The 57671-nt window shown below is 69.8% G+C and carries 45 protein-coding genes and 1 pseudogene (2 of these 46 cut by a window edge); 14 read left to right on the top strand and 32 right to left on the bottom strand.

Features of this window, described 5'->3' with window-relative positions:
* From WFQ05_RS07725 to glnA, 3 genes are all read right to left on the bottom strand, one after another.
* Window positions 1-275, bottom strand: partial view of an ammonium transporter gene (locus WFQ05_RS07725; protein ID WP_130524756.1) — the 5' portion only. It extends 928 nt beyond the left edge of the window; the window shows 275 of its 1203 coding nt (coding positions 1-275); it begins with the start codon at window positions 273-275; its stop codon lies beyond the left edge, outside the window.
* Between the two features lie 272 nt (window positions 276-547).
* A complete protein-coding gene (locus tag WFQ05_RS07720) occupies window positions 548-886 on the bottom strand; it encodes a P-II family nitrogen regulator (protein WP_130520819.1) in 339 nt (112 codons plus the stop codon).
* A gap of 340 nt (window positions 887-1226) precedes the next feature.
* The gene (gene glnA, locus WFQ05_RS07715; RefSeq protein ID WP_130520817.1) at window positions 1227-2636 is read right to left on the bottom strand and encodes a type I glutamate--ammonia ligase; all 1410 of its coding nucleotides are present in this window, start codon (window positions 2634-2636) and stop codon (window positions 1227-1229) included.
* A gap of 221 nt (window positions 2637-2857) precedes the next feature.
* On the opposite strand from glnA, the gene WFQ05_RS07710 reads away from it, so the two are divergent.
* Complete coding sequence (locus tag WFQ05_RS07710; protein ID WP_337053342.1) at window positions 2858-3652, top strand: undecaprenyl-diphosphate phosphatase; 795 nt, start codon at window positions 2858-2860, stop codon at window positions 3650-3652.
* Window positions 3653-4452: 800 nt separating this feature from the next.
* Here the strand turns inward: WFQ05_RS07710 and WFQ05_RS07705 are convergent.
* From WFQ05_RS07705 to WFQ05_RS07670, 8 genes are all read right to left on the bottom strand, one after another.
* Entirely contained in the window at window positions 4453-5067 is a 615-nt protein-coding gene (locus WFQ05_RS07705; protein WP_337053341.1) for a YbhB/YbcL family Raf kinase inhibitor-like protein, read from the bottom strand.
* A gap of 59 nt (window positions 5068-5126) precedes the next feature.
* Window positions 5127-6155 carry an alpha/beta fold hydrolase gene (locus WFQ05_RS07700; RefSeq protein ID WP_130520892.1) on the bottom strand — a complete coding sequence of 343 codons (1029 nt, stop codon included), beginning with the start codon at window positions 6153-6155 and terminating at the stop codon, window positions 5127-5129.
* 32 nt (window positions 6156-6187) lie between these two features.
* Window positions 6188-6982 (bottom strand): lysophospholipid acyltransferase family protein, encoded by a 795-nt coding sequence (locus WFQ05_RS07695; protein WP_130520811.1) that lies wholly within the window; start codon window positions 6980-6982, stop codon window positions 6188-6190.
* A gap of 91 nt (window positions 6983-7073) precedes the next feature.
* A complete protein-coding gene (locus tag WFQ05_RS07690) occupies window positions 7074-7505 on the bottom strand; it encodes a hotdog fold thioesterase (protein WP_130520809.1) in 432 nt (143 codons plus the stop codon).
* Between the two features lie 27 nt (window positions 7506-7532).
* Window positions 7533-9542: a phospholipase D family protein gene (locus WFQ05_RS07685; protein ID WP_306994917.1), complete on the bottom strand. Its 2010-nt coding sequence runs from the start codon at window positions 9540-9542 to the stop codon at window positions 7533-7535.
* On the bottom strand, window positions 9539-10132 hold the full coding sequence (locus WFQ05_RS07680; RefSeq protein ID WP_228257928.1) for a YceI family protein: 594 nt from the start codon (window positions 10130-10132) through the stop codon (window positions 9539-9541). Before WFQ05_RS07680 ends, WFQ05_RS07685 begins: the two co-directional genes overlap by 4 nt.
* Window positions 10123-10599 (bottom strand): histidine phosphatase family protein, encoded by a 477-nt coding sequence (locus WFQ05_RS07675; RefSeq protein ID WP_130520807.1) that lies wholly within the window; start codon window positions 10597-10599, stop codon window positions 10123-10125. The genes WFQ05_RS07680 and WFQ05_RS07675 overlap by 10 nt, the downstream gene beginning before the upstream one ends.
* Before the next feature lie 27 nt (window positions 10600-10626).
* Window positions 10627-11256 (bottom strand): ParA family protein, encoded by a 630-nt coding sequence (locus WFQ05_RS07670; protein WP_130520805.1) that lies wholly within the window; start codon window positions 11254-11256, stop codon window positions 10627-10629.
* 128 nt (window positions 11257-11384) lie between these two features.
* Here WFQ05_RS07670 and WFQ05_RS07665 point away from each other — a divergent pair, with 128 nt between their 5' ends.
* Both WFQ05_RS07665 and WFQ05_RS07660 read left to right on the top strand, forming a co-directional pair.
* Window positions 11385-12872: an AAA family ATPase gene (locus WFQ05_RS07665; protein WP_337053340.1), complete on the top strand. Its 1488-nt coding sequence runs from the start codon at window positions 11385-11387 to the stop codon at window positions 12870-12872.
* A 181-nt stretch (window positions 12873-13053) separates the two neighbouring features.
* Entirely contained in the window at window positions 13054-13830 is a 777-nt protein-coding gene (locus WFQ05_RS07660) for a hypothetical protein (protein ID WP_337053339.1), read from the top strand.
* Between the two features lie 21 nt (window positions 13831-13851).
* Here WFQ05_RS07660 and WFQ05_RS07655 read toward each other — a convergent pair whose 3' ends face one another.
* Entirely contained in the window at window positions 13852-14952 is a 1101-nt protein-coding gene (locus WFQ05_RS07655) for a hypothetical protein (RefSeq protein ID WP_337053337.1), read from the bottom strand.
* A 42-nt stretch (window positions 14953-14994) separates the two neighbouring features.
* The gene (locus tag WFQ05_RS07650; protein WP_130520796.1) at window positions 14995-15912 is read right to left on the bottom strand and encodes an AEC family transporter; all 918 of its coding nucleotides are present in this window, start codon (window positions 15910-15912) and stop codon (window positions 14995-14997) included.
* A 163-nt stretch (window positions 15913-16075) separates the two neighbouring features.
* On the opposite strand from WFQ05_RS07650, the gene WFQ05_RS07645 reads away from it, so the two are divergent.
* A complete protein-coding gene (locus WFQ05_RS07645; RefSeq protein WP_337053336.1) occupies window positions 16076-19789 on the top strand; it encodes an indolepyruvate ferredoxin oxidoreductase family protein in 3714 nt (1237 codons plus the stop codon).
* Between the two features lie 289 nt (window positions 19790-20078).
* Window positions 20079-21623, top strand: coding sequence for a threonine ammonia-lyase, biosynthetic (gene ilvA / locus WFQ05_RS07640; protein ID WP_337053335.1), 1545 nt, complete (start codon window positions 20079-20081; stop codon window positions 21621-21623).
* Window positions 21624-22090: 467 nt separating this feature from the next.
* Here the strand turns inward: ilvA and WFQ05_RS07635 are convergent, their stop codons facing one another.
* Genes WFQ05_RS07635 through egtB form a run of 3 tightly spaced genes read right to left on the bottom strand, consistent with a single transcriptional unit; the run spans window position 22091 to window position 24563 of the window.
* Complete coding sequence (locus WFQ05_RS07635; protein ID WP_337053334.1) at window positions 22091-22369, bottom strand: DUF3253 domain-containing protein; 279 nt, start codon at window positions 22367-22369, stop codon at window positions 22091-22093.
* On the bottom strand, window positions 22366-23352 hold the full coding sequence (egtD, locus tag WFQ05_RS07630; RefSeq protein WP_337053333.1) for an L-histidine N(alpha)-methyltransferase: 987 nt from the start codon (window positions 23350-23352) through the stop codon (window positions 22366-22368). The genes WFQ05_RS07635 and egtD overlap by 4 nt, the downstream gene beginning before the upstream one ends.
* Window positions 23349-24563, bottom strand: coding sequence for an ergothioneine biosynthesis protein EgtB (egtB, locus tag WFQ05_RS07625; protein ID WP_337053560.1), 1215 nt, complete (start codon window positions 24561-24563; stop codon window positions 23349-23351). The genes egtD and egtB overlap by 4 nt, the downstream gene beginning before the upstream one ends.
* Window positions 24564-24713: 150 nt before the next feature.
* Between egtB and WFQ05_RS07620 the strand changes: the two genes are divergently transcribed.
* Window positions 24714-25889, top strand: a complete 1176-nt coding sequence (locus WFQ05_RS07620) for an aminotransferase class V-fold PLP-dependent enzyme (RefSeq protein WP_337053332.1) — start codon at window positions 24714-24716, stop codon at window positions 25887-25889.
* 709 nt (window positions 25890-26598) lie between these two features.
* Here WFQ05_RS07620 and WFQ05_RS07615 read toward each other — a convergent pair.
* The 8 genes from WFQ05_RS07615 to WFQ05_RS07580 all read right to left on the bottom strand — a co-directional run bounded on the left by WFQ05_RS07615 (window position 26599) and on the right by WFQ05_RS07580 (window position 36070).
* On the bottom strand, window positions 26599-28062 hold the full coding sequence (locus WFQ05_RS07615; protein ID WP_337053558.1) for a glycine betaine ABC transporter substrate-binding protein: 1464 nt from the start codon (window positions 28060-28062) through the stop codon (window positions 26599-26601).
* Between the two features lie 11 nt (window positions 28063-28073).
* Complete coding sequence (locus WFQ05_RS07610) at window positions 28074-28817, bottom strand: ATP-binding cassette domain-containing protein (protein WP_337053331.1); 744 nt, start codon at window positions 28815-28817, stop codon at window positions 28074-28076.
* A 45-nt stretch (window positions 28818-28862) separates the two neighbouring features.
* Window positions 28863-29999 carry an acyltransferase gene (locus tag WFQ05_RS07605; protein WP_337053330.1) on the bottom strand — a complete coding sequence of 379 codons (1137 nt, stop codon included), beginning with the start codon at window positions 29997-29999 and terminating at the stop codon, window positions 28863-28865.
* Window positions 29996-31267 carry a lytic murein transglycosylase gene (locus WFQ05_RS07600; RefSeq protein ID WP_337053329.1) on the bottom strand — a complete coding sequence of 424 codons (1272 nt, stop codon included), beginning with the start codon at window positions 31265-31267 and terminating at the stop codon, window positions 29996-29998. Before WFQ05_RS07600 ends, WFQ05_RS07605 begins: the two co-directional genes overlap by 4 nt.
* A 416-nt stretch (window positions 31268-31683) precedes the next feature.
* Window positions 31684-32280 (bottom strand): DUF938 domain-containing protein, encoded by a 597-nt coding sequence (locus tag WFQ05_RS07595; RefSeq protein WP_337053328.1) that lies wholly within the window; start codon window positions 32278-32280, stop codon window positions 31684-31686.
* 12 nt (window positions 32281-32292) lie between these two features.
* Window positions 32293-33792 (bottom strand): ATP-binding protein, encoded by a 1500-nt coding sequence (locus WFQ05_RS07590; RefSeq protein WP_130561024.1) that lies wholly within the window; start codon window positions 33790-33792, stop codon window positions 32293-32295.
* A 5-nt stretch (window positions 33793-33797) separates the two neighbouring features.
* Window positions 33798-34241, bottom strand: a complete 444-nt coding sequence (locus tag WFQ05_RS07585) for a response regulator (RefSeq protein WP_130524600.1) — start codon at window positions 34239-34241, stop codon at window positions 33798-33800.
* A complete protein-coding gene (locus WFQ05_RS07580) occupies window positions 34238-36070 on the bottom strand; it encodes an ATP-binding protein (RefSeq protein ID WP_337053327.1) in 1833 nt (610 codons plus the stop codon). Before WFQ05_RS07580 ends, WFQ05_RS07585 begins: the two co-directional genes overlap by 4 nt.
* A 307-nt stretch (window positions 36071-36377) precedes the next feature.
* Here WFQ05_RS07580 and WFQ05_RS07575 point away from each other — a divergent pair, with 307 nt between their 5' ends.
* The 6 genes from WFQ05_RS07575 (at window position 36378) to WFQ05_RS07550 (ending at window position 43340) form a co-directional block, all read left to right on the top strand.
* Window positions 36378-37985, top strand: a complete 1608-nt coding sequence (locus WFQ05_RS07575) for a glucan biosynthesis protein D (protein ID WP_130524598.1) — start codon at window positions 36378-36380, stop codon at window positions 37983-37985.
* Between the two features lie 327 nt (window positions 37986-38312).
* Window positions 38313-39497, top strand: a complete 1185-nt coding sequence (locus WFQ05_RS07570) for a glycosyltransferase (protein WP_337053326.1) — start codon at window positions 38313-38315, stop codon at window positions 39495-39497.
* 127 nt (window positions 39498-39624) lie between these two features.
* Window positions 39625-40398, top strand: coding sequence for a glucose-1-phosphate cytidylyltransferase (gene rfbF, locus WFQ05_RS07565; RefSeq protein WP_130520769.1), 774 nt, complete (start codon window positions 39625-39627; stop codon window positions 40396-40398).
* Between the two features lie 6 nt (window positions 40399-40404).
* Window positions 40405-41451, top strand: a complete 1047-nt coding sequence (locus tag WFQ05_RS07560; protein ID WP_130524596.1) for an SDR family oxidoreductase — start codon at window positions 40405-40407, stop codon at window positions 41449-41451.
* A complete protein-coding gene (gene rfbC, locus WFQ05_RS07555) occupies window positions 41448-42011 on the top strand; it encodes a dTDP-4-dehydrorhamnose 3,5-epimerase (RefSeq protein WP_130524595.1) in 564 nt (187 codons plus the stop codon). Before WFQ05_RS07560 ends, rfbC begins: the two co-directional genes overlap by 4 nt.
* A 24-nt stretch (window positions 42012-42035) precedes the next feature.
* A complete protein-coding gene (locus WFQ05_RS07550) occupies window positions 42036-43340 on the top strand; it encodes an SAF domain-containing protein (RefSeq protein WP_337053325.1) in 1305 nt (434 codons plus the stop codon).
* A 219-nt stretch (window positions 43341-43559) separates the two neighbouring features.
* On the opposite strand, the gene WFQ05_RS07545 is transcribed toward WFQ05_RS07550, so the two are convergent.
* The 8 genes and pseudogenes from WFQ05_RS07545 to WFQ05_RS07510 all read right to left on the bottom strand — a co-directional run bounded on the left by WFQ05_RS07545 (window position 43560) and on the right by WFQ05_RS07510 (window position 56536).
* Window positions 43560-44006, bottom strand: coding sequence for a universal stress protein (locus WFQ05_RS07545; RefSeq protein ID WP_337053323.1), 447 nt, complete (start codon window positions 44004-44006; stop codon window positions 43560-43562).
* 769 nt (window positions 44007-44775) lie between these two features.
* A complete protein-coding gene (gene uvrD, locus WFQ05_RS07540) occupies window positions 44776-46986 on the bottom strand; it encodes a DNA helicase II (protein WP_130535338.1) in 2211 nt (736 codons plus the stop codon).
* A gap of 592 nt (window positions 46987-47578) precedes the next feature.
* A pseudogene (locus tag WFQ05_RS07535) lies at window positions 47579-49091 on the bottom strand (tryptophan halogenase family protein); the annotation flags it as partial.
* Window positions 49092-49113: 22 nt separating this feature from the next.
* The gene (locus WFQ05_RS07530) at window positions 49114-50130 is read right to left on the bottom strand and encodes a cupin-like domain-containing protein (RefSeq protein ID WP_337053557.1); all 1017 of its coding nucleotides are present in this window, start codon (window positions 50128-50130) and stop codon (window positions 49114-49116) included.
* Complete coding sequence (locus tag WFQ05_RS07525; RefSeq protein ID WP_337053321.1) at window positions 50130-50825, bottom strand: SapC family protein; 696 nt, start codon at window positions 50823-50825, stop codon at window positions 50130-50132. The genes WFQ05_RS07530 and WFQ05_RS07525 overlap by 1 nt, the downstream gene beginning before the upstream one ends.
* 15 nt (window positions 50826-50840) lie before the next feature.
* Window positions 50841-52391 (bottom strand): tryptophan halogenase family protein, encoded by a 1551-nt coding sequence (locus WFQ05_RS07520; protein WP_337053320.1) that lies wholly within the window; start codon window positions 52389-52391, stop codon window positions 50841-50843.
* Window positions 52392-52554: 163 nt separating this feature from the next.
* On the bottom strand, window positions 52555-55650 hold the full coding sequence (locus WFQ05_RS07515; RefSeq protein ID WP_337053319.1) for a TonB-dependent receptor: 3096 nt from the start codon (window positions 55648-55650) through the stop codon (window positions 52555-52557).
* Window positions 55651-55915: 265 nt separating this feature from the next.
* On the bottom strand, window positions 55916-56536 hold the full coding sequence (locus tag WFQ05_RS07510; protein ID WP_337053318.1) for a TIGR00645 family protein: 621 nt from the start codon (window positions 56534-56536) through the stop codon (window positions 55916-55918).
* A gap of 112 nt (window positions 56537-56648) precedes the next feature.
* Here WFQ05_RS07510 and WFQ05_RS07505 point away from each other — a divergent pair, with 112 nt between their 5' ends.
* Entirely contained in the window at window positions 56649-57335 is a 687-nt protein-coding gene (locus tag WFQ05_RS07505; RefSeq protein ID WP_130531922.1) for a glutathione S-transferase N-terminal domain-containing protein, read from the top strand.
* A gap of 191 nt (window positions 57336-57526) precedes the next feature.
* Window positions 57527-57671, top strand: the 5' portion of a protein-coding gene (locus tag WFQ05_RS07500) for a S9 family peptidase (protein WP_337053317.1). The gene runs 2084 nt beyond the window's last position; only the first 145 of its 2229 coding nucleotides appear in the window; it begins with the start codon at window positions 57527-57529; the stop codon falls past the right edge of the window.

The raw sequence follows: 57671 nt of genomic DNA, 5'->3' as shown, positions 1-57671 counted from the left end.
TGCTCGGGCAGGCTGACGCCCTTGGTGAAGGTGGCCGCCAGCGTCTCGGTGGTCACGCCCTTGAGGAAGAGCTTGTCCAGATTGCCGATCCACTTGCCGTCGCCCGAGAAGGCCAGGCTGTAGCCGTAGGCGACCCACAGGATAGCGATCAGCGAGAACACGGTGATGACCTGGATCAGCACCGAGAGCACGTTCTTGGCGCGCACCATGCCGCCGTAGAACAGCGCCAGGCCGGGCACCACCATCATCAGCACCAGCAGCGTGGAGGTCAGCATCCAGGCCACGTCGCCCTTGTCGACGATCTCGGCTGCGGGTGTGGCCGTGCTCGCGGCGGCGGACGGCGCCGCGACCGGTTCCGGCGCGGTGTCCGCCGGGGCGGTGGTGGCCGGGGCTTCCGTGGCGGCAGGCGCGGTGGCTTCCTGCGCGGCGACGGTGGATACGGTACCGGCGGCCAGCAGGCCCAGCGCGGCGGCCGCGCACAGCACCTGCAGGCGGGTGGTCAGGGCGGAGAGCAGACGAGTCTTCATGGGGGGTCTCTCCGGAAGGGTTAGAGCGCGTCGGCGCCGACTTCGCCGGTGCGGATGCGGATGACCTGGTCGATCGTGGTCACGAAGATCTTGCCGTCACCGATCTTGCCGGTGCCGGCGGCCTGCTGGATGGCCTCGATGACCGCATCCAGACGCTCTTCGGTGACGACGGTTTCGATCTTGATCTTCGGCAGGAAATCGACGACGTACTCGGCGCCGCGATACAGCTCGGTGTGGCCCTTCTGGCGGCCGAAACCCTTCACTTCCGTGACGGTGATGCCCGAGACGCCTGTCTGCGACAGCGCCTCGCGGACTTCGTCCAGCTTGAAGGGGCGGATGATGGCGGTGATCAGTTTCATGCACATTCCCCGATGATGGTTGGAGCGTCCGGCGCGGGGCCGGACAAAAGAGCGGCGCGATAAGCCGAATCGAAGGTGGTCGCCGGCATCGCGCCGGCGCCACGATGAAGCGCCCAAGGGCCGCGTCGAGCGCGCGGGAGCAAGGACCCGTGCGTACGACGTGGGAGGGAGGGCGTGCGGCCCATGGGCGTCTTCGATGACGCGTCCCCAGCACTGCATGGTTCACGGCCGCCCCAGCGTGGCATTGCGGCTTCCGTCGGCCGTGCACCGGAAGCGCTCAGGTGAGGTGCAGCGATGGCAGTGGGTGGGAGGGGGGACCCACCGCCATCGCCGCGTTTGCTCAGTTGGCGTAGTACAGCTGGTACTCGAGCGGATGGGTCGCCGCGCGGAACTTGGTGACTTCCTGCATCTTCAGGTCGATGTAGCCGTCGATCAGGTCGTCGGAGAACACATCGCCGGCCTTGAGGAAGTCGCGGTCGGCGTCCAGCGCGGCCAGGGCCTGGTCCAGCGAGGAACAGACCTGCGGGATCAGCTTCTCTTCTTCAGGCGGCAGATCGTAGAGATCCTTGTCCGAGGCCGCGCCCGGGTCGATCTGGTTCTTGATGCCGTCCAGGCCGGCCATCATCAGCGCGGTGAAGGTCAGGTAGCCGGACTGCAGCGGATCGGGGAAGCGGATCTCGATGCGGCGCGCCTTCGGGCTGTTGACCCACGGGATGCGGCACGAGGCCGAGCGGTTGCGCGCCGAGTAGGCCAGCATCACCGGCGCCTCGAAGCCCGGCACCAGGCGCTTGTAGCTGTTGGTGCCCGAGTTGGCGAAGGCGTTGATCGCCTTGGCGTGCTTGAAGATGCCGCCGATGTACCACAGCGCCATCTGCGACAGGCCGCCGTAGCCGTCGCCGGAGAACAGGTTGGTGCCGCCCTTGGCCAGCGACTGGTGCACGTGCATGCCGCTGCCGTTGTCGCCGACGATCGGCTTGGGCATGAAGGTGGCGGTCTTGCCGTTGCGGAAGGCCACGTTCTTGATGATGTACTTCATCATCAGCAGCTCGTCGGCCTTCTTCACCAGCGTGTTGAACTTGGTGCCGATCTCGCACTGGCCGGCGGTGGCCACCTCGTGGTGGTGCACCTCGGTCTCGATGCCGACCTGCTCCAGGGTCTTGACCATCTCGGCGCGGATGTCGTGCAGCGAGTCGGTCGGCGGGACGGGGAAGTAACCGCCCTTCACGCCCGGACGGTAGCCGCTGTTGCCGCCTTCGTACTTGGCCGCGCTGTTCCAGGCCGCCTCTTCGGAGTCGATCTTGAAGAAGGTGTTGCCCATCTCGTTGGCGAAGCGCACCGAGTCGAAGATGAAGAACTCCGGCTCCGGGCCGAAGAAGGCCACATCGGCGATGCCCGAGGACTGCAGATAGGCCTCGGCGCGCTTGGCCACGCCGCGCGGGCAGCGCAGGTACGAGGTCATCGTCGCCGGGTCCAGCACGTCGCAGGTCAGGTTGATGGTCGGATCGGCGTAGAACGGATCCAGATAGGCCGTGTCAGCGTCGGGCATGAGGACCATGTCCGATTCGTTGATGCCCTTCCAGCCGGCGATGGAGCTGCCGTCGAACATCTTGCCTTCCTCGAACAGGCTGGGCTCGACGATGCTCGCCGGGAAAGTCACGTGCTGCTGCACGCCGCGCAGGTCAACGAAACGCAGGTCGACGAACTCCGCCTTGGAGTCCTTGATCAGCTTTTCGACTTTGTCGACGGACATCTTTGCTCCTCGAATCGGTGGTGAGGTGGAATGTGTGACGGCCTTATCGCAAGCCGCGTGCCAACCCGGAGGGCGCGCTAAGTCCCTGTTTTCTCTACATCCTCTTCACGCCGCGCACCAACCGGATGCACTTTGAAGGTGCATCGATTGAAACTAGCACCTAAAGCGTGCAAATGCGATTCGCCTTATGCTTCGGCCTCCCCCACGTTGCGCCCTGTCCCATGTCCGAACTCCTGGCCGCGCTGCTGCTCGGCATCCTCGAAGGCCTCACCGAATTTCTGCCCATCTCCAGCACCGGGCACCTGCTGATCGCCCAGCACTGGCTGCCGCGGCAGACCGATTTCTTCAACATCGTCATCCAGGCCGGCGCGATCATCGCGGTGGTGCTGGTGTTCCGGCAGCGGCTGGTGAGCCTGGCGCTGGGCTGGCGCGATCCGGTCCAGCGCGACTACCTGTTCAAGCTCGGAACCGCCTTCCTGGTCACCGCGGTGGTGGGCCTGGCGGTGCGCAAGCTGGGCTGGGCGCTGCCCGAGACGGTGACCCCGGTGGCCTGGGCGCTGATCATCGGCGGCATCTGGATGATCGTGGCCGAACGCCTGGCCGAGCGCCGCGGCGACAGCCCCGACGTGACCTGGACGGTGGCGGTGCTGGTCGGCCTGGCGCAGGTGGTGGCCGGCGTGTTCCCCGGCACCTCGCGCTCGGCCGCGGCGATCTTCATCGCGATGCTGGCCGGCACCAGCCGGCGCTCGTCGGCGACCGAATTCGCCTTCCTGGTCGGCATCCCGACCATGTTTGCCGCCAGCGGCTACACCTTCCTGGAGCTTGCCAAGGACGGACAGCTGGGCCAGGTCGACTGGACCGCGGTGGCGGTGGCCTTCCTGGCCGCGGCCGTGACCGGCTTCATCGTGGTGCGCTGGCTGCTGGGCTTCATCAAGTCGCACCGCTACACCGGCTTTGCGGTGTATCGCATCGTGCTGGGCGTGGCCCTGCTGCTGTTTCTGCCCAGCGGCGCCTGAGCCGCGGCAACCGATGAAACGAAAAGCCCGCGCGATGCGCGGGCTTTTTTCTTGCCGGAGCGCATCACCCAGATCTGTCGATGACATGCGCGCTGAGCCTTGAGCTCACTTCGCCGACCAGCCTCAACCCAGCGGGGCACGGCCCTGGGCTCGGTCCGACCTACCCAGATCTGTCGATGACACGAGCGCTGAGGCTTGAGCTCACTTCGCCGACCAGCCTCGACCCGGCCGGGCACGGCTCCTCGGCTCGGTCCGCCATCCCTGGCGGACTCGCCGCCGCGGGCCATCCATGGCCCGCTCTCCGCGCGCCCGGCCGGGTCGAGGCTCCGCGAGCGTGCAGATCAGGACTTCTTCCAACGAAGGCATTGCGCAAGCGCTGTGCCCCCTCCCTTTCGCCGCAGGCGAAGGGGAGGGCCGGGGTGGGGTGCTGTTGCTCTTCGCTTCTGTGGCTTGCCCGGGAAAGCCACGACCCCTCCCTATCCCTCCCCTGCGCTGCGCGCAAGGGAGGGGGCCTCAAGTCGATCATTTCCCGTCACTGATCGCGTTGTGCGCATAGGCGAGTGTCTCGAGCGGCTGCGCAAACCGAAGCCCTACAACCTGACGCGCGAGGCAGCGGTCCGGCGGGCGGGGGCCGCGCCTAGCGAGGCAGGACGCCGAGCGCCCGAATCAGGGCAGGATGCCCTGATTGAGGGACAAGCGGACACCGCCCGCCGGACCGCTGCCCTGCCGAAGCCAAGAACGCCAGGCGCCGCGACCCGTCACTCGAGAGAAGAACATTCCTCGCAACAGACGCAGACAGCTCAGCCCGCCAGCTTGGGGTTGAGCGTGTAGGTGCCGACCCACTCCGCCTGCCCCAGCACATGGCCTTCGATCGCCTTCAGCAAGTCCTGCCCGGTGAACGCGCCCTCCACCGGCACGCGCTCCAGGTCCAGCGCGTACAACCGGAAATGGTAGTGATGCAGGCGCGCATCGTTGTACGGCGGATAAGGCCCGTCGTAGCCGAAGTACTGCCCGGCCAGCTGCGCATTGCCCTCGAAATAGCCGGTGTAGTCGTTCAGCCCCTGGCGCGCGCCGGACGGACCCTCAGGCGTGCGCTTGCCGCCGGCGACGAAACCATCGGCACAGCTGCCCGCCGCCAGCGCCTGCACCTGGGCCGGGATGTCGACCATCACCCAGTGATAGAAGTCCTGCCGCGGCTGGTCGGCCGGCACCTCCATGTCATCGCGGTTGGTGGTCTCCGGCACCGTCGGCACGTCCGGATCGACCACGAGCAGCGCGAAACTGCGCGTGCCGGCCGGCGCCTGCTCCCAGGCCAGGTGCGGATTGCGATCGGGCGCGAAGCCCTGGGCGTCGCCGCCGGCGAACTCGGCCGGGATCGGGGCGCCGTTGGCGAAACTGTCGCTATGGATGCGCATGGCAAGTCTCCGTATCGAAGGGAAGCTGGGAAGACGGCGCGCCGGGCGCGGCGCGGACGCTAGTCGCGGGTGAGCCGATCGGTCACCCAGCGCTCGCCGAACCCGTCGCAGTGCGCGTTCTCGATGAAGCCGCAGTGGCCGCCCCAGCGCGCCACTTCCAGCGCCACGCTGGCCGGCAGCTGCCAGCGGGCGAAGTCGGCGAAAGGAATCACCGGATCGTCCTGAGCCATCAGGATGTGCGCCGGCACGGTCATCTCCGCCAGCCGGTTGCCGGCGATGGAATAGCCGTCCAGATAGTTCTCCAGCGTGCCGAAGTCGGTCTCGTGCTCGACCATCCAGCGGGTCAGCTCGCGCACGCTCAACGACAGCACCGTGTCGTCGTAGACATGGCGTTCGGGGAACAGCTGGCGCTTGATCTCCAGCGAATGGCGCCACTTGCGCTGGAAGTACCAGTGGTACAGCGGCAGGCCCTGCTCCATCCCGGTCAGCGTGGACTGCGGGTCCAGCACCGGGCACACCGCGGCCACGGCCTTGAGCGGCAGCCCGAACGCCGGCGCGCGCAGCGCCACCCGCAGCGCGAAGTTGCCGCCGAGTGAGTAACCGGCCGCGACCATCGGCCGCGACGGGAACCGCTGCGCCACATCGCAGGCCGCGTGCAGCACCTCGGGCAGCAGGCAGGAGTGGAAGATGTCCTCGTTGAGGTGGTGGGTCTGGCCGTGGTCGCGGAAATTCAGCCGCACCACCTCGTAGCCGGCCTCCAGCAGGCTGGCGGCGGTCATGCGCATGTAGCTGGATTCCGAACTGCCCTCCCAGCCGTGCAGCAGCAGCGCCAGGCCGCGCACCTCCATGCCAGGCACGATGCTGTGCCAGCCCTGCAGGCGCACGCCGGCGCCGCCGTCGAAGATGTGCTCGGTGCTGACCGCGCCCATCGCCTGCAGCCGGCGCAGACCGCGCCGGCGGCGCAGGTCGCTCGAACTCAGGATCGACTGCAGATGCGCGTTGCGCAGCCAGCGCGGCGGCGCGTAGCTGCTGGCGCTGACAGGCGCCTGGCCCACGTCGGACTGCGCCGGCGCCAATGAAGCGCCCATCAGGCCCGCGCGTGCGCCGAAGCCCAGCATGCTCAGGCCTCCATCGCCGCGACGATGCGCGCCCGGGCGGTGTCGGCGATCTGCCGACGACCCTGGACCTGGTCGGGGAAGATGGGTTCGAGGAAGCAGATCTCGGCCACGCGCGAAGGTTCGCCCAACAGGCGTAGAAAGTTCGCGAAGAAGCTCTCATGCGGGCCGAAGGCCACCACCTGCTGCGCATCGCCGCGCACGCCGTAGCGTAGGGCCACCGGCTGCACCGGCACGGCCGCCTCGACCGCCGGCTGGAAGATGCGCGCGTGGAACGGGCCGACCTCGCTGCCGTCGCGGGTGCGCCCTTCCGGGAACACCGCCACCGGGCGGCCTTCCTTCAGCCGCTCCAGCATCGCCTCCATCACCCCGCCCAGCGACTCGGTACTGCCGCGCTGGTGGAAGATCGTCTCCCCGCGCTGCGCCAGCCAGCCCACCACGGGCCAGCCGCGGATCTCCTGCTTGGCCACGAAGCCGACCATGCGCTGGCTGTGCACCATCTCGATGTCCACCCAGCTGACGTGGTTGGAGACGAACATCACCGCCCCCTGCAGCGGCGTGCCGCTGCGACGCAGGCGGAAGCCGAAGATGCGCATCAGCGCGGCCGACCAGTGCTCGACCGAGAACTGCTTGACCGTGCGCCCGCGCAGCGGCAGGCCCGCCCACAGCGGCACCATGGTCAGCAGCAGCAGCGGCAGCATGACCAGCACGTGGATCAGCAGCAGCGGCGTGCGGAGCAGATAGCGGAAGGCGCGGCCGGCACCGGGGGCAGCAGGCGCCAGAGAGGGGGACGGACTCATCCGGGCAAGATACCGGATGGGTCCGGGGCCGGCTACAACAGCCGGCCGGAAGCAGCGTTGCGCCGGGCCGGCGCGCGGCCCGCGCGGCGGATCAGGCCGCCGGCTTGGGCACCACCGCCAGGGTCAGGCGCGAGACGCACACCGGCTTGCCGCGCTCGTTCTCGATGCGGATGTCCCAGACCTGGGTGCTGCGGCCGATGTGGATCGCGCGCGCGGTGCCGGTGACGGTGCCGGCGCGCTCGCCGCGGATGTGGTTGGCGTTGATCTCCAGGCCCACCACGGCGTGCCGCTCGGGATCGAGCACGCTCAGGCCGCCGGCCAGGCTGCCCAGCGTCTCGGCCAGCACCACCGAGGCGCCGCCGTGCAGCAGGCCGAACGGCTGGTGAGTGTGCGCGGCCACAGGCATGGTGCCGCGCAGCCAGTCCGGGCCGGCCTCGGTGATGACGATGCCCAGGTGGCCGACCAGGTTGCCGGCCGACATGGCATTTAGCGCGTCGATATCGACGGGGACGCGGAAAGTCATGGCAGTGTCCTTCTAAAACGTGAAGCGTCAGAGGATCGGCACCAGGCCGGCGCCGAAGGCGATCAGGATGCGCGCGTACAGCCGCTTGGGCCCGATGCTCACCTCGGGGAAGTCGCCCACCGACTTGTAGCAGGCGTGGAACATCGGATCCTTGACCGGCAGCGGGCCCGGGCACTGTTCGCTGGGCACGAATTCGTAGCTGGTGGCATAGCGCCAGGGCCAGATGTCGAACACCGGCAGCGCCGAGGACACCTTGTCCAGGCTGTAGTTGATGCCCGAGAACACGCCCGGCTTGGGCCGGGGCGCGATCACCCAGGAGTTCTCCGGCTCGATGTCGCGGCGGATGCTCTGCTCCAGCTGCTGGGCGAAGGCGCGGTTGGGGATCACCACCACCGCCTCGGTGTTGTAGTCGAGCGAGCGCGGGTCGAAGTTGTGCGTGCCGATGACCGCGATGTCGTCGTCGATCACCATCGACTTGGCATGCAGGCCCATGCGCACGCCGGCGCGCTTGAGCGGCAGCGGATCGCTGTGCGGGCCCTTGCTCAGGAACGAGGGCCGGCCCTCGGCGCGCTGCAGGCGCCGGTCCACGCGGTTGCGTTCGCGCGCGCGGCGCGTGGCGCGGTCCTGCTGCTCGTCGCGGTCCACCATGCCGAAGGGCCGGCTGCCGGGCATCGAGGTGCGGATGGCGGTGCTGCGCGGCACGTCCTGCTCGGGCATCGGTGCCGGTTCCTGCCCGGGCAGCGCCACCGGCGGCACCGGCAGCAGCGTGGCCACGTCCACCGGCGCGTCGGCCGGGAACGGCTTGTATTCGTAGAGCTGGAAGCCGAGCTCGCGCAGGTACATGCGCTTGTACTTGGCCGACACCGAATACACGATCGGATTGTCGGTGGCGGCCAGGCTGTTGGTGGACACCACCACCGCCGGCGGCACCGGCCGCGTGCGCAGGCCCTTGAAGAAGCGCTTAGCCTGCTTGGACATGATCAGGTACGGCGTCTGCATCAGGATCTCGTCCTGCGCGCGGGTCAGCAGCGTGCCCAGCTCCCAGTCCGAGGGCGCGGCGGTCTCGGGATCATCGGCGCGATGCTTGCGCGGGGTGTCGGCCACGTAGCTGACCGTGCCTACTTCCAGCGCGCGGTCGACCAGGCGCTGCTGGATCACCTCCGGGTCGCTGGCGTCGGCGCCCATGTCGGCGACGCGGTCCGGGCGCTTGAACGCCTCCGGCGGCATCGGCGGCACGCCTTTCTCGAGCAGCGTGCGGCCGACATCGCTGAGCCGCTCGGCCGGGATGCTGCGCGGCGCCTCCCAGAACTGGTCGAAGCTGCGCCCCATGTCCGCGCCTTCCGGGCCTGCGATCAGCACGTCGCGGTCGCGGAAGTTGTATTCCGAATCCCAGTCGTAATAGTCGTCCTGGTAGTTGCGCCCGCCAGTGATGCCGACCGCATCGTCCACCAGCAGCAGCTTGGTATGCATGCGCTGGTTGAAGCGCCGGAAGCAGCACACCACGCTGGCCGCATAGTCCAGGTAGCCCGGCACGGCCTGGTTGAAGGTCGGGTTGTACAGGCGCAGGGCGAAGTTGCGGTGCGCGCCGGACAGCGCCGCCAGCATGTCCAGGTTGGGGATGGCGGTGAGCTGGTCGATCAGCACCCTCACCTGCACGCCGCGGCGCGCCGCAGCCAGCAGCTCGTCCAGCACCAGCCGCGCGCTGTCGTCGGTGTCGAAGATGTAGGTCTGCACGTCGATGCTGTGGCGCGCGGAGCGGATCAGGTTGAGCCGCGCCAGCAGCGAGTCCTCGCCGCGGTCCAGCAGCAGCGCGTAGTGGCGCGGCACCTTGGGCGTGGAATCGGCGCGCGCCTTGTCGGCCAGATCGCGCAGCGCGGAGGGCTCGGCGCAGGCGTTGGCGGCCTGGCAATCGATCACCTGCGAACGGGCGGCCTGGGCGATCTGCACCGCGCGTGCATGATCGGCCTGGGACAGGCTGGCGCAGCCGCTGCCCAGCAGGGACAGCAGCAGGGCGAAGGCCCCCAACAGCTTCCTCAAGGTTTGGGCTCCCGCTCCGGTGCCTGCACGCGCGCGCGCAGCAGGAATTGCACCTTGTCGCTGAGCGCCAGCCGGAAGCCGTCCATGTCGTAGTCGCTGCGGCGCACCTCGCCGGACAGCACCACATCGCAGTCCACGCCAGGGCGCGCACAAGGCTCGGGCGTGACCGTGAGGGTCTCCGGGCGGCGGATGCCGCGGATCACCAGCTCACCCTCGAGCTGGCCGCCGCCTTTGAGCACCGCACTGTCATAGGGGTAGGACACGAACACCACTTCCGGCCATTTCTCCGCATCGAAGAACGCGCTGCCGCGCGCCCACTGCGCATAGCGCGTATGGTCGCCGATCTGCACGTCGGCGGTGTACATGTGCAGGGTCACCTGGTGTCGGCCGTCGGGCAGCACGTGCACCACCCCGTCGTAGCGCGGGAAGTTGCCTTCCAGCGTCTGCCCCCAGCGCGTGGACAGCGCGAATCCCAGTCGCGTGTGCTGCTTGTCCAGCGGCATGGTGCGCGACTGCGCGGCGGCGGCGGTGCAGAGGGTCAGCCCGGCGCCGAGACAGAACCGGATCCAGGCCTTCGCCTTCACGGCCACCAGAACGCCGACAGGCTCGCCGCGCCCGGTTCGATCGGGCCGTCCTCGGCGAAGGTCAACACGACCACCGAGCCGGTGGGCATGCCGCGATAGTCGCTGGTGCTGCCGCTGTGCAGCAGCGCCGCCAGCTGTTCCAGCCCGGGGTTGTGGCCCAGCAGCAGCAGGCGGTCGACATCGCGGTGCGCATCGGCCAGGCCGATCAGGGTGCCGGCGGTGGCCTCGTAGATGGCCTGTTCCAGGCGCTGTTCGACGTAGCCGGTTGTGGCCAGCACCGCTTCGAGCGTCTCGCGGGTGCGGCGCGCGGGCGAGCACAGTACGCGGTCGGGGATCAGGCGCTGGTCCTTGATCCAGCGGCCGGCCGCCTCGGCCTCGGCCTGGCCGTGCGGGGCCAGCGGGCGGTCGAAATCGGACTGGCCGGGCAGGGCGGGCTCGGCGTGGGCATGGCGCAGGAGGATGAGTTCACGCATGGGACGACCTTATCGGGGGCTGCGTGATCAGACCGCATCCAGCCAGGCGAGCAGCGGCTGCCAGTCCTGCTGGTGATCGCGCACCTGCAGGGAGTGGTAATCGAACAGGCTGCGTCCCAGCCCGGCCATGACCACATAGGCCTGGGTATCGCGCAGGGTGGCGACCACCGGATAGGGCCACTCTCCCATCATCTCCAGCGCCTGCTGGGCGGTGTGGGTCCAGGGCTTGGCGCGGTTGAGGACCAGGCCCACCGGCAGCTTGCGCTTGTGCACGCGCGGGACCTTGGACAGCGAGTTGAGGAAGCCGACGGTGGCCTCGATGTCGAGCCCTGAGGGCAGTACCGGCACCACCACCGCATCGGCGGCGTCCAGCAGCGCTTCCAGCTCATCGGCCATGGCGCCGGCGCGGCCGTCGGCGATCACGGTCTGGGTGTCGGCCGGCAGCCTGGACGCCCACTTCTTGCCGGTGCCGCTGAGCGGCAGCACGGCGCTGGGAAGCTCGGCGCGGCGCTGGGCCCAGCGCGTGGCCGATTCCTGGGGATCGGCGTCCACCAGGACCGTGCGCTGGCCCTGCAGGGCGTAATACGCGGCCAGGTTGGTGGCCACCGTGGTCTTGCCCGCACCGCCCTTGGAACTGGCGACCAGGATGGTCTTCATGCGCTCACGCCTTCGCACTCGTCCGGGAAGCCGGAGCGTACACCGTCGGCCGTGAAAGCCACCAGCCGGCCTCCGGCCCGTGGCGAGGGTTGGCTCTGCTATGTTCGCTCGCCCCGCAAGGAGTGCCCATGAGCGAGCTGAAGGACCTGACCGCGCTGATCCGCGCCGGAACGCCGCTGATCGTCATCGAGACCCAGGACGAGGCGCGGGTGGTGGACCTGTTCCGCCAGTCCCTGGCCCAGGTCTGGCGCGCGCTCTATCGCTGGTCGGCCACCGAGGGCCTGCGCCGGCTGGACATGGACCGCGAGGATGCGGCCGAAGGCGCGCCCGAGGCCGGTGCGGCCCTGCAGGCGATCAAGGCGGCCGAGCAGCGCGGCGTCTACCTGCTGCTCGACTTCGCCCCGTATCTGGAATACGCCGGTCACCAGCGCCAGCTGCGCGACATCGTCCAGCGCCGCCATTGCCAGCCGCACGTGGTGGTGCTGGTCGGCGCCCGGGTCGAGTTGCCGGAAACGCTCGAGCCGCTGGCGGTGCGCTTCAGCCCGCGCCTGCCCGATGCGGCGGCGCTGCTGAAGATGCTGCGCGAGGAAGTGGCCGCCTACCCGGCCGAGAACGGCGGGCGCCGGGTCGAGGTGGACACCGCCGCGGCCCAGCAGATCATCCGCAACCTGGCCGGGCTGGACCTGGTCGACGCGCGGCGCATCGCGCGCCACCTGATCTACGACGACGGGGTGCTCGGCCCCGGCGATCTGCCGCAGCTGGCCAGGCTGAAGTTCGAGCTGCTCGGCCGCGGCGGCCAGCTGCAGTACGAATACGACGGCACGCGGCTGGACGAGGTGGCCGGCGCCGACCGGCTCAAGCGCTGGATCGCCCAGCGCCGCAGCGTGTTCGCCTCCACCACGCCGCCGCCGGGCCTGGACCCGCCGCGCGGCATGCTGCTGCTGGGGGTGCAGGGCTGCGGCAAGTCGATGCTGGCCAAGGCCACCGCGGCCGGGTTCGGCGTGCCGCTGCTGCGCCTGGACATGGGCGCGCTGTACGACAAGTACCACGGCGAGACCGAGAAGAACCTGCGCAAGGCGCTGGCCGCGGCCGAGCAGCTGGCGCCGTGCGTGCTGTGGATCGACGAGATCGAGAAGGGCCTGGCCAGCAGCGGGAGCGGCGAGGATGGCGGCGTGTCCAGGCGCGTGCTCGGCAGCCTGCTGACCTGGATGGCCGAGCGCAGCGCGCCGGTGTTCGTCGTGGCCACCGCCAACCAGGTCCACGAACTGCCGCCGGAGCTGCTGCGCAAGGGACGCTTCGACGAGATCTTCTTCGTCGACCTGCCCGACGCCGACACGCGGGTCGAGCTGCTGCGGCTGCATCTGGGCCGACGCAGGCTGGTGGCCGAGGACTTCGCCCTGCCTGCGCTGGCCGCGGCCAGCGACGGCTTCTCCGGCGCCGAGATCGAGCAGGCCATCGTCTCGGGCCTGTACACCGCACACGCCGAGGGCCGCGCCCTGGACACCGACGGCCTGATGCGCGAGATCCGCACCACCCGCCCGCTCTCGGTGCTGATGGCCGAGCAGGTCCAGGGGCTGCGCGACTGGGCCCGCGGCCGCACCGTGCCGGCACACTGAGGCGCGGGTGCGCGCCGGCGGCCAGGCGCGCCGCTGGGCCCAGGTGGGGTGAACCGCGTGGAAGACGCTACCAATCCTCACTCATTTCCCTGTAATTTCAAATACTTGTCGCTTGTCGCAAGGGCCGCGCTGCCGTAGGCTCAGGGGTCTCACGGATCCCGACGGAACGGCCCCGTAGTCCATGGAACACTCCCTTCCCCACCCCCAGACCTGCGAGGAGGCCACGCCCTCGCAGGTGGCCGCCGAGCTGATCGCGCGGCATCAGCAGGCCGACGGCCGCGTCGCCGTGCTCGATCTGGCGCGCCAAGTGCCCGCCACCGCGCGCGCCAGCCACATCGAAGTGCAGGTGCTGGCGCAGGAAGTCGCCGTGCGCCTGCCCATCCCCGTCGCGCGCAAGCTGCTGTCCGGCTTCCCGCCCTTCAGCCTGGTTCCGCGCGCGCCGTGGCAGCGCAAGAGCCTGCTGTACCGCGCGCTGGACGCGCTGGCGCCACTGCGCTGGGTGCGCTATCGGCTGGGCCGCTCGCGCTATGCCTGGGTGCGCCAGCGCGCGGCGCATCGCCAGGGCCTGGAGGCGTTCACCGTGGTCGAACGCGCCACCGACGCGGCCGTGGCCCGCTTCGCGCGCGTGGTCGACCTGCATTGCTTCGCCGACCTGTTCGCCCGCGACGGCGATTTCCGCGACACGGTGGTCGCGCTGGTGTGCGAGCACGCCGCGCCCGAGCTGCGCGATCCCTCCGGGGCCGAGCAGCGCCTGAACATGGCCGCCCTGCTCGACCTGACCGCCTGGCATCAGGGACAGCGCGGCGACGCCGCCACCCAACTGGGCGCCGAACTGGTGATGCTGGCCATCCCGGCCTCGGTGTTCGAGCGCGTCACGGCGGCGATCCGCCAGTGCATGTCCCAGCGCACGCCGGTCGTCCCGGCGGAGGCGCCGCCCCAGGAGATGGCGGCCGCCTGAAGGCCGGCGGCGTGGGGGGCGCTACTGCGCCCCCGCCGCTGTCGCCCTGGTCGAGGTCCAGCCCGCGGGCGGGGTGAGTGGCCGGTGGTTGGCTTCCAGCAGGCGCTGCAAGGCGATGATCTCGCCGTCGCGCAGCTCCCAGTCGAGATAGGTATCCATCGGGACCTCGCCCGTCGACGATGACCGGAGGCGGGACGCTTCGGCCAGGAGCCATTGCAGCTGTCGCCGCTCCTCGCGCCAGCGCAGTTCCTGCGGGGTGTCCGCCGTCAGGCGCGTCATCAGGGCGATGCCGAGCATGCGGCTGATCAGGTCGCTGCCATCCCGCGCCATCAGCGCGAACACCGATTTGCAGTCGTCCCAGCGTTCGCGGTCGTCGTGGGTGTGCGTTTCATCGCAGTAGCGGGTGACCACGCCCAGACTGGGGATCGGCCGCGTCGCCAGCATGGTCAGCACGTTGAACCTGGGCCAGTCCGCCAGCTGAGGGCTATCGGGTAGACCGTTCTGCGCCGCGAGCGCCTGGCGCAGCGATGCATCCATCGGCGGCACGGGCAGGCCGGAGACCGCGTCGGCCAACAGACCCCCAAACTCGATCTCCATAGCGTCGTAGCGCGTCGCCTGCGTGGCCGCGCGCCAGGCCTTGGCCGCTGCCTTGGCATCGCCGCGCTGCTGGGCCTCGATGAAGGCGAGCAGCTGCACGAACAGGTTGTCGCCTTCCTCGCGCTGCAGGAACGCCAGCGCGCCGGCCGCGTCGCATTGCACGTTGGCCCCGGGGCATCCCATCGCCTCGAAGCGTGCGACCTGCGCATCGCGCGGCCGCGCGTCGAGCGCGGCCTGCATCCAGACACCGGGCTCGTCGATCCCGGCGGCAGGCGGCTTGTCCGTGCCTTGCCGTGCGTCGGCCTCGTCGCGTGGCCACAGCACGGCGGCGGCATAGAGATCGCGCGCCTGGCCGCTGGAAGCCACGCCGCGCAGGTGCAGCTGCAGGGCCTGGTCGTACTGCGCCTGCCAGGCCTTGAAGCGCTGCTCGAAAGCGGTCTGGTCGACCGCGGCCTGCGCCTGCGCACGGACCGGGAGCACCTGAAAGGCCAGCAGCAGAACGGCGGCGAAAGCAAAGCGGCGCATGTCGGTTCGTCCCTGAAAACCCGACCTCGAGGATGACACGTCTCAAGGCGCCAGGTGCGGCAACAGCCAGGCCAGCAGGGGCAGCGTGGCCAGCGACAGCACGATGGAGTAACCGGTCAACGCCGCGCACAGGCGCGGGGCCAGGTTGTGCGAGATGGCCAGCGCGGCGGCGGTGATCATGGTCGGCATGGCCGACTCGAGCACGTTGACCTGGAACAGCTGGCCACGCAGACCGAAGGCGTAGGACAGTGGAATGGCCAGCGCCGGCATCACCAGCAGGCGCAGCGCCAGGCCCACGGCCAGCGGCTTGAGTTCATGGCGCGGCAGCCGCAGCTGGATCGACAGGCCGACCGAGAGCATCACCAGCGGCAGCATCGCATCGGCCAGGCGCTGCAGGCCGCTGGCGATCCAGGCCGGCGGCGCGGCGGGCATCAGCGTGACGGCGAACACCAGCGCCCACAGCGGCGGGAACTTCACCACCCGCAGGACGAGCTGCCTGGCCCCCGGCGGCGTCTCGCCCGAGTAGCGCGCCAGGATCACGATGCCTAGCGTGGACAGCATCAGGAAGGTGCCGAACTGGTCGTACACCACCGCATAGGGCAGCGCATGGTCGCCCAGCAGCGCCCGCACCATCGGATAGCCGATGAAGCTGGAATTGGAGAAGCCCACGCAGATCAGCAGCGCGGCCTGTTCGCTGCGCGCCAGCTTCAAGGCGCGTCCGGCGATGGCGACCAGCCCGTACACCGCGCCCATCAGGATCCACGGCGTCAGCATCAGGCCCAGCAGCGAAGGATCCAGGTGCAGGCGCGGCACGAAGGTCAGCACCGCCGCCGGCAGGCAGACGTAGAGCACCACCAGATTGAGCACATGCGCCGCCCCTTCCGGGAACAGGCGCAGCCGCGCGAACAGCAGCCCCAGGGCCAGCATGGCCAGGATCAGGGCGAAGGCATCGAAGGCCATGCGTTTCCTTGCGCGGACAGGCGCGAGAGCGTGGATCGGGCGCATTGTCGCAACGCGCCTGCCGCAACGCCAAATGAGGCCGGCACCGAGGCGGTTGTAGACTGCCGCCGCGCCAGGGCCTACAGGTCCGTGCACGCCACGCCGCTTTCCACCGGGCCAGCCCATGACCAGCACCGCAGAACTCACCTCGCCCTCGTCCGCCGACACGCCGGCGCTGGCCACGCTGGATACCGACTACACCCTGGAGCACAAGTACACGCGCACCGACGGGCGCATCTACCTGTCCGGCGTGCAGGCGCTGGTGCGGCTGCCGCTGATGCAGCGCCTGCGCGACGATGCCGCCGGCCTGAACACCGCCGGCTTCGTCAGCGGCTATCGCGGCAGCCCGCTGGGCGGCTTCGACCTGGAGCTGTGGCGCGCGCGCCGGCACCTGGACGCGGCCAAGGTGAAGTTCCAGCCCGGCCTCAACGAGGACCTGGCCGCCACCATGCTGTGGGGCACGCAACAGACCACGCTGTTCCCGGGCGCCACCGTCGCGGGCGTGTACGGCATGTGGTACGGCAAGGGCCCGGGTGTGGACCGCAGCGGCGATGTGTTCAAGCACGCCAACGCGGCGGGCACCTCGCCGCTGGGCGGCGTGCTGGCGCTGGCCGCCGACGACCACGCCTGCCGCAGCTCGACCCTGCCGCACGGCAGCGAGGAGGAATTCGTCAGCGCGATGATGCCGGTGCTCAACCCGGCCGGCGTGCAGGACATCCTCGACCTGGGCCTGGTCGGCTGGGCGATGAGCCGCTACACCGGGCGCTGGATCGGCTTCAAGACCATCGCCGAGACCGTGGAGTCCTCGGCCTCGGTGGACGTGGATCCGTTCGCGCGGCGGATCGTGCTGCCGGAGGACTTCACCATGCCGGCCGGCGGCCTGAGCATCCGCTGGCCCGATCCGCCGCTGGACCAGGAGATGCGCCTGCATCGCTACGCGGTGGCCGCCGCGCAGGCCTTCGCCCGCGCCAACCAGGTCGACCGGGTGGTGCTGGATTCGCCGCGCGCGCGGCTGGGCATCGTCACCACCGGCAAGAGCTACCTGGACGTGCTGCAGGCGCTGGAGTACCTGGGCCTGGACGAGGCGGCCTGCCGCGACATCGGCATCCGCGTCTACAAGGTCGGCATGAGCTGGCCGCTGGAGCCGGTGGGCATCACCGCCTTCGCGCGCGGGCTGGAGGACATCGTCGTGGTGGAGGAGAAGAAGGCCTTCATCGAGCGGCAGATGAAGGAGCTGTTCTACAACTGGCCGGCCAGCGCCGGCGCGCGGCCCAGCATCGTCGGCAAGTACGACGAGGCCGGCGCCTGGATCCTGCCCTCCACCGGCGAGCTGACCCCGGCCACCATCGCCGGCGTGATCGGCGCGCGCATCCTGCGCTTCGCCAGAACCGAATCGATCGAGCAGCGCCTGCGCTGGATGGAGGCCAAGGAAGCCGAGATGGCCCTGCCGCGCGCCAGCTTCCCGCGCGTGCCGCACTACTGCAGCGGCTGCCCGCACAACACCTCCACCGTCGTGCCCGAGGGCGCGCGCGCGATGGGCGGCATCGGCTGCCACTACATGGTCACCTGGATGGACCGCAGCACCGACACCTTCACCCACATGGGCGGCGAAGGCGTGACCTGGTCGGGGCAGGCGCCGTTCACCGCGACCGAGCATGTGTTCCAGAACCTGGGCGACGGCACCTATTTCCACAGCGGCTCGCTGGCCATCCGCCAGTCGATCGCCACCGGCGTCAACATCACCTACAAGATCCTCTACAACGACGCGGTCGCCATGACCGGCGGCCAGCCTGTCGATGGCCCGCTGAGCGTGCCGGACATCGCCGCGCAGATGCGCGCCGAGGGCGTGCAGACCCTGGTGCTGGTGTCCGACGAGATCGCCAAGTGGTCGCGGCGTCGCGACCTGTTCCCGCCGGACACCGAATTCCACGACCGCGCCGAGCTGGACAGCGTGCAGGAGCGCCTGCGCCAGGTGCGCGGCGTGTCGGTGCTGATCTATGAGCAGACCTGCGCCACCGAGAAGCGCCGCCGCCGCAAGCGCGGCAAGCTCGTCGATCCGCCCAAGCGGGTGATGATCAACTCGCTGGTGTGCGAGGGCTGCGGCGACTGCGGGCAGAAGAGCTTCTGCGTGTCGGTGCTGCCCAAGGAGACCGAGTTCGGCCGCAAGCGCACCATCGACCAGTCCAACTGCAACAAGGACTACTCCTGCGTGTCGGGCTTCTGCCCCAGCTTCGTCACCGTGCACGGCGGCCGGCCGCGCAAGGGCCAGCGCAGCGACGCCTCCGCGCTGCTCGAGGCGCTGCCGGCGCCGGCGTTCAAGTCCGACCTGGGCGAGCCCTGGAACATCCTGATCACCGGCGTCGGCGGCACCGGCGTGGTGACCATCGGCGCGCTGCTGGGCATGGCCGGGCACCTGGAAGGCAAGGGCGCCAGCGTGCTCGACCAGACCGGGCTGGCGCAGAAGGGCGGTGCGGTCACCACCCACGTGCGCCTGGCGCGCGCGCCGCAGGCCCTGCACGCCGTGCGCATCGCCGCCGGCGAGGCCGACCTGGTGCTGGGCTGCGACATGGTGGTGGTCAACGACTACTGGGTGCTGTCCAAGGTGCGCGGCGAGCGCGCGCAGGTGGTGCTCAACACCTACGAGGCCATGCCCGGCACCTTCACCACGCATCCGGACATGCAGTTCCCCGCGGCCGAGATCATCGCCGGGGTCAACGTCGCCCTGGGCGGCCGCGACCCGCTGCTGCTCGATGCCACCCAGCTGGCCACCGCGCTGCTGGGCGATGCCATCGCCACCAATCTGTTCATGCTGGGCTATGCCTGGCAGCAGGGGCTGGTGCCGATCGCGTTCGAGGCGCTGATGCGCGCCATCGAGCTCAACGGCGCGGCCATCGAGATGAACAAGACCGCCTTCGCCTGGGGGCGCCTGGCCGCGGTCGATCTGCCCGCCGTGCAGCAGGCCGCCGGCCTGGTGCGCAACACCGAGACCCGCGAGGAGCGCGTGCCGCGCAACCTGCGCGTGCTGCCGCCGGGCGACTGGGAGGGCACCGAGTGGGGCGCCACCAGCGCGCCGCGCAATCCCGACAACGCGCGCAGCGTGCGCGGCCTGCCCGACACGGCCGCGGCCACGGCCGACGGCGTGGTGCTGCTGCCGCTGGACGACGCACGCCTGTCGCGCACGCTGGACGAGGCCATCGCGCGCCGCAGCGCCTTCCTCATCGACTACCAGGACGCCGCCTACGCGGCGCGCTATACCGACTTCGTCGCCCGGGTGCGCGAGGCCGAGAGCGCCCGGGCGCCCGGCTCGACGGCGCTGACCGAGGCGGTGGCGCGCTATCTGTTCAAGCTGATGGCCTACAAGGACGAGTACGAGGTCGCGCGGCTCTATACCAGCGGGGAATTCCAGCGCCAGCTCGAACAGCAGTTCGAAGGCGACTACACCCTGCAGTTCCACCTGGCCCCGCCGCTGCTGGCCAAGCGCAACGCCAGGGGCGAGCTGGTCAAGCGCGCCTACGGGCCGTGGATGCTGCGCGCGTTCGGCGTGCTGGCCAGGCTGAAGTTCCTGCGCGGCGGCGTGTTCGACGTGTTCGGCCGCAGCGCCGAGCGGCGCACGGAGCGCCAGCTGATCGAGGACTACCGCTGCACGGTGGCCAGACTGCTGGACACGCTCGACGCCGAGCGCCTGCCGCTGGCCGTGCGCATCGCCAGCCTGCCCGAGCAGATCCGCGGCTATGGCCACATCAAGGAGCGCCACCTGCACGCGGCCCGGGCGCAAGAGGCGCAGCTGCTGGCCGAGTGGCGCAACCCGAAGGCCATCCCGATCGTGCAGGCGGCCTGAGGGTCGCCTCCTCCTGTGGAGGCTACGGTCTCCCAAACCCCTGTAGAGCGGAGCTTGTGGCAATCCCCTCTTGGGGACTCCGCTGCCCTTCGTTCGGTCGTGGGGAAGGCCCCAGCGGAGCGAGCTCCGCTCTACAGGTGCGGGCCGCCATGGCGGTATGGGCTTTACCGGTGAAGCCCCATCGCCGCCATGGCGGCTCCCACGGAAGCGAAAGATGCAGCGGCGGCCAATGCTTCCAACCGCAACCAAGCCCCAGCAAACCTAACGCGCGCTGTAGCATGGCGGCCCTATGACCGCACCGCTCAAGCCTGCCGATTACCTCAGGAAAATCCTCACCGCGCGCGTCTACGACGTGGCCGTCGAGACACCGCTGGAGCCGGCGCGCATTCTCAGCCAGCGGCTGCACAACAAGGTGCTGTTCAAGCGCGAGGACCAGCAGCCGGTCTTCAGCTTCAAGCTGCGCGGCGCCTACAACAAGATGGCGCATCTGAGCCCCGAGCAGCTGCAGCGCGGGGTGATCTGCGCCTCGGCCGGCAACCACGCCCAGGGCGTGGCGCTGGGCGCGCACCGGCTGGGCACGCGCGCGGTGATCGTGATGCCGGTGACCACGCCCCGGCTGAAGATCGACGCGGTCAAGGCGCTGGGCGGCGAGGTGGTGCTGCATGGCGACAGCTATTCGGACGCCTACACCCATGCGGTGACGCTGGAGCAGCAGCAGGGCCTGACCTTCGTGCATCCCTTCGACGACCCGGACGTGATCGCCGGCCAGGGCACCATCGCCATGGAGCTGCTGCGCCAGCATCCCGGTCCGCTGGATGCGGTGTTCGTGGCGATCGGCGGCGGCGGGCTGATCTCCGGCGTGGCCAACTACATCAAGGCGCTGCGCCCGGAGATCAAGGTGATCGGCGTGCAGATGGCCGACTCCGACGCGATGGTCCGCTCGGTCAAGGCGCGCAAGCGCGTGGCGCTGACCGAGGTCGGCCTGTTCGCCGACGGCACGGCGGTCAAGCAGGTCGGCCGCGAGACCTTCCGCATCGCCCGCGGGCTGGTGGACGCGTTCGTCGTGGTCGACACCGACGCGGTCTGCGCGGCGATCAAGGATGTCTTCGTCGACACGCGCGGCATCGTCGAGCCCTCCGGCGCGATGGCGGTGGCGGCGATCAAGCAATACGTGGCCACGCACAAGACCAAGGGCGCCACCTACGCGGCGATCCTGTGCGGGGCCAACATGAACTTCGACCGCCTGCGCTTCGTCGCCGAGCGCGCCGAGGTCGGCGAGGAGCGCGAGGCGCTGTTCGCCGTCACCATCCCGGAGGAGCGCGGCAGCTTCCTGCGCTTCTGCGAACTGGTCGACCAGCTGCCGGGCGGGCCGCGCAACGTCACCGAATTCAACTACCGCATCAGCGATGCGGCGCAGGCGCATGTGTTCGTCGGCCTGACCACGCACGGCAAGGGCGAGTCGTCGAAGATCGCGGCCAATTTCCAGCGCCACGGCTTCGCCACGCTGGACCTGACCTTCGACGAGCTGGCCAAGGAACACGTGCGGCACATGGTGGGCGGGCACTCGACGCTGGCCCAGAACGAGCGGCTGCTGCGCTTCGTGTTCCCCGAGCGGCCCGGCGCGCTGCTCAAGTTCCTGACCCTGCTCAAGCCGAGCTGGAACATCAGCCTGTTCCACTACCGCAACCAGGGCGCCGATTACGCGCGCACCCTGGTCGGCCTGCAGGTGCCGGCCAAGGACAACGCCGCCTTCGCCCGCTTCCTGGACACGCTGGGCTATCCCTGCGTGGAAGAGACCGACAACCCGGTGTACCGGCTGTTCCTGCGCAAGTAGCGCTCTTGCCCCTCCCCTTTGCGCGCAGCGCAAGGGGGAGGTGAGGAGAGGATGCTGTTGCTGTTGGCACAAGCAGGAGCAACTGCAACTGCAACAGCCAACCCCACCCCCGCCCTCCCCTTCGCTTCGCGAAAGGGAGGGGGCAGAGGCTCACAAACTTGCTGCAATCAGGGGATCCCTGGGCAGCGCTGTATGCGCCGCTGCGAACACCGCTTTTGCCCCTCCCCTTTGCGCGCAGCGCAAGGGGGAGGCTGGGAGGGGGTGCTTTTGCTGTTGGCACAAGCACGAGCAAAAGCAACTGCAACAACTAACCCCTCCCCCGCCCTCCCCTTCGCTTCGCGAAAGGGAGGGAGCAAAGGCCTGCGCCTCGCGCTCGGCCAGCAGCAGGATCTTCGCTTCGACACACGCCGGTGCGTCAGGCTTAGTCAGAGCGGCTCGAGCAGGCGCACGCCGCGCGAGGCCAGCGCCTAGGGCGTGTCGAAGCGTTCGCCGCGGCGCAGGCGCACGGGGCCCTTGGCGTCCTCGATCCGCACGCGGCGATGCCGCTGGGTGACCTCGATCCGCTGCACCTGCGCCAGGTGCGCGGCCGCCTGGCGCACCGCCGGCATCAGCGCGCGCCAGGCGGCCTCGCCATCGCCCAGGGCGCGCGCGACTTCGGACGGGCAGATCGAGGCCTGCGTCTCGCGCTCGGCCAGCAGCCGCAGGATGGTCGCTTCGACGCACGCTGGTGCGTCGGGTGCGGTCACAGCGGCTGCAGCAGGCGCAGGCCGAACCAGTCGCGGGCGTCGTTCCAGCCGTGGGTCACCTTCAGCCCCGCGCGCGCGGCCAGCTGGGCGAAGCGCGCATCGGTGTACTTGTGGCTGTACTCGACCTGCATGGCCTCGCCTTGCGCGAAGTCGAACTGTCGCCCGCCCACATGCACGGTCTGCGCACGCTGGCTGACCAGGAAGGTCTCGATGCGCAGCCGCTCGCGCACGTAGACGGCGCGATGGGCGAACGCGTCCAGGTCGAAATCGCTGCCGATCTCGCGGTTCAGCCGCGCCAGCAGGTTGAGGGTGAAGGCGGCCGTGATCCCGGCGGCATCGTTGTAGGCGGCCTCGATCAGCGCCGGATCCTTGTCCAGGTCGATGCCGACCAGGGCGCAGCCGCCCGGCCCCATCGTCTGGCGCATCCCGTCCAGCAAGGCCTGCGCGGCCTCGTCGGTGAAGTTGCCCAGGGTCGAGCCGGGGAAGAACATCACCGTGCGCTGCGCCGGTCGCGCGCTCGGCGGCAGGTCCAGCGGCCGGGTGAAGTCCGCGCACACCGGCAGCATCTCGATCGCGGGGAAGTGCTCGGACAGGCGCGCGGTGGCCTGCACCACCGCCGTGCGCGAAATCTCCACCGGCGTGTAGGCCACTGGGGCGCGCAGGTGTTCGAGCAGCAGCTCGGTCTTGCGGCCGCTGCCGCTGCCGTACTCGACCACGTGCGCGCCCGGGCCGATGGCCTGGGCGATGGAAGGCAGGCGCTGCTCCAGCAGGGCCAGCTCGGTGCGGGTCAGGTAGTACTCGGGCAGATGCGTGATCGCCTCGAACAGGCGCGAGCCCTCCGCATCGTAGAAGTACTTGGACGGCAGTGTCTTGGGATCGCGCGACAGGCCCTCCAGCGCATCGGCGGTGATGTCGTCGGGCTTGGGGCGCAGGTCGGTCAGCGCGTCACGGGCGCGGGTCATGGCGCAGGCGGCAGCGTTCAAGGCAGGTCCTTGGCAAGGCGCATGCCGGCGTACTGCCAGCGCGCGTCGGAGGGGAAGAAATTGCGGTAACTGGCGCGGATATGCGTGCGCGAGGTGGCGCAGCTGCCGCCGCGCAACACCCATTGGGCATTCATGAACTTGCCGTTGTATTCGCCCAGCGAGCCGGGCCAGGGCGCGAAGCCGGGATACGGCAGATAGGCGCTGCTGGTCCATTCCCACACATCGCCGAACAGCTGCGACAGGCCGGTGTCGGTGCCGGGCTGCGAGCGCGGGTGGAACAGGCCGTCCTCGACGAAATGGCCTTCGGCCGGCACGCCGGTGGCGGCCAGTTCCCACTCAGCCTCGGTCGGCAGGCGCGCGCCGGCCCAGCGCGCGAAGGCGTCGGCCTCGAACAGGCTCAGGCCGCTAACCGGCGCATCCGGATCGCGCTCACGCCAGCCGCCCAGGGTGAACTCGCGCGCGCCGTCCTCGTGCCAGTACAGCGGACGCTGCCAGTCGCGGCCGCGCACCGTCGCCCAGCCGTCGCTGAGCCAGTGCGCCGGCGTGCGATAGCCACCGTCGTCGACGAAGGCGGCGAACTCGGCATTGCTCACCGGCCGGCTGGCCAGGGCGTGCGCCGCCACCAGCGTGCGGTGACGCGGCGATTCGTTGTCGTAGGCAAAGTCCTGCGCCTGCGGCCAGGGCGCCGCGCCGATCTGGGCGATCTGTTCCTCGCGCGCGCACCAGCGCAGCGGCGCGCCTGCGGCGCGCGGCGCGGGCAGATCCTCGCGATAGGCCGGCTGCAGCGGGTTGCTCCACAGCGCGTGGCGGATGTCGGTCAGCAGCAGCTCCTGGTGCTGCTGTTCGTGCTGGATGCCGAGCTGCACGATGTCCAGCGCCCGATCGTCCAACGCCCGCGCCTGCAGCCGCGCGCACAGCGCCTCCTCGACCGCCGCGCGATAGGCGCGCACCTGCGCCAGCGTCGGCCGCGACAGCATCCCGCGGCGCGGGCGCGCATGCATCGGCCCGACGCTGTTGTAGTAGCTGTTGAACAGGTAGTCCCAGGCCGGGTCGAAGGCGCGATAGCCCGCGTCGGTGCCCAGCACGAAGCGTTCGAAGAACCAGGTCGTATGCGCCAGATGCCACTTGGCCGGACTGGCGTCGTCCATGCTCTGCACCATCGCGTCCTCGGCACTGAGCGGCGCGGCCAGCCGGGCGGTGAGGGCGCGCATGGTCTGGAACGCGGACAGCAGCGTCTGCGACCGCGCGTCGCGGTCGCGATGCGCCTGGCGGGGTGGGAGGGCATGCATGGGCCCATGCTAGGGGGCGGCGGTGAACGCCCTGTTATGCCCACCTGCGTCCTGTGCAGCTAGGCTGCACACATGCGCGATACGCCGACGTTCCCCGCCCCTGTCCCGTGGCCGCAGCGCCAGCGTGCCTTCGCCACGCCGACCGACGCCGTCTACCTGGACGCGGCCTCCAAGGGCGCACGGCTGCGCCACGTGCTGGACGGCGCGCACGCCATGCTGGAGGCCGAGGCCGCGCCGTGGTGGCTGCCGCACGCCGACTGGATGCGGCGCATCGAGGACGCGCGCGCGCTGGCCGCGCAGGTGCTGTTCGACGGCGATGTCGAGGGCCTGGCGATGGTGCCGTCGGCCGCGCACGGCCTGGCCACCGCCGCCGCCAACCTGCCGCTGCGGCGCGGCCAGACGGTGCTGGTGCTGGAAGGCCAGTTCCCGTCCAACCTGCTCGCCTGGCAGCAGCGCTGCGCGCAGGCCGGCGCGCACGTGGTCGGCGCCGTGCCGCGCGCGGACGAGACGCTCACCGAGGCGGTGCTGCGCACCATCGACCACACGCCCGAGCTGGCCATCGCCACCCTGCCGCATTGCTACTGGCACGACGGCCGCCTGCTCGATCTCGACGCCATCGCCGACGCCGTGCACGCGCGCGGCGCGGCCCTGGTGCTGGACCTCAGCCAGAGCCTGGGCGTGCTGCCGTTGCAGCTGGCGCGCTGGCGGCCGGACTTCGTGGTGGCGGTGGGCTACAAGTGGCTGCTGGGCACGATGGGCCTGACCTGGCTGTGGGCCAGCCCGCGCTGGCGCGACGAAGGCGTGCCGCTGGAGCAGCACTGGGTCGCGCGCGATGCGGGGGCGGACTGGGTGTTCCCGCTCGACACGCCGCCGCCCTACCTGCCGGGCGCACGCCGCTTCGACGCCGGTGGCATCGCCGATCCGCTGCGCCTGCTCCTGACCCACGGCGGCCTGGCCCAGCTGCAGGCCTGGCAGCCGGCCCGCATCGCCGTAGCGCTGGGCGAGGTCACCTCCGCGCTGGATGCGGCCCTGGACGCGCGTGGGCTGTCGGCGTGGAAGACGCCGGGGCATGCGCCGCATATCGCGGGGTTGCGGGTGCCGGCCGAGCGGTTGGACGCGGTGGCGGGGGCGTTCGCGCGGCGGGGGGTGATCTGTTCGCGGCGGCAGGGCTGTTTGCGGTTGGCGCCGTACTTGATGGTGACTGCGGAGCATGTGGAGGAAGTGGTCGAGATCGCAGCAAACGCCTAGCACCGTTGCCGTTGCTGTTGCTGTTGCTGTTGCTGTTGCTGTTGCTGTTGCTGTTGCTGTTGCTCGAGAGCTTCTGCTTTTGCTGTTGCTTTACCTGTCTGAGCCGTAAAGCACGCCGAGCACCGCAGCGAAGCAGGGCCGAAGAGGCGCCCTGTTTGAGCGAAGCGAGTTTGGGCGCCGTGCCCTGCTTCGCGAGGAGCGCAGGGGACCGACGCGCAGCGTCGGCGTGCGTCCCGGCGAGAAGCGGTTTTGCTTCCTTTTGACAAGACAAAAGGAAGTCGCGCCGCAGGCGCGAAAGCTTTGCACTTGGCGCGCCGCAGGCGCGTTGCCTTAGTCCCTACCAGAGCCGACGCCGGTTCGCTGGCCAAACTTGCATTTAATTTGCAAGCAAAACTTGAGTGCCATGCAGGTGCTTCTTAAAAGCAAAGCTAAAGCAAAGCTTTCGCACGGCTTCGCCGCGCGAGCTACTTTTGTCTTGTCAAAAGTAGCCAAAACCGCTTCTCGCCGGGACGCGAGCCGCCGCTGCGCGGCGGTCCCCTGCGCTTCTCGGAAGACGAGGCACGGCGCCCAAACTCGCTTCGCTCAAACAGGGCGCCTCTTCGGCCTCGCCTTCCTGCGATGCTCGGCTCGCTTTACGGCTCAGACAGGTAAAGCAACAGCAAAAGCAGAAGCTCTCGAGCAACAGCAACGGCAACAGCAACAGCAACAGCTATGACCGCGCTGTGAGCCTCAGGCCCTTGGGCGTCATGACCCGCTCGAAGAGCTCGAACCCCCCCTGCACCAGCAACGCCAGCACCGCCGCCGGCACCGCCCCCTCCAGAATCATCCCCAGATTGTCCAGCCGGATCCCGGTCAGGATCGGCTGACCATAGCCGCCGGCGCCGATCAGGGCCCCCAGCGTCGCCGTGCCGACATTGATCACCGCGGCGGTCTTCACCCCCGCCAGGATCGTGCGCAGCGCCAGCGGCAGCTCCACCCGCCACAGGCGCGTGCGCGGCGGCAGACCCAGGGCCGCGGCGGTCTCGCGCAGGTCGCGCGGGATGCCGGTCAGGCCGGCGTGCGTGTTGCGCACGATCGGCAACAGCGAGTACAGGAACAGGGCCGCGATCGCCGGCTTCGCGCCGATGCCGAACAGCGGGATCATGAAGACGAACACCGCCAGCGACGGCAACGTCTGCAGCACGCCGGTCAGCGACAGCACGACCTGACCCAGGCGCGGGCGGCGCGCGGCCAGCACGCCCAGCGGCAGCGCGACCAGCAGCGCGCAGCCGAGCGAGACGCCGACCAGGGCGAGGTGTTCGCCGGTGCGCTGGGCGATGCGCGCGGCGCGGCCGCTGCCCTGCGGCGCATCGACACCGACGAACGCGGCGGCCACCTGCGCCTCGCTGCGATGCTCCAGCTTGACCTGCGCGTTGAGCCGGCGCATGTCCGCCACGTCGATGCGTCCCTCTAGCGAGCGCAGCACCTGCACGAAGGCCGGCGCGCTGCGCTCCAGCTCCAGCCGATACAGGAACACCGCCTGGTAATCGGGGAAGTAATGGCAGTCGTCGTCCAGCACCACCAGGTCGTAATACGGAATCTCCGCATCGGTGCTGTACAGGTCGGTCACATCGATCGCCCCACTCTGCAGCGCGCGATAGGCCAGGTCGTGGTCCAAGCCATTGGCCTGCTGCGGCAGCCCGTAGGCGGCGCGCACGCCGGGCCAGCCGTCGGCGCGCTGCAGGAACTCGTTGCTCAGGCCCAGCCTGAGTTCGGGATGCCGCGCCAGATCGCCCAGCGTGCGGATGCCCAGCGCCTGGGCGCGCGCCTTGCGCATGCCCAGGGCATAGGTGTTCTGGAAGCCGAGCGAGCGCGTCATGCCCAGCCCCTGCTGCGCCAGCGCGGCGGCCAGCTGCGCCTCGGTGGCGTCGGGCTGCTGCAGCAGTTCCTGGCGCAGCGTGCCGGTGTATTCGGCGTAGGCGTCGATGTCGCCCTCCTGCAGCGCGCGCCAGAGGATGCGCGTGCCGCCGAGCTGGCGCTTGTGCGCCACCTCCACGCCGTCCTTGCGCGCCTGCGCCACGGCGATCTCGGCCAGGATCACACCTTCGGTGAAGTTCTTCGAGCCGACGGTGACCTGCCCGGCCATCGCCGGGGACAGCAGACACAGCAGCACGCAGACCAGCCAGGCGCGCATCGACGCGCGCCTCATGCGGCATCCTCCAGCGTGCGCTGGGCGGTCATGAAGCGGGTGACGAAGTCCTCGGCCGGGCGGTCCAGCAAGGTCCGGGCGCTGCCCTGCTGGACGATGCGCCCGGCCCGCATCAGCACCAGGGTGTCGGCCAGGTAGGCCGCCTCGGCCACGTCGTGGGTCACCAGCACCACGGTCTTGCCCAGCTGCGCGATCAGGGCGCGTATCTGGGTCTGCAGCTCGTGGCGCACGATGGGGTCGAGCGCGCCGAGCGGCTCGTCCAGCAGCAGCACCGGCGGATCGAGCATCAACGCGCGCACCAGCCCCATGCGCTGGCGCTGGCCGCCGGAGAGCTCGGCCGGATAGCGCGCCAGCAGCGCGGGCGGCAGCTGGCAGACCTCGGCCAGCTCGGCCAGGCGCGCCTCGATGCGCTCACGCGGCCAGCCCAGCGCACGCGCCAGCAGCGCGGCGTTGTCGCGCGCGCTCAGATGCGGGAACAGGCCGCCTTCCTGGATCACGTAGCCGATGCGCCGGCGCTGCGCCAGCAGCGTCTTGCGCTGCAGCGGCGCGCCCTCGAAGCGCACCTGCCCGCTGTCGGGCCATTCCAGCCCGATCAGCATGCGCAGCACGCTGGACTTGCCCGCGCCGCTGGGCCCGATCAGGGCGGTGGTGCGACCCTGTTGGATCTCGAGGTCGACGTCATCGAGCGCGACGGTGTGGCCGTAGCGGCGCGTGACCCGCTGCAGGGAAAAGATCGCCATGGCCCGATGCTGGCATACCGCGCTGGGCCATGTCGCGAAGGGCGCTCAGGCCGCATCGGCGGCGGGCGCGGGCGGCGCACGCAACCAGCGCCGCTTGAGCCAGCGCTCGGCCGGCAGCGTCCACAGCCGCGCGAACGCCCAGGCCAGCAGCCAGCACAGCGGCAACAGCGCCAGATACCACCACGCACCCAGACGCACCTGGCCGCCACTGGCGCGATACAGCCCGACCAGCGCGAACACGACGAACATGTGCGTCAGATAGAGCTCGTAGCTGAGCCGGCCCCAGGCCCGCAGCCACGCCAGCGCGCGCAGCGGCGCATGGGCCGGCATCGCATGCAGGCCGACCAGCAGCGCGCCCGCGCCGCAGACCAGCACCAGCATGGCGCCGTTGCCCAGCGAGCGCCACAGCTCGCCGCCGCACAGCAGCACCGCCGCCAGCGCGACCACGCCGAGCACGCGCAGGCCGCGCGCGGTGGAAGCCGGCACCGGCCAACGGGTCACCGCCAGGGCCGCCAGCACGCCGACGGCGATGGCGGAGAAGCCCGGCAGGTAGGCCTTCTCCTGCCAGATCTCGTTGTCGACGATCGCCGCGCGGGTCAGCGGCAGCGACAGCGCCAGCAGCACAAGGGCCGGCACCAGCAGCGCGCGCCGGCGCAGCAGCAGACACACCAGCGGGAAGGCGAGATAGAACGCTTCCTCGATCGACAGCGACCACAGCACGTCCCAGCCGCCGGGCAGCCAGCCGGTGCGGCCCTCGTACCAGTTCAGCTGCAGGCTCAGCGCCGACCACAGCGCGCCGCCGAGCGATTGCCCGGACTTGTCAATCACGAAGTTCGGCACGCCCAGGCCATGCATCAGCGCCAGTACCGCCAGGAGCAGCAGCAACGCGGGCAGGATGCGGGCCGCGCGCCGCGCATAGAACGCGCGCAGGTCGATGCGCGCCAGCGACGACCAGCGCTGCACGGCATGCAGCGTGATCAGGAAGCCGGAAATGACGAAGAACACGAACACCGCCTCGTAGCCGTTGTAGCTCAGCGCGCGCAGCAGGCGCAGCGGCAGCCAGTCGACCAGCGCGGTATCGCGCAGCGGGATGCGCAGCGCCAGGTGGTGCACGACCACCAGCAGGATCGACACGCCGCGCAGCGTGTCGATGCCGGGATTGCGCTGCGCCGGCGCGGTCAAGGCGCGCCCTGCGTGGAGGCCGGCAGCAGCACCGGCGGGCCGGCCGTGCGCAGGGCCTGCAGGATCTTCCGACCAGCGCGGCCATCGACCGGCGCCAGGCCCATCGCCTGCTGTTCGCTGGCGATGGCGCGGCGGGTCTGCGCGCCGACCAGGCCATCGGGCGTGCCGAGGTCGTGGCCGCGCGCCAGCAGCAGCAGCTGCAATTCCTTGCGCTGCGCGCGGTCCAGCGGCGGATCGTCGGTGGGCCAGGAGGCGATCAGCGGGCCGCCGCCGCGCAGGCGGTCGGACAGCAGGGCGATGGCCAGCGCATAGCTCTCGGCGGCGTTGTAGCTGTAGATCGCATCGAAGTTGCGGAACACCAGGAACGCCGGCCCGGCCACGCCGGCCGGCAGCAGCAGCGCGGCCGGCGTGTCGTCGGCCGCGATCGCGCCGCCGTCGGCGCGGGTGATGCCCGCGGCGACCCACTCGCGCAGCGGGCGCTTGGCCTTGCGCCCCGCGCGGGACGCGTCCCAGCCCGCCGGCACGCGCACCTCGAAGCCCCAGGGCTGGCCGGTCTGCCAGCCGGCGCGCTTGAGATAGTTGGCCGTGGACGCCAGCGCGTCGGGCACGCTGTGGACCAGATCGCGGCGCCCGTCGCCATCGCCGTCCACCGCGATGCGCTGGTAGGTGCTGGGCATGAACTGGGTCTGCCCGAACGCGCCGGCCCACGAGCCGGTCAGCCCATCAAGGGTCAGATCGCCCGACTGCAGCAGCGCCAGGGTCGCCAGCAGTTCGCCGCGGAAGAACTCCTGCCGCCGGCCGAAGCACGCCAGGGTGGACAGCGACACCAACAGCGGCCGCTTGCCCTGCACGCGGCCGTAGTCGCTCTCCACGCCCCAGACCGCCACCACCGTGGCCGCATCCACGCCGCTGTCCTGCGCCACGCGCGCCAGCACCTCGGCCTGCTGGGCGCGCATCGCCTGGCCATCGGCGACGCGCTGGGCGTCGACCAGCGGCGCCAGGTAGTCCCAGATCGGCGTGGAGAACTCGGGCTGGCTGTCCAGCAGCGGCAGCACGCTCATGTCCGGCACCACGCCGGCCATGAAGCGATCGAACGCGGCAGGCGCGATCCCCGTGGCGCCCGCTCGCGTGCGCGCCATGCAGCTGGCGTAGGTGGCGCGATCGGCGTCGCTGGGCGCTCCCGCATCGACGGTCGGCTGCTGCGCCTGCGCCGCCCACGCCATCGAGGCCATCGAGGCCATCAGGATTCCCGCCAGGTTGCGTCGCATGCATCCACTCCCGCGCTGCCATTGCCAGCGTCGATTGTAAGCAGCGGGCCGCTGCCGGGGCTTTGGCTGCGACGTTGCGCACGGCGCCGTGCCGACGGAGGTCTGCGGGCGACGCGGCGCATCAGGCGCAAAGGCGCTGGATTCCCGCCTTCGCGGGAATGACGACCCGAAGGACCCGCGTCGCTGCTTCCGGTACTTCCGCTACTTCCGTTGTTGCCCTTGTTGCCGCTGCTGCTGTTGCTGCTGGTTGCTTTGGCTCTGGCTTCAAGGCCCCTCCCCTTTCGCGCAGCGAAGGGGGAGGCTGGGAGGGGGTGCTTTTGCTTTTGACTTTCCCGCGAAGCGCACCCCTCCCCCTCAGTCGCTAGCCGCGACTTCGAGCTCCCCTTGGCCTGCGGCCAAAGGGAGGAAGCGAAGCGCTACCCCCGCCGCCACACCAGAAAGCGATTGTTCGCCGGCATCGCGTGATCGGCCTCCAGCCGCAGGCCGATGCCGCGCGCCAGCGCATCGACCGCCTCGAGATCGCGGATCCCGCTGACCGGATCGCGCGCCTTCAGCCACTGGTCGAACTGCGCATTGCTGTCGCTGGTGAAGGCACCGCCGTAGTTGAACGGCCCGTAGACCGCCAGGACGCCGCCGTGCTCCAGCACACCCGACAGCCCGGCGAAGCAGGCCTGCACCTGCGGCCAGCCCATGATGTGCAGCGTATTGGCGGTGAACACCGCATCGAACGTCTGCGCCGGCCACGGCCCGCGCGCCACGTCCAGCTCCAGCGGCGGCGGGGTGTTGGGCAGGGCGGCCTCGTCCAGCCACGCGGCGATGCCGGGCAGGTGTTCGGCACGCTCGCTGGTCTGCCAGCACAGCTGCGGCAGCGCCGCGGCGAAATGCACCGCGTGCTGGCCGGTGCCGCTGCCGATCTCCAGCACGCGGCGAGTCCGGGCCAGCAGCGGACGCAGCACCGCCAGGATCGGGTCGCGATTGCGCGCGCAGGACGGCGCGAACGGCTTGTCCACCATGCGCCGGCCGGCTCAGCCCTCGGCGGGCTGCAGCGCCTCGGCCACGGCGTGGAAGAGCCGGCCCATTTCCAGCGGCTTGTCGAGGAACTCCGCACGCAGGCCCGCCGGCAGTTCGGAGCGGTCGAACGGGCGCGCCGGATCCTGCAGCAGCAGCACCGGGCCGCGATAGCCGCGCTGGACCAGCGCCTGCACCAGCGCGGTGGCCGGCAGCAGCACGAAGTCGCTGTCGATGATGAACAGCTCGGGCATGCCGTCGACCACGGCCGCGCGCAGCGCGTAGGCGCCGTCGGGCGCGGTGGCCGGCGCGTAGCCCTGGCTTTCCAGCGCGTTGCGCAGCAGCGACTGGCGCGTGCTGTCGCCGTCGACCAGCAGGATGCGCTGGCCCTGGCCCGGGGCCGGCACGCTGGATTGCGGCGCGGCGCCGCCGGTGACCGGCAGCACCACCGCGAAGGTCGTGCCCACGCCCGGCGTGCTGTCCACCTCGATGCGGCCCTGGTACTGCTCGACGATGCGCAGGCAGGACATCAGCCCCAGGCCCGTGCCCTCGGACTTGGTGGTGAAGAACGGGGTGAACAGCTGGCTGCGCGTCTTGGCGTCCATGCCGATGCCCTCATCGGCCACGCGGATGCACACGCCTTCCTCGACCGGCCGCGCCGACAGGGTCAGCGTGCCGCCCGTGGGCATGGCCTGGATCGCGTTGAGGCACAGGTTGATCAGCACCTGCTGCAGCTCGACGTAGTTGGCGTCGATCTGCACCGGCGTGGCCGGCGGCTGCAGGTCCAGGCGCACGTTGTCCGGCAGGGTGCCCTGCAGCAGCACCTGCACGGCCTGGAACAGCTCGCCCACCGACACGTCCTCGCGCGCCTTGCGCGCGCCGCGCACGAAGGACAGCATCGACTCGGCCATCTCGTGGCCGCGCCGGCCGGACTCGGCGATCACCTCGCCCAGCTTGTGGATCTTGGGGTTGTCGCTGTGGATGGCCAGCAGGTCCGGCACGATCAGCAGCGGCTGCAGGATGTTGCGCAGGTCGTGGCTCAGGCCCGCGGCCAGCATCGCCATCGAATCCAGCCGCTGCGAGCGCAGCAGCTCCTTCTCCACGCGCGCGCGTTCGTGCTCGCTACGCGCCTCGCGGATCGCGCGCGCGGCCGCCGACGGCAGGCGCGCGGTCTTGTCCTTGAGGATGTAGTCGGCCGCGCCCTCGCGCAGCGCCTGCACCGCGGTCTCCTCGCCCATGGTGCCGGAGACGAAGATGAAGGGGATCGGCGGCTGATGGCTACGCACCAGCTGCAGCGCCTGATGCCCGGAGAAGCCCGGCATGCTCAGGTCCGACAGCACCAGGTCCGGCTTGAACGTCGCCAGCGCGCGCGCGAGCTCGGCCTCGGTATCGACCCGCTCGAACTCGGCCTCCAGCCCCGCGTCCACCAGCTGCATGGACGTCAGCTCGGCGTCCTCCGGCGAATCCTCCACCAGGAGGATGCGCACGGGGCCGATCGGGGCGGCGCTCAGCGGCATGCCGTTCAGGCCTGCCCCGGGGCTTCGTTGAACACGGCCCAGAACGTACCCAGCGTCTTGACCGCGGTGAAGAACTGGTCGATGTCCACCGGCTTGACCACATAGGCGTTGGCGCCCAGGTCCCAGCTGCGCACCAGGTCGCTTTCCTCGCGCGAGGACGACAGGATGACCACCGGCAGCGGCTTGAGCGCCTCGTCCTCGCGGATCGCGCGCAGCACTTCCAGCCCGTCCATGCGCGGCATCTTGATGTCCAGCAGCACCACCGCCGGCAGGCCCTCCGGGCGCTCGGCATAGGCGCCGCGGCGCAGCAGGTAATCCAGCGCCTCCACGCCGTCCTCCACGTGCACGATGGGGTTGGCCAGGTTGGCCTCGCGCAGCGCGTCGATCGCCATCTCGGCGTCGGCGATGCTGTCTTCGGCCAGCAGGATGGTGCGGATCGGGGTACTCATGAGAGGAACTCTGCAGGGGTGGGCCCGCGCGGGACGAACGCGTCGTCCGGCGAGCTGGGGATGATGAAGTGGAACGTGGCGCCCTGGTCGGGCTCGGCCTCGGCCCAGACGCGGCCGCCATGGCGCGTCACGACGCGGCGCACGCTGGCGAGGCCAATGCCCGTACCGGCGTACTCGCTGGATTTGTGCAGCCGCTGGAACACGCCGAACAGCTTGCCGGCGTAGGCCATGTCGAAACCGGCGCCATTATCGCGCACCCAGAAGTGATGCTCGCCATCGCCCTCCAGCCGGTAGCCGACGTGGATCTGGGCGACCTCGCGCTTGCCGCTGTACTTGACCGCGTTGCCCAGCAAGTTCTGCCAGACCTGGCGCAGCATGTTCTCGTCGCCCACCAGGATCGGCAGCGGGTCGATGTCCCAGTCCACGCGCAGCGGCAGGGCGTGCTTGTCCGCGCTGACCTGCGCATCGAGCATCGAGCGCGTCTCGGCCACCAGCGACTGCATGTCCACCGCCTGCAGGCGCAGCACGACCCGGCCCAGGCGCGAATACACCAGCAGGTCGTCGATCAGCGCCGACATGCGCCGCGCCGAGTCGCCGATCACCTGCAGGTAGTGGCGGCTGCGCTCGTCGGTGTCCTCGCCCAGGTGGCGGGCCAGCTTGTCGGCGAAGCCGGACACGTGGCGCAGCGGCGCGCGCAGGTCGTGCGAGACCGAATAGCTGAAGGCCTCCAGCTCGCGGTTGACGTCCGAGACCTGCTCGATCTTGCCTTCCAGCTGGCGGTTGAGGTCGATGATGCGCTGCTGGCTGGTCTTCTGCGTGGTCACGTCGCTCAAGGTCATCAGCACCGCGTCGTCGCCGCCGTCGGGCAGGGCCATGCGCCGGGCGTTGAGCAGCAGGGTGCGCTGCACGCTGCCGCGGGTCAGCTGCTGGACCTCGTAGTCCCACAGCTCGCGCCCGCGCGCCAGCACGTCGGCCAGGCGCTGGCGCACCACATCGTCGTCCCAGGCGTCGCTGAGCTCGTCCAGGCGCGGATGGCGCTCTGCCAGGTCGTCCTCGTCGATGGCGTAGAGCTCGGCGAAGGCCGCGTTGTGCAGCAGCACGCGCTGGTCGCGGTCCAGCACCACGATCGGCTCGCGCACGGTCTGCAGCACGGTGGCCGCGCGCGCGTCGGCGCGCGAGGAGGCCTGTTCGGCCGACAGCCGCTGGCCCATCTGCCGGGCCAGCAGCCAGATGATCAACACCAGCAGCAGCAGCTGCAGCACCATCGCGCCCAGGCCCAGCCAGCGCACCTGCTCGCGCCGGTCCTGGAAGTCGCGCTCGCGCTGGGCCTTCATGCGCTGCTCGTCCTGCAGCAGTTCCTGCAGGACCGGATGGGCCGGCAGGTCGCTGGCCAGCAGCTTCAGGATCTGGGCGCGGCGCGGGCCGACGCTGTCCGGCAGCTCGGTCGCCAGGGCGATGCGCCGGGTCGCGATCTCGCGCAGGCGGCCCACCCGCACCTGGGTGTCGGCATTGTCCTTGGTCAGCGCCTGCAGCTGATCGAGCATGCGCTCGAGCACGGCCGGGGAGGCCTTCAGGCGCTGGCGCGGGATATTGGCGTCCGCGCCCATGGCCAGTAGCAGGCTGCACTCCTCGGCCTCGCGCAGCTCCACCGTCAGCGCATTGACCTGCGCCTCGACCTGATGGGTGTGCGTGACCCACGCCGCCGCGTTGAGCGTGGACGTGAACAGCTGCTGCAGCAGCAGGGTCGGCAGGATGACGATGAGCAGGACGATCAGCGTCAGCAGAGGCAGACGCCAATCCAGCCACTGCGACCGAAAGGACACGGACATGGGTCTATGGTGAGGGTGACGGGAAGCCCGGATCTTCACCCGGACTCTACGAAAGTTAATGCGACAGCATCCGCTTGCTTCCCGTCCGTCGCGCGCCGTCCCTCCCAGCTGTGGACTGCGACCCGACACGCGAAACGCGTGCTTGTGGAGCACCCAACAAGTGGACCGTTTGAGATGTAAAGAATCCGTGAAAGCGCGTGAAGATGAATAGGCCAGACAGGCAACGGCCGCTTTGTCAGCAGACCGCCAACGCCACAACGCTTAGCATCTACCCGATTCCTTCTCTCTCGGCCCTGCCCCCGCCTGCATGATCCGACGTCAATTCCTCACCCGCGCCGCCGGGACCCTGGCCGCCCTGGGCCTGCCCCCCTCGCTGCTGGCCTCGCAGGCCGCGCTGGCCGCGCCCGGCAAGTCCAACCTGGTGTTCGGCCCGGCCCAGCCCTTCGACTACGCCAGCCTGAAGGGCCAGGCGCGGGCACTGGCCAGCGCGCCGTACAAGCCGCATGGCGGCCCGCTGCCGGCGGCGCTGGACGGGATCAGCTGGGACCACTACCAGGCCATCCGCTACCGCAAGGACCACGCGCTGTGGACCGGCCAGGACGATGCCTTCCTGGCCCAGTTCTTCCACATGGGCCTGTACTTCAAGCGGCCGGTGACCATGCACGAGGTCGCCGACGGCCAGGCGCGCGAGATCAAGTACAACGCGGGCATGTTCGACTACGGCGACAGCGGCCTGGCCAAGGTCAAGCTGCCGGACACGCTGGGCTTTGCGGGCTTTCGCCTCAACACCAAGGACGATCCGAACCGCGACTTCGCCGCCTTCCTGGGCGCCAGCTACTTCCGCGCGGTCGGCAAGGAGGGCCAGTACGGCCAGTCCGCGCGCGGCCTGGCCATCGACACGGGCATGGGCAAGCCGGAGGAGTTCCCGGACTTCGTCGCCTATTACCTGGAGCGGCCGGCCAAGGGCTCCAATACGCTGGTGGTCTACGGCCTGCTGGATTCGCCCAGCGTGGCCGGCGCCTACCGCTTCGCGCTGACCCCGGGCGAGCCGCTGCTGATGGACATCGACTGCGCGCTCTACCCGCGCACCAGCATCGAGCGCCTGGGCCTGGCGCCGTGCACCAGCATGTACCAGACCGGCGAGAACGACCGCCGCATGGCCTGGGACTGGCGCCCGGAGATCCACGACACCGACGGCCTGGCCCTGCACACCGGCAGCGGCGAGTGGATCTGGCGCCCGCTGACCAATCCGCCGCAGCTGCGCTTCAACGCCTTCGCCGACAACGATCCCAAGGGCTTCGGCCTGCTCCAGCGCGATCGCGACTTCGACCACTACCAGGACGACGGCGTGTTCTACGAGAAGCGCCCGTGCCTGTGGATCGAGCCCAAGGGCGGCTGGGGCGCCGGCTCGGTGCAGCTGGTGGAGATCCCCACGGTCGATGAGACCTTCGACAACATCGTGGCGTTCTGGAACCCCAAGGAGAAGCCGCAGGCCGGCCAGGAGCTGCTCTACGGCTACAAGCTGTTCTGGGGCTCGGCCGCGCCCTCGCAGCCGCCGCAGGCGCATTGCGTGGCCACCCGCACCGGCCTGGGCGGCGTGGTGGGGCAGAAGCGCAGCAAGTGGTCGCAGCGCTTCGCCGTGGACTTCGTCGGCGGCAAGCTGGCCGCGCTGGAAGCGGCCAACGCCAAGGTCGACCCGGCGCTGGAGATCCGCGGCGGCACGCTGGAGACGGTGTCGTGCCGGCCGCTGCGCGAGCTGCACGGCTACCGGGTGATGTTCGACGTGGTGCCGGAGAAGGAAGACAGCAGCCAGATCGATCTACGCCTGTACCTCAAGGACGCCACCGGCTCCCTGAGCGAGACCTGGCTGTACCAGTTCAGCCCGCCGCCGGCGGCCGAGCGCAAGATCTACTGAGCCGCCGCGGGCGGCCAACTGCCTGCCATTGAAGCGCGGGACGCGCGATGCGCCCCGCTGTCCTGTCCGCGCGCGCGACTGCGTTAACCGCAGTAAGCCACCGAAAGATGCCATTGCAGCGGCATCGGGGGGGGGACACGACCTGGGGCGCGCGCGGGAGGCGCGCCGGGTCGCGACCGGTGGGCTGAATGCGGTGCCGTGCCGGTCCATCGTGGCCGCGCGTTCCTGAAGGTCCGGTCCGCCCTGCGCCGCTGCGCATGGGCGGACGCCTGCAGGAAGGCGCGAGGCGATGCGTCAGGTTTCCCCACACTTGACGAAGGAATGCCCATGGCCGACCGATCGGTCCTGCTGTCGAGCAATTACAACGCCTGGCCCGAGCCGTTCAACGGCCAGGCCTACGCCTTCCTCAACGTGATCGCCCAGGTCGAGAACGCCGACCTGCTGATCCCGTCCGCCGCGCCGCATACGGCCGGGCGCGGGGTCAATCCCAGCGTGGGCTATCTGTGGAACGAGCTGCGCCACCGGGTGGTGTCGCAGGCCTGGCGCCGGCTGGGCCGGCCGGGCCTGTCCAACGCCGGCCAGACCCAGGTCGGCCGCGACTACGACGTGTTCGTGTTCGTGTGCCAGTTCCCGCCCGAGCTGACCACGCTGGCGCGGATCAAGGGCTGGCGCGAGCGCTGCGGCAAGGCGTACTGCTACCTGCTCGAGGGCTGGCCCGAGCGTTTCCCGCACCAGGCGCAGGAGCTGCGCATGCTCGACGCGTTCGATCATGTGTTCGTGCTCAACGCCGAGAGCATCCCGGCGCTGCGCCAGTACACCTCCACGCCGATCTCCTTCCTGCCCAGCGCCTGCGACACGCTGCTGTCCTGCCCCTACCCCGAGGCGCCGCCGCGCAGCATCGACGTGCTCTCCCTGGGCCGGCGCATGCCCGAGCTGCACACCAAGCTCAGCGCGCTGGCCGCGCACGACGGCAACTTCTTCTACGTGCACGACGTGCTCAAGGCCGGCGCGGTCACCGACTGGGCCGAACACCGCGCCCAGTCGGCGGCGATGATCAAGCGCGCCAAGTACTTCATCGCCTACGACTTCACCGTGGACATCACCGGGGTGTTCAAGGGCGTGCGCAAGAACGCGCTGGCCACGCGCTATTTCGAGGGCACCGCCGGCGGGGCGATCGTGCTGGGCTCGCGCCAGCACTGCCCGGAGTTCGACGACCACTTCGACTGGCCCGATGCGGTGATCGAGCTGCCGCCCGGCACGCCGGACGTGGGCGCGTTCCTGGCCGACCTGGGCAGCCAGAGCGCGCGCCTGGAGCAGGCGCGCGCGACCAATGTCAGCCAGGCCCTGCGCCGCCACGACTGGGCGCATCGCTGGGGCCAGCTGCTGGATGTGGCCGGCCTTCCCCGCAGTCCGCGTCTTCAACAACGGATCGAGCGACTGGCCCGCATGGCCGGCATGGTCGATGTCGCGCATGGCACGCCGCTGGTGCGTCGCCGCGACGTCACCGTCTGATCGGGCAGTCCCCCTTGCGCGTTGCGGTCAGGGCCGCCCGTCGCGCCGTGCTTTCGCCGGCGCGGCCAGGACGCGCGAGCCATGACTTTTTCGCAGGAGACCAAGACGTGACGCGGAAGGAGCAGCAATGAAGGCAGTCATCCTGGCCGGTGGCCTGGGCACCCGCATCTCCGAGGAGACCTCCGTGCGGCCCAAGCCGATGGTGGAGATCGGCGGCAGGCCGGTGCTGTGGCACATCATGAAGATGTACAGCCACCACGGCATCAACGACTTCATCGTCTGCCTGGGCTATCGCGGCGAGGTCATCAAGGACTTCTTCATCAATTACCACCTGATGGGCTCGGACATCACCTGCGACCTGGCCAGCAACACCACCACCCTGCACGACAGCCGCGCCGAGCCCTGGCGCGTGACCCTGGTGGACACCGGCGCGGACACCATGACCGGCGGCCGCCTCAAGCGGGTGATGCCTTACCTGAAGGACGAAGAGGCCTTCTGCCTGACCTATGGCGACGGCGTGTCCGACGTGGACATCGGCGCCGGCATCGCCCTGCACCGGCGCGAGGGCCGGCTGGCGACGGTGACCGCGGTGCAGCCGCCCGGCCGCTTCGGCGCGCTGCGGGTGGAGAGCGATGCGGTCACCGGCTTCCGCGAGAAGCCGGCCGACGGCGACGGCCTGATCAACGGCGGCTTCTTCGTGCTCTCGCCCAAGGTCGCCGACTTCATCGAGGGCGACGACACGGTGTGGGAGAGCGCGCCGCTGGAAGGCCTGGTCGAGCAGGGCCAGCTGAGCGTGTACAAGCACGAAGGCTTCTGGCAGCCGATGGACACCCTGCGCGACAAGAACTATCTCAACGATCTCTGGAACCACAACAAGGCGCCCTGGCGCGTCTGGGAGTAAGCAACGATGCGCATCCTGATCACCGGCAACATGGGCTACATCGGGCCGGTCCTGGCCAGGCACCTGCGCCAGCGCTTCCCGCAGGCCTGGCTGGTCGGCGTGGACCGCGGCTGGTTCGCCCATTGCCTGTCGGACAAGCGCGGCCTGCCCGAGGTGGTGCTGGACGAACAATGGTTCCGCGACGTGCGCGACCTGACCGCGCGGGAGCTGGCCGGCTTCGACGCGGTGGTGCACCTGGCCGCGGTGTCCAACGATGCGATGGGCAAGCGCTTCGAGCAGGTCACCGACCAGATTAACTGCAAGGCCAGCCTGTCGGTGGCCCGCGCGGCGGCCGAGGCGGGCGTGAAGCATTTCGTGTTCGCCTCCAGCTGCAGCGTCTACGGCGCCGCCGCCGACGGCACGCCGCGCTCGGAATCCAGCGCCGTGGCGCCGCTGACCGCCTACGCGCACTCCAAGATCGACACCGAGACCGGGCTGGCGGCCCTGGACACGGACATGACCGTCACCGCCCTGCGCTTCGCCACCGCCTGCGGCGCCTCGCCGCGCCTGCGCCTGGACCTGGTGCTGAACGACTTCGTCGCCGGCGCGGTGGCCAGCGGCAAGGTCGACGTGCTCTCCGACGGCACGCCTTGGCGCCCGCTGATCCACGTGCGCGACATGGCGCGCGCGATCGAATGGGCGATCCAGCGCCCGGCCGCGCAGGGCGGACGCTACCTGTTCGTCAACGCCGGCTCGGAGCGCTGGAACGTGCAGGTGCGCGACCTGGCCCGTGCCGTGGGCGCGGCCATCCCCACCGCCGAGGTCTCCATCTCGACCAACGCGCCGGCGGACAACCGCTCCTACCGCGTGGACTTCTCGCTGTTCGAGCGGCTGGCGCCGGACCACCAGCCGATCGAGACGCTGGAAGGCACCATCGCCGAGCTGCGCGACGAGCTGCAGCGCACCGCCTTCTCCGACCGCAACTTCCGCCAGAGCGGCTTCATCCGCCTGCGCATCCTGGAAGGGCTGGTCGACAGCGGCGTGCTGGCGCCCGATCTGCGGGCGGCGGCATGAAGTTCCACAGCACGCCGCTGCACGGCGCCTATGTGATCGAGCCGGAACAGCGCGGCGACGCGCGCGGCTGGTTCGCGCGGGTGTTCTGCGAGAAGGAAATGGCCGCGGCGGGGCTGGTGGACCGCTTCGTGCAGGTCAACAACTCCTACAACGCCGAGGCCGGCACGCTGCGCGGCATGCACTACCAGCTGCCGCCGGCCGCCGAGGTCAAGATCGTGCGCTGCGTACGCGGCGCGCTGTGGGACTGCATCGTCGACCTGCGTCCGGATTCGCCCACGTACCTGAAGTGGCACGGGGTGGAACTGACGGCGGAGAACCGGCTGGCCTACTACGTGCCGCGCGGCTTCGCCCATGGCTTCGTCACGCTGGAACCGGACACCGAGGCCTTTTACCTGGCCAGCGCGTTCTATGAGCCCAGCGCCGAGCGTGGGCTGCGCTGGAACGACCCGACCTTCGACATCCAGTGGCCGGCGGCGGGCCGGATCGTCTCGGACAAGGATGCGGCCTGGCCGGACTTCGACCCCACCTATCACGGCGTCGATCGGCTGATCGGCTACTGAGCCACGCTTCAAGGAGTTTCCCCCATGGTCATCGATCGACTGCTGCAGGCGCGACAGGCCGCCGGCACCCCCATCCGCGTCGGGCTGTACGGCGCCGGCTTCATGGCCAAGGGCATCGTCAACCAGATCGTGCATTCGGTGCCGGGCATGGTGCTGTCGGTGATCTGCAACCGCAACGTGGACAAGGCGCTGGCCGCCTTCGCCCTGGCCGGCGTGCAGGCGCGCGTGGTCGAGACCGGCCGCGCGCTGGCCGACGCCATCACCAGCGGCGTGCCCGCGGTCACCCACGACCCGGCGCTGCTGTACGAATGCGACCTGCTCGACTGCCTGGTCGATGCGACCGGCGCGGTGGAGTACGGCGCGCACATCTCGCTGGCCGCCATCGCCCACGGCCGCGACATGGTCACGATGAACGCCGAGCTGGACGGCACCGTCGGCCCGCTGCTCAAGCGCAAGGCGGATGCGGCCGGCGTGATCTTCACCGCCTGCGACGGCGACCAGCCCGGCGTGCAGATGAACCTGTTCCGCTTCGTCAAGTCGATCGGGCTGACGCCGCTGATGTGCGGCAACATCAAGGGCCTGCAGGACCCGTATCGCACGCCGACCACGCAGGCCGGCTTCGCCGCCAAGTGGGGCCAGGACCCGTACATGGTCACCAGCTTCGCCGACGGCACCAAGATCAGCTTCGAGCAGGCCATCGTCGCCAACGGCACCGGCATGTCGATCCTGCAGCGCGGCATGACCGGCTACGACCACCGTGGCCACGTGGACGAGCTGACCAGGAAATACGACATCGACGCGCTCAAGGCCGTCGGCGGCGCGGTCGACTACGTGGTCGGCGCGCTGCCCAGCCCGGGCGTGTACGTGCTGGCCAGTCACGACGATCCCAAACAGCAGCACTACCTCAACCTCTACAAGCTGGGCGAGGGCCCGCTGTACAGCTTCTACACGCCGTACCACCTGTGCCATTTCGAAGTGCCGCTGTCGGTGGCGCGCGTGGTGCTGCTGCGCGATGCGGTGCTGCAGCCGCTGGGCGGCCCGCTGGTCGAGGTGGTGGCTACCGCCAAGCGCGACCTGGCTGCGGGCGAGACGATCGACGCGCTGGGCGGCTACCTGACCTATGGCCAGTGCGAGCGCGCCGACTTCACCGCGCGCGACGCGCTGCTGCCGATGGGCGTGGCCGAGGGCTGCGTGCTCCGGCACGACGTGGCCAAGGACCAGGTGCTGACCTATGCCGATGTGGAGCTGCCGCAGGGGCGCTTGATCGATCGCCTGCGAGTCGAGCAGGCTGCGCTGTTCGAGACTGCTGGGCAGGCCGTGACGGTCTGAGTGGCGTCGGGGTCGCCGGATCCGCGCGTTCGGCGTGTCGTGGTGCCGATGTGGACTCGGTAGATGAGGTCTGAGGCGATCTGGGCGGACGTCCATGGATCCCCGCTTTCGCGGGGATGACGGCTTTTCCCCAGACACCGGCGCCCATCCGGACGCGTCACTCCCGCGAACGCGGAAGTCCATGGACGTGCGCAACCGCGGCGCGGTGCGCCCGGCCGATCAGCGCACCACCAGCACCGGCACGGTGCTGCGGGTCAGGACCTCGGCGGTCTGGCTGCCCAGCAGCACGCGGGTCACGCCGCGGCGGCCGTGCGAGGCCATCACCACCAGGTCATTGCCGCGTGCCGCCATGGTCTCCAGGATGCCGTCGGCGGCATAACGGTCCAGCACATGGATCGGCTCGGCCTCCACCTCCATCGCCTCGGCCCGATCCAGCGCCGGCTGCAGGATGGCGTTGGCGGCCTGCTCCCGCTCGGCCCGGTACTCGGGACCGGATTCATAGCCCACCACCCAGCCCTGCGCATCGACCATGCCGCCGGCCCACGGCTCGGACACGGTCAGGATGTCGACCTTGGCGCCCAGCCGCGCCGCGAGCCCCAGGCCCTGGTCCAGGCCACGCAGGGAAAGCTCGGAACCATCGATGGCAATCAGAATGCGTCGGTACATGGGACCCTCCACGCGCTGCGGTGATGCCCTATTCAAGCGCGATCGCCCCCACCCCGCCTTGATCGCGATCAAAGCCCGCAAAAACCCGCCAGCCCAGCCCCAACCCCAACCGCCAGCGCGAAGCGCGTGCTACCGCCTCCTCCCACCCCCCACCACCCCCCGCCTAAACCCGCCCCGCCCCACCCGCGGCGCCAGCTCTAGCTCTAGCTCTAGCTCTAGCTCTAGCTCTAGCTCTAGCTCTAGCTCTAGCTCTAGCTCTGGCTCTGGCTCTGGCTCTGGCTCTGGCTCTGGCTCTGGCTCCGGCTTTGGCTTTGGCTCCGGCTCCGGCTTTGGCTTTGGCTTCCAGGTCCCCCGTAAGGCACGGCGGAGGGGTGAGGACAAGACCCGAAGGGCGCCGCACAGGGATGTGCGGCGTTTTCCGAGGGGACAGGATGTCCCCTTGGAAAATCCCTCGCCCCGCAGCGGACCTGCGCGCAGCGCAGGCGTGCCGCCCGGGGTGTGTTTCTTTTGCCTACTTTTCTTTGCACAAGCAAAGAAAAGTAGGTCGGGCGGCGAAGCCGCACGAAAGCCTTTGATTCAAGAACTATCGCGCGCCAACAGCATCAGAGCAGAAACCCACTAAGAGCCGCTGACAAACCTACCGTTCCCGCGAAGAAGAGAACCCAGAACCTTCGACCTCGCCGCGCGAAAGTCGCTGGATTCCCGCATGCGCGGGAACGACGGTAGAGGATTCGTCGGCGGCTCTAAACCCGCGAGCAAGCCCAACGCCTCAAGCCGGCGACAGATTCGCGTAGGCCAACACCAACCACTTGGCCCCCTCGTCGAACTGCACCTGCACCCGCGCATGCGCGCCCGCCCCCTCATAGTCGATGACCACCCCAGCCCCGAACTTCGGGTGCGACACATTGGCGCCCAGCTTGAGCGCCGGCACCTCCAGCGCCGCATGCCCGCCCGCACCCCGCATCGCCCCCAGCGAGGCCGGCCGCGACACCTGCACCTTGGGCCGCACCTCGTTGAGCAGCTCGCGCGGAATCTCGCGCAGGAAGCGCGAGGGCACGTTGTAGTTGTCCATGCCGTGGATGCGGCGCGACTCTGCGTAGGCCAGCACCAGTTTCTGCCGCGCGCGAGTGATGCCGACGTAGGCCAGGCGCCGCTCCTCCTCCAGCTTGCCCGGCTCCTCGACCGAGCGCGCGCTGGGGAACAGCCCGTCCTCCAGCCCGACCAGGAACACCAGCGGGAACTCCAGCCCCTTGGCCGAATGCAGCGTCATCAGCTGCACCCCGTCCTCGCCGGCCTGGGCCTGGCCTTCGCCCGCCTCCAACGCCGCGTAGGACAGGAACGCCACCAGCTCGTCCATGCTTTGCGCCGCATCGGGCGTGTCGTCCAGCTCCAGCGGATTGACCTCGGCGCGGGCGAAGCGCGAGGCCACCGAGACCAGTTCGTCCAGGTTCTCGGTGCGCGACTCGGCGTCCAGCCCGCCCTTGTTCTCGCGCGCCCAGTGCTCGCGCAGCGCCGAGCGCGCCAGCACGTGGTCGATCTTGTCCTTCAGGTCCAGCGCGGCGGTTTCCTCGCCCAGCGCCTGGATCAGCTGCACGAACGCGGCCAGCGCGTTGCGCGCGCGCCCGGCCAGGTCGCCGCCCTGCGCGGCCTGGCGCGCGGCGTCCCACAGCGACAGCGACGCACCGCGGGCCACGCGCCGCACCTCGTCCAGGGTGCGCTCGCCGATGCCGCGTGGCGGTGTGTTGACCGCGCGTTCGAACGCGGCGTCGTCGGCGCGGTTGGCGACCAGGCGCAGGTAGGCCAGCGCGTCCTTGACCTCGGCGCGCTCGAAGAAGCGCATGCCGCCGTAGACGCGATACGGCACCTGTTCGGCCAGCAGGGCCTCTTCCAGCGCGCGCGACTGGGCGTTGCTGCGGTAGAGCACGGCCACCTCGCCGTAGCTGCCGCCCTCGCGCACCCACTGGCGCGCGCGCTCGACCACGTAGCGCGCCTCATCGACCTCGTTGTAGGCGGCGTAGAGGTCGATCGGATCGCCCTGGCCGGCATCGGTCCACAGCTGCTTGCCGATGCGGTCGGGGTTGTGCGCGATCACCGCGTTGGCCGCGCCCAGGATGTTGGCGGTGGAGCGGTAGTTCTGCTCCAGGCGGATGGTCTGGGCGCCGGGGAAGTCGGTGAGGAAGCGCTGCACGTTCTCCACCTTGGCCCCGCGCCAGCCGTAGATGGCCTGGTCGTCGTCGCCGACCACGAACACCTGCCCGCTGTCGCCGGCCAGCAGGCGGATGAAGCCGTACTGGATGGCGTTGGTGTCCTGGAATTCGTCCACCAGCAGCTGGCCGAAGCGGCGCCGGTAATGCGCCAGCAGCGCCGGGGTGTCGCGCAGCAGTTCGTGCGCGCGCAGCAGCAGTTCGGCGAAATCCACCAGCCCGGCGCGGTCGCAGCGCGCCTGGTACTCGGTATAGGCGGCGACCATGGCGCTGAGCCATTCGTCGCGGCCCTCGGGCTGGATGTGCTGGGGGCGGCGGCCCTCGTCCTTCTGCTGGTTGATCCACCAGGCGATCTGGCGCGGCGGGTACTTGCCCTCGTCCAGCTCCAGCGCCTGGGCCACGCGCTTGACCAGACGCTGCTGGTCGTCCGAGTCCAGCACCTGGAAGCCTTCGGGCAGCCGCGCCTCGTTGAAATGCAGGCGCAGCAGGCGGTGGGCCAGGCCGTGGAAGGTGCCGATCCACATGCCGCGGCTGCCGTTGCGCAGCTGCGCGTCGGTGCGATGGCGCATCTCGGCGGCGGCCTTGTTGGTGAAGGTCACCGCCAGGATGCCGTGGGTGGGCACGCCCAGGACCTCGTTCAGCCAGGCAATGCGGTGGGTGAGCACCCGCGTCTTGCCCGAGCCGGCGCCGGCCAGCACCAGGTAATGCCCCGAAGGGGCGGATACGGCCTCGCGCTGGGCCGGATTGAGATCGTCGAGCAGGTGGGAGACATCCATTGCCCGCCCATTCTACCGGGCCCGTCCTCAGGCCTTGAGAAAACGGAACTCCCCCCGTGGGAGCCGCCATGGCGGCGAGGGGCTTCACCGGGAAAGCCTCTCGCCGCCATGCCGGCCCCCACCTGTAGAGCGGAGCTTGCTCCGCTGGGGCCTTCCCCGCGAACCGAACGAAGAGCAGCGGAGTCCCCAAGAGGGGATTGCCACAAGCTCCGCTCTACAGGCAGGCGGCCGCGAGATTTGAGAAGACAGTTGCTTCCACAACAGCGGGCGCACCAGCCGCTTTCCGGGCGGCGAAAATTCCCCTGTGGGAGCCGCCATGCCGGCCTTCACCTGTAGAGCGGAACTCGCTCCGCTGGGGCCTTCTCCGCGAGCCGAACGAAGAGCAGCGGAGCAAGCTCCGCTCTACAGGCGGGCCGCTGCGAGATTTGAGGAGACAGTTGCTTCCACAACAGCGGGCGCACCTTCCGCTTCCAGAAGGCGGAAATTCCCCGATGGGAGCCGCCATGAGCGCGGGGGTTTGCCGGGAAAGCCTCATCGCCGGCATGCCAGCTCCCACCGGGCGCGCCGTCGCGCTGGCGGAGGCGTTGAAGATCGCCGGCTCAGGCCATCGCGGGGCGCGGCTGGGCGCAGTAGCTGCGCAAGTAGTCGGCGTGGGTCGGCAGGCGGGCCACGGTCTGTTCGACCTGCTGGAGGATGCCGTCCAGGAAACGGGCCAGCTCGGCGTCGTCCATCAGGTCAGCGACCGGGTGGTACTGCGCCGGCGCGATGCCCTGGCCCAGCATCACCTGGATCCAGGAGTTCTCGGCGAACAGCTCGTTGGGCACATGGAACACGCGGCCGGTCTGGGCGAACAGGTCGATCCGGTGCCGCAGCGTGGCCGGGATGTCCATCCGCGCGCAGGCCTGCCAGAACGGCGTGTCGCGGCGCCGGGTCACGTGGTAATGCAGGATCACGAAGTCGCGGATGTGGACCATCTCGGCCTCGGTCTGCGCGTTGTATTCGTCGATGTCCACCTGGCGGATCACATGCGGGAAGGACTGCAGCAGCCGGGTCAGGTTGCGCGAGACCAGATGGATGTTGGTCGACTCCAGCGGCTCCAGGAAGCCGCTGGCCAGGCCCAGGGCCACGCAGTTGCGCTTCCAGGTGACCTGGCGCTGGCCGGGCGTGAAGCGCAGCGGGCGCGGTTCGAACAGCGGCGGGCCTTCCAGGTTGTCCAGCAGCGCCGCGCGCGCGGCCTCCTGGGCCATGAAGCGGCTGGAATAGACGATGCCGTTGCCGACGCGGTGCTGCAGCGGGATGCGCCACTGCCAGCCGGCCGGGCCGGCCATCGAGCGCGTGTACGGCACCGGCGGGGCGACCGATTCGGTCTGCACGGCCAGCGCGCTGTCGGCGAACAGCCAGTGCGACCAGTCCTCGAAGGCGACCCCCAGCGTCTGCCCCAGCAGCAGCGAGCGGAAGCCGGTGCAGTCGATGAACAGGTCGCCCTCCACGCGCGTGCCGTCCTCCATCACCAGCGCGGCGATGTCGCCCTGCGCGCTGGTCCGGACGGTGGCGATTTTGCCCTCGATGCGGCGGGCGCCGAAGCCTTCGCTGAAGCGGCGCAGGAACCGGGCGTACAGGCCGGCATCGAGATGGAAGGCGTAGTTCATGCCGTTGCGCGCCAGGTGGGCGAAGCGCTGCTCCTGCGCGGCGCGCAGCTCCAGGCAGTAGTCGCCGTAGTCGCGCGCCAGCCCGCGCTGGCGGCCCTTCATCCAGAAATGCTGGAAGCCGGCGGTCCAGTGGTCCTTGCCGGTGGTGCCGAAGGAATGGATGTAGTCCTGGCCGGGTTCGCGCCAGCCTTCAAACTGGATGCCGAGCTTGATCGTGGCGCCGGTGGCGGCCATGAACGCCTGCTCGTCGATGTCCAGCAGGCGGTGGAAGGTGACCAGCGTGGGGATGGTGGCCTCGCCCACGCCGACCGTGCCGATCTCCTCGGACTCGACCAGGGTGATGTCCAGCACCTTGCCCAGGGTGCGCGAGAGGGCCGCGGCGGCCATCCAGCCGGCGGTGCCGCCGCCGGCGATGACCACCCGCTTGACCGGGCGGGGCTGCGAACTGTCCGTCATGCGGCTCGATTCCTCGTGGCGCTCAGCGGTTGAGCCGCTGCAGCAGGCGCGCGCGCAGCTCGCGCGCACGGATGTCGTCCATCGGCGCCAGTGCGCCGCGCGCCTCGGGCGCGATGTGCGCCACCGTCTCGGCATCGGCGTCGAACACGTAGTGGCGGAACACCTCGCGCCAGTGTTCGCGCTCGTGCGCGGGCAGATCGCGCACGCTCAGCAGCGCCAGCATCAGTGCGTTCATCGGCGAATCCATATAGGCCGGGCTGCGCCGCCACCAGTAGTTCACCAGGATGTTGAACGGCGCCAGGCCTTCCATGTGGTGCCACCACAGCGAAGGGATCAGCACCGCGTCGCCGGGCTCCAGCACCGCGACCTGCGCGTGGCGCAGCGCTTCGGCGAAGCGCGGATGGGCTTCGAAGTCGGGAGCGGCGAAGTCCACCAGGCTGATCGCCTGCCCGGCCGGCGTGCGGTCCAGCGGGCCGATGTACAGATTGGCCAGCTGCTCGGGCGGGAACAGCGTGACCCGGCGGCGGCCCGCCACCACGCAGGCGATGTTGTCGGGGATGTCCTGGTGCGCGGCGATGCGGGTGCGGTTGCCGATCCAGATGCTGGCCAGCGGCATGCGGGCACCCAGGTCCAGATCGTTCTCGGCGCGGAAGCCCGGCAGCCAGGTATCGATGGTCGTCGAGCCGACGTAGATCGCCGGCGGCGCGGGCGCGTGCAGATAGCCCAGCAAGGTGTCCAGCACCACCGGCAGCGGCACGCGCTCCTGGCGGAAATTGAAGCCCTGCAGCCCGTCGGTATAGAAGAAGCGGCCGCCTGTCTCGGGCGCGGCCACGGTGGCGACCACCGGGTCGGGGCGCGCGAAGCGGCGCAGATAGGCCACCGCCTCCTGCGCCGACGCCGCGCCGGCCCTGGCCATCGGCCAGTCGGCCACCACGCCACGCAGCACCAACGGCTGATCGGAGGCCAGCAGCTCGGGGCCGAGTGTGTCGGCGCGCAGGCCGTGGCGTTCCTCGATCGGACGCGGCGTGGCGGGCTGCATCACGCGCTCTGCTCGAGGCGGCCGATCAGGTCGCGCAGATGCGTCATCGAGGCCAGCGCCATGTAGATCGGCTCCAGGTGACCCGCACGCGACAGCGCCTGCAGCGCCTCGCCGTCCAGCGCACGCAGGCGCTCCTCGTGGATGGTGTAGCAGCCGCGCAGATGGATCTCCTGCCCGCCCGTCAGCTTCACGTCCAGCACGAACGACTCCAGCAGCTCATGCGACAACAGCGCCTGGATGAAGGCGCCATTGCCGGCCAGCCCATCGTGCAAGGTGCGTAGCAGCGCGACCATGTGCTGCAGCAGCGGCGCGTGGCCGCCGTGCTCGAGGAACAGCGGCTCGCCCTGCGGATCGATGCGCGGATGCTCCAGGTCCACGTGCAGCATCGGCTCGCCCTGCGCGTCGTGCCCGATCGCGAACGGCTGACGCTCGACCGCCATCGGCACGTAGTGCGCATCCCAGCGATCGCCGCGCAGGAACAGGTTCTGCCCCGGCTGCAGGCCCAGCAGCGCCAGCGGATGGAACACGCCCTGGGCGTCCTTCTGGAACACGATCGGGTAATAGGCCTGCAGCGCGCGGAACTCGCCCGGGAAGGTCACCACCGACATCGCCGCATCGTCCACCCCCGCACCATGGCGGGTAGAGACGCGCAGGTCGCGGTGGTCGATGTTGTTGAGCAGGGCGTGACGCGGCATCGGCATTCCTGAGAATCAAAGACGGGGCAGGCCATGGGCCTTGATGTGCTCGACCAGCGCGCGATGGCTGGGCAGCGCCGGCAGCATGCGCTGCACCAGCGCCGCGCTCTCGGCGAAGCAGGCCTGCGCGGCCTGCAGGTCTTCCGAGCGCCGTGCGGGGCGGGAGTGCGGACGGGCGCCCATGCCGTAGAGGATGTACTGCCAGCTGGCCGAAGGAAAGATCTCCTCGCTGCGCGGAAAGTCGCTGCGCGAGGGCGACTGATGGCGCCACAGCTGCAGCAGCTCGCGCAGGCGCGGCGGCAGGCTGGCGTCCTCGCGATGCGCCTGCCAGTAGGGCGTGGGCCGGCGGCTGAGCACGTAGTGCAGCTTGAGGAACTCGATCACCCGCTGCCAGCGGTAGGCGAAGGTCTCGTTGAAGCGCGCGGCCAGCAGATCCATCTGCGCGCGCGTGGCCGGCATCTCGTCGGCCAGGCGCGCGGCGGCCAGTTCCACCAGCACCAGCGAGGAGGCCTCCAGCGGTTCGACGAAGCCGCTGGCCAGGCCGACGGCGACGCAGTTGCGGTGCCAGGCCGTGGGCCGATAGCCCGGCTGGAGATCGATCCGCCGCGCCGGCGGCAGCGTCGCCGCGGCGGGGCCGCCGGTGGCTTCGATATAGGCCCGCAGATCCGCTTCGGCCTCCTCATCGGAGGTGAACGCGCTGCTGTAGACGTGGCCGACGCCGCGCCGCGCCGACAGGCCGATGTCCCAGATCCAGCCGGCGCGCTGGGCGGTGGACAGCGTCTGGCAGGCGATCGGCGCATTGAGGTCCGCATAGGGCACCTGCAGGGCCAGCGCACGATCGTTGAACAGGATGGCTTCGACGCCGACCGGCGCGATGCCGTAGTGCGCGCCCAGCAGCAGCGCGCGCAGGCCCGTGCAGTCCACGAACAGGTCGCCTTGCAGCGCGGGCTGGTCGCGCACCGCCAGCGCGGCGATGTCGCCGTTCTCGTGGCTGAGCACCGCGTCCATGTGGCCGACGACGTGCTGCACGCCGAGGCGTTCGACGCAGTGCTGGCGCAGGAAGGCGCCGAGCCGGGTCGCGTCCAGGTGATAGGCATAGTTGGCGACCGCCGCGTATTCCGGGGTCGCGAACTGCTTCGGCCCGCGCCCGGCATCGCACAGATGCGGCTGGAAGCAGGCCAGATGCGCGAAGGGCACCTCGCCCTGCGCCGCCCAGGCCACGGCCAGCTGCGTCTCGCCATAGCCCTTGGGCAGGGTGAAGGGATGGGTGTAGCGATCGTGCGCGCCGCCATCGACCCAGCCGACGAACTGCGAGCCCTGCTTGAAGGTCGCGTCGCAGGCACGCACGAAGTCCGCCTCGCCCACGCCGATCCGGCGCAGCGTGTCGCGCATGGTCGGCCAGGTGCCCTCGCCGACGCCGATCGCCGGCACGTCGGGCGACTCGAGCACGCTCACCCGCAGCGTGGGGCCGTGGCGATCGCGATGCTCGGCGGCGAGCAGTCCGGCCGTCAGCCAGCCGGCCGAGCCGCCGCCCACGATCACCACATGCCGGATTGCCTCGTCCATCGCGCTTCCCGAACCTTCAGCCTGCCTATCAAACGCGACGGGCCACTGGTTTGCCAGTGGCCCGTGCGCAGCGCCTGTCCGCCATGCGGCATCCCTGCAACTGCCAACCAACCTCGCATCGCCGTTCCCGCGGACGCGGGAGCGGCGGATGCCACAGGCGCGCTTAGAACTTGTAGCGCGCGCCGAACATGTAGCGCGGCCCGAACTGCTCCAGCGAGTACACCTGGTGCTTGTTGCGGCCGTGCACGCGGGTGGACTCGTCGGTCACGTTGATGCCTTCCAGCGACACACTGAAGTGGTCGTTGATCTCGTAGCTGAAGCTGAGATCCAGCTGGCCATAAGCTTCGACGTAGAGCGGGTTGTCGCCCTTGCCATCGCCCAGGGCGCTGAGGAACTCGTCGCGCCAGTTGTACGCCGCGCGTGCCTGCCACGGGCCCTTGTCGTAGAACACCACGAAGTTGGCCGTGTCGCTCAGGCCGGTCAGCGCGAACTGGGTGCCCAGCACGCCGTTGTTGTAGGTCAGACCCGAATCGACCTTGGTGTAGTTGGCCGCCACACCGAAGCCGGTCTCGCCGAACACGTGCTGGATGTTGAACTCCCAGCCATCGAGCTTGTCCGAGCGGTTGTTGACCGGCTTGGAGATGTTGAACGCCAGCACCGGGTCGCCCGGCTGGCCGACGATGCTGCCCGTGGCTGCGTTCACGCCCGGATCGCCGTCGTGGTTGGCGAAGATGTAGTCGCGGATGCAGGGACGGTCGGTCTGCGCGCAGCCGGCGGCCACGGCCTCGTTCCAGTACGCGCCACCGGCCGGGGTGTACAGGTCCGGGATCGGGGTCTCGCGCTGGGTCTGCCGGGCGATGAAGTTGTCGATCTTCTTGTAGAAGTAGCCGACCGAGACATAGCTGCCCTCGGCGTAGTACCACTCCCAGGACAGGTCCAGATTCCTGGACACCAGCGGCTTGAGCGCCGGGTTGCCCGAACCGCCGCCGCCGCCGTCGTAGCGCGCCGGGCTGCCGAGCGTCTGCGCGGCATTCAGGTCGCCCCAGTTCGGACGGCCGATGGTCTTGCCGGCGCTGAAGCGCAGCTTCATATCGCCGGTCAGGTCCAGGGCCAGGTCCAGGTTCGGCAGCCAGTACTTGTAGTCGCCGCCCAGGGTGTAGAACTCGTTGCCCTGGTAGACCAGGTTGAACTCGTTGGCGCTGGCCCAGTTGACCGCCACCGGCGCCGGCTGCAGCGCCGAGGCGGTGACCTTGGTGTCCTCGTAGCGCACGCCGACGGCCACGCTCAGCGGCATGGACAGATCAAAGGTGTTGCTCCACTCCAGGTAGGCGCTGTGCGACTTCTCCTGCACGCGGCTGTCGCCCACCGTGCGGCTGGCCGAGCTGCCCGGCACCGCGGCGCCGGAGTAGTCGGTCGAGGCCAGATAGTCCTCCGGCACGCCCAGGCCGGCGTTGGTGCGGGCGTTGGCCGCGGCCTGGCGCATGGCCTCGAAGTCGAACAGGAAGAACGCATCGGAGAAGGCCGGGCTGTTGGCGCCGCCGCCGTCGAAGTAGTCGCCCATGTGCGCCAACTTGAACAGCGAGTCGTCATAGGCGCCCGGGCCGGCGGGCACGTTGCCGCCCCAGGTATCCAGCTGCACGTTGGTGAAGGCCGAGCGGTTCTTGTACTCGGTGCTGGACACGCCGAAGTTCAGCTTGGAGTAGTCCTCGAACTGGAACTGTCCAGAGAGCTGACCCTGCTTGATCTTGGCCTTCTGGTAGTCGTTGCGGAACACCGAGCCGGTGGCCTGCATCATCGACGGGTCGATCTCGCTCATGCCGGGCGGCAGGTTGAGCATCAGGATCGGGAAGTCGCCGCTCATGTCGAAGCCGGCGCCCTGGCGGAAGAAGCCGGCGGTGGACATGGTGTTGCTGGAGCCGTACGGGCTGTCCGGACGCGACTCGGCGCTGGAGTCGTGGTAGTCGAAGTTCAGGCTGAAGCTGTCGGTCACCCGCCAGTCGACGTTGAAGCCCAGCGACTTGTTCTCGTGCACCACGGCGGTCTTGGACGCGCCCATGGCCAGGTCCGAGCAGCCCGGGTCGCTCGCGCCGCCCGGATAGACGCGCGGCGTGCAGCCGTAGGTCTCGTGATAGGTCAGCGGCGAGGAGCCGGAGCCATCGGTCCAGGAACTCTGATCCGGCGTGAAGTTGAACCACACCGACATGTCGTTGCGCGCCGACTGGATCTTGTTTTCCGAGTAGGTGTAATCGAGCGTGGCGGTCAGGTTGTCGGTCGGGGCGAACTGGAAGGCCAGCTGGCCGTTGGTGCGCTGGCGATGCACCGAGTTGACCGAGTAGCCCAGGCTCTGCGGCATCGAATACACATCGTTCGGGCCCGGACGGTTGGTGACGTTGGGCGAGGCGGCCAGCGCGCCGTTGGGGCCGCCCACGCCGTTGGCCTGCGGGGTATCGATGTAGGTCTGCCAGCCGTTGCCCGGCGCGACCTGGGCCAGGGCCGACCCGGACTCGCGGTCCTGGCGGCTGGCGCTCAGCGAGATGCCGAAGCGGTTGTCGGCCCAGGTGTTGCTGAAGATGCCGGAGATTTCCGGCGTGACGGTCTTGCCTTCGTAATGGCCCGGCAGATCGTCGTCGGAGGTGTCCACCACGCCCTTGACGCCGGCGCTGGCGTGGAAGCCCGGGTTCTCCAGCGGACGGGAGGTCTTGATGTTGATCGTGGCGCCGATGCCGCCGGCCGGGGTGCTGGCGCGGCTGGTCTTGTAGACCTCCACCGCCGAGATCGCCTCGGAGGCCAGGTCGGAGAACTCGAACGCGCGGCCGCCGGTGGCGGTCGGCATCTGGCGGCCGTTGAGCAGCACCAGGTTGAAGTCCGGGCCGACGCCGCGCACGGTGACCTTGGAGCCCTCGCCGTTGCTGCGGTCGATGGACACGCCGGTGATGCGCTGCAGGGACTCGGCCAGGTTGGTGTCCGGGAACTTGCCCATGTCCTCGGCCACGATGCCGTCGACCACACCCTGCGAATCGCGCTTGAGGTTGGCCGAGGACATCATGCTCTGGCGGATGCCCTTGACCTGCACGGTGTCCAGGTTGGTGGCATCGGTGCTGGACTGCGCGCTGGCGTTGCCAGGCGTGGCCTGCGCGGCCGAACTGGCCGGCGCTTGATTCGATTCCGGCGCGGTCTGCGCGGCGGCCGTCGCGGACAACGCGACCAGCATCGCCGACACCAGCAACCGCCGACGCGGCATGGCAACCATCTGCTTCATACGACCCTCCCCAGGTGCGGATATGACGAATGCCGTCCGAGCCCTTGAATTCAGGTCTCATACACGGCAGGTGCGCCGTTTTGTCAGAGGGTGACAGCGCTGTCACGCCGCATCGCAGCACCGCGCCGCAGGGGCATGCGCCGCCATCGGAAGCGGACGCGGATGGCGCCGGCGGCAAAGGCCCGCCACGCGGGGCTGGAATCGTTTACGTTCCGTTAGGAAGCGATGACAACGTTGGTCACCGGCGCGAATGGCGCCGTGGCGCTCAGTGCGCGGCGCGTTGCGCGGATTGCGCGCCCTGCATCAGGCGGTCGGTCCAGGCGATGCCGATGGCCGACAGGATGAAGACGCAGTGGATGATGGTCTGCCACAGCACGCCCTGCGGGGTGAGCGTGGAGCAGCCGGTGGTGCCGATGGCGCCGGCCGCGGTGGCGCTGGCCAGCAGCTCGGGCGAGCAGAACGGCAGTCCGCCCAGCGCCCCGGCGGCGATGAAGGTCTTGAGCAGGTGGATCGAGGAGATGCCGATGATCGCCATCGCCAGCTTGACCTTGAGCACGCTGGCGTTGACGTGGCTGAGCCATTCGGGCTGGTCGGGATGGCCTTCCAGGCCCAGGCGCGAGACGAAGGTCTCGTAGCCGCCCACGATCACCATCACCAGCAGGTTGGAGATCATCACCACGTCGATCAGCCCCAGCACGATCAGCATGATCTGCTGCTCGCCCAGGCTGGGCGCCTCGTGGATCAGGTGCCACAGCTCCTTGCCGAACAGGAACACGTAGACGCACTGGGCCAGGATCAGCCCCAGGTACAGCGGCAGCTGCAGCCAGCGCGAGGCGAAGATCAGGCCGGCGATGGGGTTGAGGCGGGCGGGCGGCTGGGGCGACATGGCGGAACGATTCGTCTCGTGGGCGCGGCAGCGTAGCCAGCCGCCCATGACACTGCCAAGCGAAGCCGCGCCGTAGACTCGGCTTCTTTCAGCACTGTAAGGAACCGGCGCGATGATCGACCTGTACTACTGGCCCACGCCCAACGGGCACAAGATCACCCTGTTCCTGGAAGAGGCCGGGCTGGACTACACGATCAAGCCGGTGGACATCGGCAAGGGCGACCAGTTCGCCGCCGAGTTCCTGGCCATCTCGCCCAACAACAAGATGCCGGCCATCGTCGACCACGCCCCGGCCGACGGCGGCGCGGCACAGAGCGTGTTCGAGTCCGGCGCGATCCTGCTGTACCTGGCCGAGAAGACCGGCGCCTTCCTGCCGACCGAGGCCCGCGCGCGGATCGAGGTGCTGGAGTGGCTGTTCTGGCAGGTGGGCGGACTGGGGCCGATGCTCGGCCAGAACCACCACTTCAACCAGTACGCGCCGGAGAAGATCCCCTACGCGATGGACCGCTACACCAACGAGACCCGGCGCCTGTACGGCGTGCTGGACAAGCGCCTGGACGGGCGCGACTTCATCGCCGGCGACTATTCCATCGCCGACATGGCGGCCTATCCGTGGATCGTGCCGCATGCCAAGCAGAAGATGGACCTGGTGGACTTCCCCAACGTGGCGCGCTGGTTCGACGCCATCAGCCAGCGCCCGGCGACCGCACGCGCCTACGCCCTGGGCCCGCAGGTCAATCCCGCCCTGGGCGAACCGCTGACCGAGGAACAGCGCCGGCACATGTTCGGCCCGCGGTAAACCTTCCGCGCGGTGGAAGCCTCTTGCTCGGTGGGAGAACGGTCTGTCAGTTCAAGCCTCGGCCTTCTTGTAGAGCGGAGCTTGCTCCGCTGCTCTTCGTTCGGTTTGTGGGGAAAGCCCCAGCGGAGCAAGCTCCGCTCTACAGGGGGAGCCGCCAAGCAAGCGCATGTGGCATCGACGATCATGTCCCCATGAACCGCGCTACTGCCCTCGCCCCGCAGCCACTCACCCTCGACGCCATCACCGGCGATGCGCCGCTGAGCGGCCCGAGCCTGCTCAAGCCCACCCTGTCGCCCGACGGGGCGCGCGTGGCCTATCTGCGCGGCCGCGACGGCG

The organism is Pseudoxanthomonas sp. USHLN014 (genome assembly GCF_037153335.1).
Lineage (GTDB): Bacteria > Pseudomonadota > Gammaproteobacteria > Xanthomonadales > Xanthomonadaceae > Pseudoxanthomonas_A > Pseudoxanthomonas_A winnipegensis.
Note: the sequence above shows the minus strand (reverse complement) of the source record. Positions and strands in the feature narration are given on the sequence as shown.

Coding starts and splice junctions, on each gene's coding strand:
- WFQ05_RS07720 (WP_130520819.1), bottom strand. CDS start 886: ATGAAACTGATCACCGCCATCATCCGCCCCTTCAAGCTGGACGAAGTC.
- glnA (WP_130520817.1), bottom strand. CDS start 2,636: ATGTCCGTCGACAAAGTCGAAAAGCTGATCAAGGACTCCAAGGCGGAG.
- WFQ05_RS07710 (WP_337053342.1), top strand. CDS start 2,858: ATGTCCGAACTCCTGGCCGCGCTGCTGCTCGGCATCCTCGAAGGCCTC.
- WFQ05_RS07705 (WP_337053341.1), bottom strand. CDS start 5,067: ATGCGCATCCATAGCGACAGTTTCGCCAACGGCGCCCCGATCCCGGCC.
- WFQ05_RS07700 (WP_130520892.1), bottom strand. CDS start 6,155: ATGGGCGCTTCATTGGCGCCGGCGCAGTCCGACGTGGGCCAGGCGCCT.
- WFQ05_RS07695 (WP_130520811.1), bottom strand. CDS start 6,982: ATGAGTCCGTCCCCCTCTCTGGCGCCTGCTGCCCCCGGTGCCGGCCGC.
- WFQ05_RS07690 (WP_130520809.1), bottom strand. CDS start 7,505: ATGACTTTCCGCGTCCCCGTCGATATCGACGCGCTAAATGCCATGTCG.
- WFQ05_RS07675 (WP_130520807.1), bottom strand. CDS start 10,599: ATGCGTGAACTCATCCTCCTGCGCCATGCCCACGCCGAGCCCGCCCTG.
- WFQ05_RS07670 (WP_130520805.1), bottom strand. CDS start 11,256: ATGAAGACCATCCTGGTCGCCAGTTCCAAGGGCGGTGCGGGCAAGACC.
- WFQ05_RS07665 (WP_337053340.1), top strand. CDS start 11,385: ATGAGCGAGCTGAAGGACCTGACCGCGCTGATCCGCGCCGGAACGCCG.
- WFQ05_RS07660 (WP_337053339.1), top strand. CDS start 13,054: ATGGAACACTCCCTTCCCCACCCCCAGACCTGCGAGGAGGCCACGCCC.
- WFQ05_RS07655 (WP_337053337.1), bottom strand. CDS start 14,952: ATGCGCCGCTTTGCTTTCGCCGCCGTTCTGCTGCTGGCCTTTCAGGTG.
- WFQ05_RS07650 (WP_130520796.1), bottom strand. CDS start 15,912: ATGGCCTTCGATGCCTTCGCCCTGATCCTGGCCATGCTGGCCCTGGGG.
- WFQ05_RS07645 (WP_337053336.1), top strand. CDS start 16,076: ATGACCAGCACCGCAGAACTCACCTCGCCCTCGTCCGCCGACACGCCG.
- ilvA (WP_337053335.1), top strand. CDS start 20,079: ATGACCGCACCGCTCAAGCCTGCCGATTACCTCAGGAAAATCCTCACC.
- egtB (WP_337053560.1), bottom strand. CDS start 24,563: ATGCGCGCCCTCACCGCCCGGCTGGCCGCGCCGCTCAGTGCCGAGGAC.
- WFQ05_RS07620 (WP_337053332.1), top strand. CDS start 24,714: ATGCGCGATACGCCGACGTTCCCCGCCCCTGTCCCGTGGCCGCAGCGC.
- WFQ05_RS07615 (WP_337053558.1), bottom strand. CDS start 28,062: ATGCGCGCCTGGCTGGTCTGCGTGCTGCTGTGTCTGCTGTCCCCGGCG.
- WFQ05_RS07610 (WP_337053331.1), bottom strand. CDS start 28,817: ATGGCGATCTTTTCCCTGCAGCGGGTCACGCGCCGCTACGGCCACACC.
- WFQ05_RS07600 (WP_337053329.1), bottom strand. CDS start 31,267: ATGCGACGCAACCTGGCGGGAATCCTGATGGCCTCGATGGCCTCGATG.
- WFQ05_RS07595 (WP_337053328.1), bottom strand. CDS start 32,280: ATGGTGGACAAGCCGTTCGCGCCGTCCTGCGCGCGCAATCGCGACCCG.
- WFQ05_RS07590 (WP_130561024.1), bottom strand. CDS start 33,792: ATGCCGCTGAGCGCCGCCCCGATCGGCCCCGTGCGCATCCTCCTGGTG.
- WFQ05_RS07585 (WP_130524600.1), bottom strand. CDS start 34,241: ATGAGTACCCCGATCCGCACCATCCTGCTGGCCGAAGACAGCATCGCC.
- WFQ05_RS07580 (WP_337053327.1), bottom strand. CDS start 36,070: ATGTCCGTGTCCTTTCGGTCGCAGTGGCTGGATTGGCGTCTGCCTCTG.
- WFQ05_RS07575 (WP_130524598.1), top strand. CDS start 36,378: ATGATCCGACGTCAATTCCTCACCCGCGCCGCCGGGACCCTGGCCGCC.
- WFQ05_RS07570 (WP_337053326.1), top strand. CDS start 38,313: ATGGCCGACCGATCGGTCCTGCTGTCGAGCAATTACAACGCCTGGCCC.
- rfbF (WP_130520769.1), top strand. CDS start 39,625: ATGAAGGCAGTCATCCTGGCCGGTGGCCTGGGCACCCGCATCTCCGAG.
- WFQ05_RS07560 (WP_130524596.1), top strand. CDS start 40,405: ATGCGCATCCTGATCACCGGCAACATGGGCTACATCGGGCCGGTCCTG.
- rfbC (WP_130524595.1), top strand. CDS start 41,448: ATGAAGTTCCACAGCACGCCGCTGCACGGCGCCTATGTGATCGAGCCG.
- WFQ05_RS07550 (WP_337053325.1), top strand. CDS start 42,036: ATGGTCATCGATCGACTGCTGCAGGCGCGACAGGCCGCCGGCACCCCC.
- WFQ05_RS07545 (WP_337053323.1), bottom strand. CDS start 44,006: ATGTACCGACGCATTCTGATTGCCATCGATGGTTCCGAGCTTTCCCTG.
- uvrD (WP_130535338.1), bottom strand. CDS start 46,986: ATGGATGTCTCCCACCTGCTCGACGATCTCAATCCGGCCCAGCGCGAG.
- WFQ05_RS07530 (WP_337053557.1), bottom strand. CDS start 50,130: ATGCAGCCCGCCACGCCGCGTCCGATCGAGGAACGCCACGGCCTGCGC.
- WFQ05_RS07525 (WP_337053321.1), bottom strand. CDS start 50,825: ATGCCGCGTCACGCCCTGCTCAACAACATCGACCACCGCGACCTGCGC.
- WFQ05_RS07520 (WP_337053320.1), bottom strand. CDS start 52,391: ATGGACGAGGCAATCCGGCATGTGGTGATCGTGGGCGGCGGCTCGGCC.
- WFQ05_RS07515 (WP_337053319.1), bottom strand. CDS start 55,650: ATGAAGCAGATGGTTGCCATGCCGCGTCGGCGGTTGCTGGTGTCGGCG.
- WFQ05_RS07510 (WP_337053318.1), bottom strand. CDS start 56,536: ATGTCGCCCCAGCCGCCCGCCCGCCTCAACCCCATCGCCGGCCTGATC.
- WFQ05_RS07505 (WP_130531922.1), top strand. CDS start 56,649: ATGATCGACCTGTACTACTGGCCCACGCCCAACGGGCACAAGATCACC.